Annotated in this window: 42 protein-coding genes and 2 pseudogenes (1 of these 44 only partly in view); 25 read left to right on the top strand and 19 right to left on the bottom strand. The window is 70.3% G+C overall.

The window, feature by feature from the left end:
• From ACZ7OO_RS38340 to ACZ7OO_RS38315, 6 genes are all read left to right on the top strand, one after another.
• Positions 1–1,352, top strand: a 1,352-nt coding sequence (locus ACZ7OO_RS38340) for a non-ribosomal peptide synthetase (protein WP_471512087.1), incomplete at its 5' end; no start/stop codon positions are given.
• 61 nt (positions 1,353–1,413) lie between these two features.
• Complete coding sequence (locus tag ACZ7OO_RS38335; RefSeq protein ID WP_471512086.1) at positions 1,414–2,184, top strand: 4'-phosphopantetheinyl transferase family protein; 771 nt, start codon at positions 1,414–1,416, stop codon at positions 2,182–2,184.
• Positions 2,177–2,776, top strand: a complete 600-nt coding sequence (locus ACZ7OO_RS38330; RefSeq protein WP_471512085.1) for a CGNR zinc finger domain-containing protein — start codon at positions 2,177–2,179, stop codon at positions 2,774–2,776. The genes ACZ7OO_RS38335 and ACZ7OO_RS38330 overlap by 8 nt, the downstream gene beginning before the upstream one ends.
• A gap of 342 nt (positions 2,777–3,118) precedes the next feature.
• The gene (locus tag ACZ7OO_RS38325; protein ID WP_471512084.1) at positions 3,119–3,445 is read left to right on the top strand and encodes a 3'-5' exonuclease; all 327 of its coding nucleotides are present in this window, start codon (positions 3,119–3,121) and stop codon (positions 3,443–3,445) included.
• A gap of 542 nt (positions 3,446–3,987) precedes the next feature.
• Positions 3,988–4,881, top strand: a complete 894-nt coding sequence (locus tag ACZ7OO_RS38320) for a glycosyltransferase family 2 protein (protein ID WP_471512083.1) — start codon at positions 3,988–3,990, stop codon at positions 4,879–4,881.
• A 425-nt stretch (positions 4,882–5,306) separates the two neighbouring features.
• Positions 5,307–8,456 carry an AfsR/SARP family transcriptional regulator gene (locus ACZ7OO_RS38315; RefSeq protein WP_471512082.1) on the top strand — a complete coding sequence of 1,050 codons (3,150 nt, stop codon included), beginning with the start codon at positions 5,307–5,309 and terminating at the stop codon, positions 8,454–8,456.
• On the opposite strand, the gene ACZ7OO_RS38310 is transcribed toward ACZ7OO_RS38315, so the two are convergent.
• The 3 genes from ACZ7OO_RS38310 to ACZ7OO_RS38300 form a co-directional block, all read right to left on the bottom strand.
• The gene (locus ACZ7OO_RS38310; protein ID WP_471512081.1) at positions 8,457–10,145 is read right to left on the bottom strand and encodes a bifunctional 3'-5' exonuclease/DNA polymerase; all 1,689 of its coding nucleotides are present in this window, start codon (positions 10,143–10,145) and stop codon (positions 8,457–8,459) included.
• Positions 10,146–10,220: 75 nt separating this feature from the next.
• The gene (locus ACZ7OO_RS38305) at positions 10,221–11,030 is read right to left on the bottom strand and encodes a Clp protease N-terminal domain-containing protein (RefSeq protein ID WP_471512080.1); all 810 of its coding nucleotides are present in this window, start codon (positions 11,028–11,030) and stop codon (positions 10,221–10,223) included.
• 3 nt (positions 11,031–11,033) lie between these two features.
• The gene (locus ACZ7OO_RS38300; RefSeq protein WP_471512079.1) at positions 11,034–11,636 is read right to left on the bottom strand and encodes a LysE family translocator; all 603 of its coding nucleotides are present in this window, start codon (positions 11,634–11,636) and stop codon (positions 11,034–11,036) included.
• Between the two features lie 204 nt (positions 11,637–11,840).
• On the opposite strand from ACZ7OO_RS38300, the gene ACZ7OO_RS38295 reads away from it, so the two are divergent.
• Positions 11,841–12,971 carry a DUF2786 domain-containing protein gene (locus tag ACZ7OO_RS38295; RefSeq protein ID WP_471512078.1) on the top strand — a complete coding sequence of 377 codons (1,131 nt, stop codon included), beginning with the start codon at positions 11,841–11,843 and terminating at the stop codon, positions 12,969–12,971.
• A 38-nt stretch (positions 12,972–13,009) separates the two neighbouring features.
• Here ACZ7OO_RS38295 and ACZ7OO_RS38290 read toward each other — a convergent pair whose 3' ends face one another.
• The 4 genes from ACZ7OO_RS38290 to rpmB all read right to left on the bottom strand — a co-directional run bounded on the left by ACZ7OO_RS38290 (position 13,010) and on the right by rpmB (position 15,021).
• Positions 13,010–13,534, bottom strand: coding sequence for a DUF4232 domain-containing protein (locus tag ACZ7OO_RS38290; RefSeq protein WP_471512077.1), 525 nt, complete (start codon positions 13,532–13,534; stop codon positions 13,010–13,012).
• A gap of 164 nt (positions 13,535–13,698) precedes the next feature.
• Positions 13,699–14,274 carry a hypothetical protein gene (locus tag ACZ7OO_RS38285; RefSeq protein ID WP_471512091.1) on the bottom strand — a complete coding sequence of 192 codons (576 nt, stop codon included), beginning with the start codon at positions 14,272–14,274 and terminating at the stop codon, positions 13,699–13,701.
• Positions 14,275–14,460: 186 nt separating this feature from the next.
• Positions 14,461–14,766, bottom strand: a complete 306-nt coding sequence (gene rpsN / locus ACZ7OO_RS38280) for a 30S ribosomal protein S14 (protein ID WP_352225746.1) — start codon at positions 14,764–14,766, stop codon at positions 14,461–14,463.
• 18 nt (positions 14,767–14,784) lie between these two features.
• Complete coding sequence (gene rpmB / locus ACZ7OO_RS38275) at positions 14,785–15,021, bottom strand: 50S ribosomal protein L28 (protein ID WP_471512076.1); 237 nt, start codon at positions 15,019–15,021, stop codon at positions 14,785–14,787.
• Between the two features lie 64 nt (positions 15,022–15,085).
• On the opposite strand from rpmB, the gene rpmG reads away from it, so the two are divergent.
• The 7 genes and pseudogenes from rpmG (at position 15,086) to ACZ7OO_RS38240 (ending at position 18,121) form a co-directional block, all read left to right on the top strand.
• Positions 15,086–15,250, top strand: coding sequence for a 50S ribosomal protein L33 (rpmG, locus tag ACZ7OO_RS38270; protein WP_471512075.1), 165 nt, complete (start codon positions 15,086–15,088; stop codon positions 15,248–15,250).
• A 9-nt stretch (positions 15,251–15,259) separates the two neighbouring features.
• Positions 15,260–15,511, top strand: coding sequence for a type B 50S ribosomal protein L31 (locus ACZ7OO_RS38265; RefSeq protein WP_352225747.1), 252 nt, complete (start codon positions 15,260–15,262; stop codon positions 15,509–15,511).
• Complete coding sequence (locus ACZ7OO_RS38260) at positions 15,511–16,716, top strand: CobW family GTP-binding protein (RefSeq protein ID WP_471512074.1); 1,206 nt, start codon at positions 15,511–15,513, stop codon at positions 16,714–16,716. Before ACZ7OO_RS38265 ends, ACZ7OO_RS38260 begins: the two co-directional genes overlap by 1 nt.
• 7 nt (positions 16,717–16,723) lie before the next feature.
• A pseudogene (gene rpsR / locus ACZ7OO_RS38255) lies at positions 16,724–16,961 on the top strand (30S ribosomal protein S18).
• A gap of 19 nt (positions 16,962–16,980) precedes the next feature.
• Positions 16,981–17,208 (top strand): annotated as a pseudogene (locus tag ACZ7OO_RS38250) (ArsR/SmtB family transcription factor); the annotation flags it as partial.
• Positions 17,205–17,654: an SRPBCC family protein gene (locus tag ACZ7OO_RS38245; RefSeq protein ID WP_471512073.1), complete on the top strand. Its 450-nt coding sequence runs from the start codon at positions 17,205–17,207 to the stop codon at positions 17,652–17,654. The pseudogene ACZ7OO_RS38250 and the gene ACZ7OO_RS38245, both read left to right, overlap by 4 nt.
• A 197-nt stretch (positions 17,655–17,851) precedes the next feature.
• Positions 17,852–18,121, top strand: a complete 270-nt coding sequence (locus ACZ7OO_RS38240; RefSeq protein ID WP_352225752.1) for a DUF397 domain-containing protein — start codon at positions 17,852–17,854, stop codon at positions 18,119–18,121.
• 90 nt (positions 18,122–18,211) lie between these two features.
• Here the strand turns inward: ACZ7OO_RS38240 and ACZ7OO_RS38235 are convergent, their stop codons facing one another.
• Positions 18,212–18,691: an ATP-binding protein gene (locus ACZ7OO_RS38235; protein WP_471512072.1), complete on the bottom strand. Its 480-nt coding sequence runs from the start codon at positions 18,689–18,691 to the stop codon at positions 18,212–18,214.
• A gap of 355 nt (positions 18,692–19,046) precedes the next feature.
• Here ACZ7OO_RS38235 and ACZ7OO_RS38230 point away from each other — a divergent pair, with 355 nt between their 5' ends.
• The 3 genes from ACZ7OO_RS38230 to ACZ7OO_RS38220 all read left to right on the top strand — a co-directional run bounded on the left by ACZ7OO_RS38230 (position 19,047) and on the right by ACZ7OO_RS38220 (position 22,139).
• Positions 19,047–19,871: a helix-turn-helix domain-containing protein gene (locus tag ACZ7OO_RS38230; protein ID WP_471512090.1), complete on the top strand. Its 825-nt coding sequence runs from the start codon at positions 19,047–19,049 to the stop codon at positions 19,869–19,871.
• A gap of 158 nt (positions 19,872–20,029) precedes the next feature.
• Positions 20,030–21,490 (top strand): aldehyde dehydrogenase family protein, encoded by a 1,461-nt coding sequence (locus ACZ7OO_RS38225; RefSeq protein WP_471512071.1) that lies wholly within the window; start codon positions 20,030–20,032, stop codon positions 21,488–21,490.
• Positions 21,491–21,599: 109 nt separating this feature from the next.
• Positions 21,600–22,139, top strand: a complete 540-nt coding sequence (locus ACZ7OO_RS38220) for a DinB family protein (RefSeq protein WP_471512070.1) — start codon at positions 21,600–21,602, stop codon at positions 22,137–22,139.
• 79 nt (positions 22,140–22,218) lie between these two features.
• Here the strand turns inward: ACZ7OO_RS38220 and ACZ7OO_RS38215 are convergent, their stop codons facing one another.
• Positions 22,219–23,628 (bottom strand): glutamate decarboxylase, encoded by a 1,410-nt coding sequence (locus ACZ7OO_RS38215; RefSeq protein ID WP_471512069.1) that lies wholly within the window; start codon positions 23,626–23,628, stop codon positions 22,219–22,221.
• Between the two features lie 32 nt (positions 23,629–23,660).
• Entirely contained in the window at positions 23,661–24,779 is a 1,119-nt protein-coding gene (locus ACZ7OO_RS38210) for an ion channel protein (RefSeq protein ID WP_471512068.1), read from the bottom strand.
• 128 nt (positions 24,780–24,907) lie between these two features.
• Here ACZ7OO_RS38210 and ACZ7OO_RS38205 point away from each other — a divergent pair, with 128 nt between their 5' ends.
• Entirely contained in the window at positions 24,908–25,669 is a 762-nt protein-coding gene (locus ACZ7OO_RS38205) for a MerR family transcriptional regulator (RefSeq protein ID WP_471512067.1), read from the top strand.
• A 5-nt stretch (positions 25,670–25,674) separates the two neighbouring features.
• On the opposite strand, the gene ACZ7OO_RS38200 is transcribed toward ACZ7OO_RS38205, so the two are convergent.
• Positions 25,675–26,040 carry a YbjQ family protein gene (locus ACZ7OO_RS38200; RefSeq protein ID WP_471512066.1) on the bottom strand — a complete coding sequence of 122 codons (366 nt, stop codon included), beginning with the start codon at positions 26,038–26,040 and terminating at the stop codon, positions 25,675–25,677.
• 140 nt (positions 26,041–26,180) lie between these two features.
• Between ACZ7OO_RS38200 and ACZ7OO_RS38195 the strand changes: the two genes are divergently transcribed.
• Positions 26,181–27,320, top strand: coding sequence for a DedA family protein (locus tag ACZ7OO_RS38195; RefSeq protein WP_471512065.1), 1,140 nt, complete (start codon positions 26,181–26,183; stop codon positions 27,318–27,320).
• A 94-nt stretch (positions 27,321–27,414) separates the two neighbouring features.
• Here ACZ7OO_RS38195 and ACZ7OO_RS38190 read toward each other — a convergent pair whose 3' ends face one another.
• Together ACZ7OO_RS38190 and ACZ7OO_RS38185 are read right to left on the bottom strand one after the other, a co-directional pair.
• The gene (locus ACZ7OO_RS38190) at positions 27,415–29,070 is read right to left on the bottom strand and encodes a threonine/serine exporter family protein (RefSeq protein ID WP_471512064.1); all 1,656 of its coding nucleotides are present in this window, start codon (positions 29,068–29,070) and stop codon (positions 27,415–27,417) included.
• Between the two features lie 120 nt (positions 29,071–29,190).
• Positions 29,191–29,682, bottom strand: coding sequence for an inorganic diphosphatase (locus ACZ7OO_RS38185; protein ID WP_352225761.1), 492 nt, complete (start codon positions 29,680–29,682; stop codon positions 29,191–29,193).
• A gap of 79 nt (positions 29,683–29,761) precedes the next feature.
• On the opposite strand from ACZ7OO_RS38185, the gene dacB reads away from it, so the two are divergent.
• The 6 genes from dacB to folE all read left to right on the top strand — a co-directional run bounded on the left by dacB (position 29,762) and on the right by folE (position 37,541).
• A complete protein-coding gene (gene dacB, locus ACZ7OO_RS38180) occupies positions 29,762–31,405 on the top strand; it encodes a D-alanyl-D-alanine carboxypeptidase/D-alanyl-D-alanine endopeptidase (RefSeq protein WP_471512063.1) in 1,644 nt (547 codons plus the stop codon).
• Positions 31,406–31,521: 116 nt separating this feature from the next.
• A complete protein-coding gene (locus ACZ7OO_RS38175) occupies positions 31,522–32,655 on the top strand; it encodes a zinc-dependent metalloprotease (RefSeq protein ID WP_471512062.1) in 1,134 nt (377 codons plus the stop codon).
• Positions 32,656–32,847: 192 nt separating this feature from the next.
• On the top strand, positions 32,848–33,942 hold the full coding sequence (gene tilS / locus ACZ7OO_RS38170) for a tRNA lysidine(34) synthetase TilS (RefSeq protein ID WP_471512061.1): 1,095 nt from the start codon (positions 32,848–32,850) through the stop codon (positions 33,940–33,942).
• A gap of 50 nt (positions 33,943–33,992) precedes the next feature.
• Positions 33,993–34,553 (top strand): hypoxanthine phosphoribosyltransferase, encoded by a 561-nt coding sequence (hpt, locus tag ACZ7OO_RS38165; protein WP_328884372.1) that lies wholly within the window; start codon positions 33,993–33,995, stop codon positions 34,551–34,553.
• Between the two features lie 207 nt (positions 34,554–34,760).
• Positions 34,761–36,800, top strand: a complete 2,040-nt coding sequence (gene ftsH / locus ACZ7OO_RS38160; RefSeq protein ID WP_352225765.1) for an ATP-dependent zinc metalloprotease FtsH — start codon at positions 34,761–34,763, stop codon at positions 36,798–36,800.
• Positions 36,801–36,935: 135 nt separating this feature from the next.
• Complete coding sequence (folE, locus tag ACZ7OO_RS38155; protein WP_471512060.1) at positions 36,936–37,541, top strand: GTP cyclohydrolase I FolE; 606 nt, start codon at positions 36,936–36,938, stop codon at positions 37,539–37,541.
• Between the two features lie 16 nt (positions 37,542–37,557).
• On the opposite strand, the gene ACZ7OO_RS38150 is transcribed toward folE, so the two are convergent.
• The 6 genes from ACZ7OO_RS38150 to ACZ7OO_RS38125 all read right to left on the bottom strand — a co-directional run.
• A complete protein-coding gene (locus ACZ7OO_RS38150; RefSeq protein ID WP_471512059.1) occupies positions 37,558–38,046 on the bottom strand; it encodes a DUF3180 domain-containing protein in 489 nt (162 codons plus the stop codon).
• A 50-nt stretch (positions 38,047–38,096) separates the two neighbouring features.
• Positions 38,097–38,708: a 2-amino-4-hydroxy-6-hydroxymethyldihydropteridine diphosphokinase gene (folK, locus tag ACZ7OO_RS38145; RefSeq protein ID WP_471512058.1), complete on the bottom strand. Its 612-nt coding sequence runs from the start codon at positions 38,706–38,708 to the stop codon at positions 38,097–38,099.
• Entirely contained in the window at positions 38,705–39,064 is a 360-nt protein-coding gene (gene folB / locus ACZ7OO_RS38140) for a dihydroneopterin aldolase (protein ID WP_352225769.1), read from the bottom strand. The genes folK and folB overlap by 4 nt, the downstream gene beginning before the upstream one ends.
• A 265-nt stretch (positions 39,065–39,329) precedes the next feature.
• Positions 39,330–39,833: a nuclear transport factor 2 family protein gene (locus ACZ7OO_RS38135; RefSeq protein WP_471512057.1), complete on the bottom strand. Its 504-nt coding sequence runs from the start codon at positions 39,831–39,833 to the stop codon at positions 39,330–39,332.
• Complete coding sequence (gene folP / locus ACZ7OO_RS38130; protein ID WP_471512056.1) at positions 39,830–40,771, bottom strand: dihydropteroate synthase; 942 nt, start codon at positions 40,769–40,771, stop codon at positions 39,830–39,832. Before folP ends, ACZ7OO_RS38135 begins: the two co-directional genes overlap by 4 nt.
• 111 nt (positions 40,772–40,882) lie before the next feature.
• On the bottom strand, positions 40,883–40,939 hold the final stretch of the coding sequence (locus ACZ7OO_RS38125; RefSeq protein WP_471512055.1) for a phosphatidylglycerol lysyltransferase domain-containing protein. Its footprint extends 1,755 nt past the window's final position; the window shows 57 of its 1,812 coding nt (coding positions 1,756–1,812); the start codon falls outside the window, past its right edge; it ends in the stop codon at positions 40,883–40,885.

Below are 40,939 nucleotides of genomic sequence, written 5' to 3'. Positions count from 1 at the left end.
AGGGTGTGGCCAGCGTGCACCAGGGCTGGGTGAACCGGATGACGTGGATGCAGCGCCAGCACCACCTGCGGCCCGGCGAGACCGTCCTGCACAAGACCACGCTCACGTTCGACGACTCGTGCCTGGAGATCTTTTGGCCGCTGGTGTACGGGGGTCGGGTCGCGCTCATCGAGCCGGGCCGGCACCGCGACCCTCGTGCCATCCTCGACGCCGCCATCGCCTCGCGCGCGGTTCTGCTCCAGACGGTGCCGAGCATGCTGAACCTGCTGCTGGATACCGTCACACCCGAGGACAAGGCAGCTCTCGTTCTGCGTGCCGTTGTCTCCAGTGGTGAGGCGTTGCTGCCGGGTACGGTGCGGCGATTCGCCGAGTCGTTCCCCGGTACCTTGCACAACACCTGGGGTGCGACCGAGGTCTCCATCGACTCGACGAGCCACACGTGCACCGCTGACGACCACGACGACACCGGTGCGGTTTCCATCGGCCTGCCCTTTGACAACAACCGTGTGACCGTGCGTGATGCCCACCTCAACGAGGTGCCCGTCGGGGTCGTCGGCGACCTCTACATCTCTGGGATCGGTCTTGCGCGCGGTTACCTGAGCGACCCGGCCAAGACCGCCACCGTGTTCGTCGCCGACCCCGACGGCCCGGGCCGGCGCATGTACCGCACGGGTGACCAGGGGTATCGCCGGCCCGATGGCACGCTCAAATTCGCAGGACGCAACGACCACCAGGTCAAGATCCGCGGCATGCGCGTCGAACTCGGCGAAATCGAGGCGACCTTGTCTCGACACCCCCGGGTGGCGGAGGCCGTGGTGGTGGTGCAGGGAGCCTCTTCCGATCTGAAGCGGCTGGTGGCCCACGTCGTCCTCGCTGGCGACAGCGCGCTGTCGCCCGGAGCGGTGCGCACCTATCTGTCCGGTGAACTGCCGGAACACATGGTGCCGTCGTTCGTTCTCGTCCACGAGGCGTTGCCGCTCAACGCCAATGGCAAGGTGGACCGTAAGCGTTTGCCCGAGCCGGATCGTCTGCGGGACTACACCGAGGTGGAGTTCGTGGCACCCGAGGGGGACACGGAGATCGCCCTGGCCAGCATTTGGCAGGAGCTGCTCGGTGTCGACAGAGTGGGAACTCGAGACAGCTTCTTCGCTTTGGGCGGGCACTCACTCGCCGTCACCCGTCTCAATTCCAGAATGCAGCGCCGGTTCGGGGTCGGTCTGCCGCTCCAGGCCATCTTCGACCGGCCGACCATCGAGGCCATTGCTGACGAGCTCGAACGGCGTCTGCTGGAGCGTGTGAACGAGATGTCCGAGGACGAAGTACAGAAACTCCTGGAACAGATAGGGACATAACCCGACGATGGGCCGTGTGCAGGAGGCGGCACGCGTGTTTTCGCGTGAATGAGAGATGCAGGTGAGAGAGATCAAGGGGCGGCACCTGAAACCGCGCGGCATGGACGAACAGCGAGCCGTGCCGCTTGCTCCCAGGGAGTTTCGCGGCATGGCCTGCGGCTTGCCACCGGTTCCGGGTACGGCGGCGGAGCCTGGGGTCTGGATGGTTCGGCCCGATGAACTCCTGGCAGAACTGGAGGGCGGGGTCGCCGACGTGCTGAGCTCTGCGGAATGGGGCAGAGCTCAGGAATACCGGGATCCGGCAGACGGTGCCTCCTATGCGGCGGCCCACACGGCGCTGCGCCTGATCACGGGCACCTACCTCGGCATCAGCCCCGCCAGCATTCCCTTCGTGCGGCTGCCTTGTCCGTTGTGCGGTGCGCCGCACGGTCGTCCGGCCGTGCCCGGGGAGCCCTTTCATTTCTCTTTGTCGCGTAGCCGGACTCTCGCACTGATTGCCGTCTCCCCGACGCCTGTAGGCGTGGACGTGGAGGTACTCCAGAGACCGGACTCGGTGAACGAAGCTGTTCCGTTCCTGCATCCTCGGGAAATTGCAGAGCTGGGCGAGGCACCATCGTCCGACAGGCCGCTGGCCTTCACCCGAGCATGGGTGCGCAAGGAGGCCTACCTCAAAGCGATCGGCACAGGTCTGGGGCGCGACCCGTCACTGGACTACGTCGGCACGTACGAGAACCGACCGGGGACTTTTCCCGGCTGGTACGTCCGGGACGTCCACGCTGGCGAAGGGCACTTGGCTGCGATAGTGACACGACAAGGAGTGGAAGATGCCTGAAGGCAGCGGCCCCGATGCGGCGAGGACCACGAGCGCGGTGCTCGACGACGACATGACGGAGATGTTCCGTTGGACCGTCGACCTGGTGAATACCGATCCGGAAGTGCTCGGCCGAGATGGACTCGTAGACGCGCTTGTACCTCTTCCTGCAACGACGCCTGGGTTCATCGAGGTTGCCGAGGCGCGGAATGTGCGGGCCACGATGAGGGACGTCGTCCTGGCGGTGGACGAGGACACAGCAGTGCGAGCCCTCAACGCCGCCTTGCATGCCGTTGGCGCCGTGCCGGAGCTGCGGTACATCGATGGTGTCGGCTGGCGCCTGCGCCACACCACCCAGGCGTCCTCACCGGGTTCTGTCCTGGTGGCGCAAGCCAGTGCCGCGCTCAGCGCTCTGCTCGTGAGTGGCGGGTTCACGCGGCTGCGGCGTTGCCAGGCGCCGGGCTGCCGAAAGGCTTTCCATGACCTGACGCGCAATCGATCGCGTCGCTACTGCGACAGCCAGACATGCGGCAACCGGATGCATGTGAGGGCCTACCGTGAGCGCCGACGCACCAAGCACCGACCGACCGAGATGGCGTCAACGGTCAGCTGACGCTGAGTAAGCCCCGATGAACGGCTCCGGGGATCGGTAGAGGCTCTGTCGAGGAACCGGACGCGATCCTGCGCCGGTCCAACGTCGGCGCGATGCTCGAAGTCATGCGCCTGCTGGAGAAAGGCCGCCGCGCTGCCCTCGTCGGCGGGGGCAACGCGGCGGGCCATTACCCGAGCCGCCCGCGACCTCAGGGCCGGCAAGCGCAGTACCCACCCCGAGCTGATCCTCTTCGATTCCTGGGGCGATCTTCAGGAGTACGCCGAATACGACCCGTCGGGCCCTGACCTGCTGCCGCTGGTCGATCTCGTTGACGAACAGGGTGTCGACGTCATCCTTGCTGCGGTGGACAAACTCTCCGTCGAACAGGGCGCTGAGATCATGGTCTCCACTGCCCACAAGGCCAAGGGCCGAGAATGGGCCTCAGCCCGCATCGGCGAGGACTTCACCGAGCCGATGGATCAGGAAGAGACGAACGCGAACGGTGCCCTCTTGCCCGGAAACATCGACGACGCCGAAGCCCGCGTCGCCTACGTCGCCGTCACACGAGCCCGCTACCGACTCGACATCGGCGGCCTGGGCTGGATCAACCAGAACCCCGGCGGAACACGTCCGCGTCAGGACCGCGAATCTCCCTCCCTCTGGGACACATTGGGGCCCTCTCCGAACTGAGCTGACCCACCGAGGTGTGCCCGCCGGTCGCGGGCACACCTCCCATGCTCTTGTCGAGGTCGGACAAGCACCCTCAATGCCCGTCTGGCCTCGTCGGGAGCTACGCTTGCAGCCACCCAGGGCCCTCGCTGACCTCTTCTGGCTGCCCCACCGGTGGACAGTCGGTGGACAGACGCCTTGGGACAGTGCATCACGGGGTGGCACGGGTCAACCTGTCGCACGTGCTCTGATCAGGCAGAACGTCACCGGACAGCACGACGAAGCACCCCGCAACACGATCGCTCATGGTCTCGTAATGCGTAGGTCTCGGGTTCGAATCCCGAAGGCGGCTCCACCAGAACCCCAGGTCGGAACCATTCGGCCTGGGTTTTCTCGTTCGGGACGGACTGGTCCACGAAAATTGTCGGCCAAGTCATTGCAAAGGCCGACACAAAGCGGGCCCTTGCCCGGAGCTTTGTCGTATCTGAGGCAACATCCTGGTGAACGGTGAGTGGCGCGCGGCCGGGCGTGGGCACTGCCGTCGGCTGGATGGGGTGAGGGGCATGGCGGAGCCGAGGATCGCCGTCGCCGTGGTGACCATGGGGAACCGGCCCGACGAAGTCGACGCCCTGCTCAGGTCCATCGCCAAGCAGGACCTCGCCCCCACCCGCATCGTGGTCGTCGGCAACGGCTGCCGGCTCCCCGAGTTCGCCCGCCGCCTCGACCTGCCCGGGGAGGTCACCACCGTCGACGTGGAGGACAACCTCGGCTGCCCCGGCGGCCGCAACATCGCCCTCGACCGGCTGCGCGCGTACGGTGACGTGGACGTCGTCGTCGAACTGGACGACGACGGGGTGCTCGTCGACGTCGAGGTGCTCCGGCGGGTCCGGGATCTGTTCGCCGCCGATCCCCGCCTCGGTATCGTCGGCTTCCGCATCGCGGACGAGCAGGGCGAGACCCAGCAGCGGCACGTGCCGCGTGTCGGCAACGCCGATCCGTTGCGCGGGGGTTACGTCACCGGGTTCCTCGGCGGCGGACACGCCCTGCGCATGGCCATGCTCACCGAGACCGGGGACTGGCCCGCCGAGTTCTTCTTCGCGCACGAGGAGACCGACCTGGCCTGGCGGGCCGCCGACGCCGGCTGGAAGATCCTCTATGCGCCCGAACTGCTCCTCCAGCACCCCCGGACCTCGCCGGCCCGGCATGCCGTCTACTTCCGGGTGACCGCCCGCAACCGGGTCTGGCTGACGCGGCGTCGGCTGCCCCTGCCGCTGATCCCGGTCCACCTGGCCGTGTGGACGCTGATCACCCTTCTGCGCACCCGTTCGACGGGCGGCCTGCGCGCCTGGTTCGGGGGCTTTGTGGAGGGGGTGCGCGAACCTGCCGGTGAGCGCCGGCCCATGCGCTGGCGCACGGTCTGGCGGCTCACCCGGCTCGGGCGCCCGCCCGTCATCTGAGTCCGGCGACCTTCGTCCGGCAGCCTTCCTGAAACGGGACGAGGGTTCCGGTCGTTCACCTCCGCCGACCGGAACCCTCTCGCGTCCCCGGATCCAGGCCTGCGGCGACACTCCCCCGAGTTACGCGACATACGCGCGCGCCGTAGGGCCCGGTCCGATGCGAAGATCACATCAGGGCTCGCCAACGGATCGCTAACATATGGCCAGCGGTTCTCCTGGAGGTCACCAACCGGTTGGCGTGAAGGCGCCGTACGACTCCAGGGACAGGCCGGAAGCCCTGCGGATTCCGGCCCCGACGGCACGGAGAAGGTGGCGGGAACTCGTCCCCGACGGGATCGGATCCCGCCAGAAGCCAGGTACCGGCGGGCATCCCCGCCATGCAGCACGGTCGGCCATGACCGTGCGGGAAGGCGATGGGCGGAGTGATGCGGCGGTACGAGCTGCGGTTCGGACTGCTTGGCCCCCCGGTGCTGTATCTCCCCGGCGGCGACGTCCGCCCCATCGGCAGCCCCAAGATGCGCGCACTCCTCGCCACACTGCTCCTGGAGGCCGGGCGGGTCGTCTCCGTCGAGTCGGTCAAGGACGCGCTGTGGGGCGGGGCGCCACCGGTGTCCGCACATGCCTCGCTGCACAACCACGTCACCCGGCTGCGCCGACTCCTCGACGACCCGGAGCGGCTGCGCGCCGTACCGCCCGGGTATCTGCTGCGCGTCGACGACGGTGAGCTGGACGTCGACGTGTTCGACACACGGGTGGCGCAGGCGCGCGCGGCACACGAGCGCCGGGAGTGGGCGCCGGTGCTGAGCGCCTGCGCCGCCGCGCTCGCGCTCTGGCGCGGCAACCCGCTCTGCGGTCTCCCCGCCGACTTCGGCGGCTACGCCTTCGTGCAGCGCCTGGAGGAGGCCAGGCTGCTTCTGCTGCAGTGGCGCTACGACGCGGAGCTCGCCCTCGGAGGGCCGCGACTGGGCGGTGTCGTACCGGAGTTGGCGGCGCTCGTCGCGGAGTACCCGCTCCGTGAGGCCTACCACCGTCAGCTGATGCTCGCCCTCCATCGCACGGGCCGCCAGGCCGAGGCCCTCGCCGTCCACCGCGATCTGCGCAACCGCCTGATCGAGGAACTCGGCGTCGAGCCGGGAGCGGCGGTACGCCAGGCCCATGTGGAGGTACTGCGGGGGAGCGGCGCGGTGGGGGAGAGCGGATCGTACGAGGGTGTGGCTGACGGGGGTGTGTCGGACGAGGGCCTCCCGTACGAGGGTGCGTCGGATGAAGCTGCTGCGGGTGCGTCGTGGCCGGTCGCGCCGTTCCCCGCGCCCCTGGGGGGTGCGTCAGCGGGTCGTCAGTCGACAGGCGAGGGTGCCGATACCGGTGCGGAGCCCGACCCGGTTGGGGAGCAGCCCGTCGGACCCGGTTCTACGCGCGGCGACTCACCGGCGCTTCGGCCCGCCCAACTTCCCCCGGCCCCGGCCCACTTCACCGGACGTACCGCCATCCGCGACGAGCTGGGCGGTGCCCTCACCTCGGCGCCCGCCCCGGCAGTCGCCGTCCTCAGCGGTATGGCCGGTGTCGGCAAGAGCGCGCTCGCGCTGTATGTCGCCCACCAGCTGCGGGAACGTTTCCCCGACGGTCAGCTCTACGTCAACCTGCACGGCGCCACCCCTGGCGTACCCCCGCTCGCCCCCGCCCAGGCGCTGGCCGCGCTGTTGCGGGACCTCGGTGCCGACCCCCGGCACATCCCCGAACACCCCGACGCGGCCTCCGCGTTGTTGCGCTCCCTGCTCGCGCCGACCCGCACCCTGCTGCTGTTCGACGACGCCGCGAACGCCGCGCAGGTGCGGCCACTGCTCCCAGGCGGCCCCGGCTGCGCGGTGATCGTCACCAGCCGTTCGCCGCTCACCGCGCTCGACGGCGCCCGCAGGTTTCCGCTCGGGCCGCTGACCGGCGAGGACAGCGCGGCCCTGCTGCGCGCGGTCAGCGGGCGGGAGGAGATCGACGCCGGTCACCCGCTCGTCGGCCTCACCGGCCGGTTGCCGCTCGCCCTACGGGTGGTCGCCGCCCGGCTGGCCGCGCGCCGCGCCCTCACTCCCGAGGTGCTTGCCGGTCAGCTCGCCGCCACGGAGGGCAGGTTGCAGCACCTGGAGTACGACGACCTGAGCGTCCGGCGCTCCCTCGCCGTCGCGCATGACGCCCTCGCCGCCTCCGACCGGCTACCCGACCGCGACGCCGCCCTCGCCCTGTGCCACATCGGCGCCCTCGACCTGTCCACCTACGGCGCCCCGCTGATCGCCCGCCTCACCGGCACCGACGCGCGCCGCGCCGAGGCCGCCCTGGACCGGCTGGTCGACGTGGCCCTCCTGGAGGAGACGGCGTTCGGCCGTTACACCCCGCACGACCTGGTACGGGACTTCGCACGGGAACTGGCCGCGGGGACCGACCGCACCGAGGCCGCACTCACCGCCCTGCGCTGGTTCGCCGCCGTCGCCGAACTCGCCCTCGTCGCCATCCTCGAACCCGGCCTCGACCAGGGCGACCGCCGGCGGCCCACCGCCGCCCAGCCCCCCGAACACCAGCCGTACACAGCCGCCTTGCCCCCTTTCGAGTGCGCCGAGCACGCCTTCGCCTGGGGCGATCTGGAGCTGGAGAACATCGTCGCCCTGGTGGAGCGGTACGCCGACACGGCCGACCCGCGCATCAGCGCCTACCTCTCCACGCTCGTCCGGCTGCTCTTCCCCTACGTTTTGCGCAGCGGGCGGGTTGCCGAGATGGAGGTGCTCGGCACGGCCGCCCTGGCCGCCGCCCGGCGTCTGGGCGACGAGCCCGCCGAGGCCTACGCCATGGGCGATCTCGCCGGGCTGCACTTCCTGACCGGCCGCCAGCGGGAGGCCCTCGCCCTGACCGACCAGGCCCTCGCCCTCTGGCGGCGGCTGGACGTGGTGTCCTGGATCCGGCGCAGCCTGAACAACCGGGGGCTGCTCCTTGAGGGGCTCGGACGGTACGACGAGTCGGGCGAGGCGCTGCGGCAGAGCCTGGAGTACTCCCGGCAGCTGAACGACCCCTATGGCGAGGCCGTCACCCACAGCCACCTCGGCAACCTCTACGAGCACACCGACCCCCGCGCCGCCATCGAGCACCACCGGCGCTCACTGGCGATCGGGGACTCCATCGGCGCCGTCATCGTGCAGCACTCCGCGCACTGCAACATCGGCTACGCCCATCTCGCCCTCGGCGAACCGGCGGCCGCCGCCACGCACTTCGAGGAGAGCCTGCGCATCCTCGGCCGCCACGGCGACTGGCACGGCGAGTCCCAGACCCGGCTCGGTCTGGTCCGCGCCCTGCGCGGTCTCGGCCGCACCGACCGCGCCCACCACGAGTGCGCCGAACTCCTGGACCGCGCCGACGCCCGCGCCGACCGCTACAGCGGCGGTCTCGCCCGCCACCAGCTCGGTCTGCTCCTGCGCGAGCAGGGGCGTACGAGCGAGGCGTACGACGTCTGGCGCGCGGCCCTGGCCGCCCTGGACGGCACGGACGAGCCCAACGTCCTCGTGGAGCTGCGCGAGCTGCTGTCGGCCGGTGACTGATCACTTCGCGTCGGCATAGCACTCCACCACCGCCGTCGTGAACGGAAAGCGGACCGGCGTCTCCCCGAACGTCAGCCGTCCCGCCAGGTCGGCCGCCTCCCGGATCGCCGCCACGACCGCCCCGGTCTCCTCCTTGGGGCAGTGCACGATCACCTCGTCGTGCTGGAAGAAGACCAGCTCGGCCGCAAGGTCCGCGCAGGTCCGACGCAGCGCCGCGAGCATCAGCAGAGCCCAGTCGGCGGCGCTGCCCTGAACGACGAAGTTGCGTGCGAAGCGGCCTCTGGCACGGGAGTTGGTGGACGCGTAACCCGGCACCCAGCCGTCGGCCGCATGCTCCTCCGGCTCCCCCTGGGGCAGGCCCCCCTCTTCCGCGCCGTCGCCCGCACCGGCCGCCGGAGGGCAGGTCCGGCCCAGCCAGGTCCGCACCAGCCGGCCCTCCTCGCCGGCCCGCGCCGCGTCGTCGACGTAGGCCACCGCCCTGGGGAACCGGCGCCTGAGCGCGGCCAGGTTCTTCAGGCCGTCGCCCGAAGTCTGGCCGTAGACAGCGCCGAGGACCGCGAGCTTGGCCTGCTGGCGGTCGCCGGAGAAGGCGCGGTCCGAGACGGACTGGTAGAGGTCGGTCTCCCGCCCCGCGACCTCCATCAGCCCGGGGTCGCGGGAGATCGCCGCGAGCACCCGTGGCTCCATCTGGTCGGCGTCCGCGACGACCAGCCGCCAGCCGGGGTCGGAGACCGCGGCCCGCCGGATCACCTTGGGGATCTGCAGTGCGCCCCCGCCGTTGGTCACCCAGCGCCCGGTGACCGTGCCGCCCGCATGGAACTCGGGCCGGAACCGGCCGTCGCGCACCCAGTCCTGGAGCCAGGTCCAGCCGTGCGCCACCCAGATCCGGTAGAGCTTCTTGTATTCGAGGAGCGGCTTCACCGCCGGGTGGTCGATGCCGGAGATCTCCCAGCGGCGGGTGGACTTCACCTTGATCCCGGCCTGGGCGAAGGCCTTGATCACATCGGCCGGCAGATCCGGGCGGACCCGCCTGCCGAACGCGGCCGACACCTCGTCCGCCAGCTCGGCCAGCCGGCGGGGCTCGCCGCCGCCCGCGTACCGCTCGCCGAGCAGTTCGCGTAGCACCTCGCGGTGCATCTCGGCGCTCCAGGGCAGGCCCGCGCGGTTCATCTCGGCGGCGATCAGCATCCCCGCCGACTCCGCGGCCGTCAGCAGCCGCATCCGGTCCGGGTGTTCGGCCCGGTCGTGCCGGTGCTGCTGCTCGGCGTAGACCACGAGGAGTTCGTCGAGCGTCAGGCGGGCGGTGCCCTGCGGCTCGAACAGCGTGGACTGCGCGCCCGGTTCGGCCGAGCGCGGTGGCGGATCGGACGGTACGGGGCCGCCGCGGAGGCGGGCCAGGGCGGCGGCGGCCGAGCGCGGCTCACCGGACCGTCCCTCGTGGCCCAGCAGGAGCGTCTCGGCGTCCTCGATGTCGTAGCACCGCTCTACTCGCACCCCCGTGGCGAGCAGACGCGGGTAGACCTCGGCGGTCGACCGCCACACCCAGCGTGTGACCTCCGGGCGGCCCCTGACCGCCCCGGCGAGATCGGACTCCCGCCGCACCGGCCCGGCGGGCAGCCCGTCCGGACCGAGGGGGGCGACATCCACGCCACCGTCCTCGGCCGGAGCGAGAGCCCACCGGTCGGTCATGCTGCGAGTGTGGCACCCGGCACTGACAATGGCTCTGACCTGCGGATTGAATGGTGAGTGGCCGTCGCCCCCCGCTCAGCCCGTCCCCTCCTCCTTCACCCCCCGCGTCCCCTCCGCCTTCGTCTCGTCCGTCTCCGCCGCGCCCGCTGCCTCCGTCACCGCGTTCCGCTGTTCCATCCACACGCCCAGCGCCTTGGCGATGTACTCCTCGGCCGCCGGCTTGGTGATGCCGAGTCCGTTGAGGACGCCCTCGCCGTTCTCGTGTTCCAGGAGGGCCAGCAGCAGGTGTTCGGTGCCGATGTAGTTGTGGCCGAGGCGCAGGGCCTCGCGGAAGGTGAGTTCGAGGGCCTTCTTGGCCTCCGGGCCGTAAGGGATGAGGTCGGGGACGTTCTCCGCGGCCGGCGGGAGGGCGGCCGTTGCCGCCTGGCGCACGGTGTCCAGCAGGACGCCCTGCGCGAGGATCGCCTTCGCCGCGATGCCGTCCGGCTCGGACAGGAGGCCGAGGACCAGGTGCTCGGGGCGGCCCTCGGGGTTGCGTGCCGCGAGTGCCTCGTTGTGGGCCGCCATGACCGCGTTCTTCGCGCGCGGGGTGTAGCGGCTGAAGCCCTGGCTGGGGTCGAGGTCGGTCGACTCCTTGGTCACGAAGCGCTTCTGGGCCGCCTGTCGGGTCACGCCCATGCTCTTGCCGATCTCGGTCCAGGACGCGCCCGAACGCCGGGCCTGGTCGACGAAGTGACCGATCAGGTGGTCGGCCACGTCGCCCAGGTGATCGGCGGCGATCACCGCGTCCTGGAGCTGGTCGAGGGGTTCGGGGTGGACCGTCTTGATCGCCGCGATGAGGTCGTCGAGGCGTACGGATGCCGTGATGTTCGGGTTGGTCGCCATGTGTCAACCGTAAGTTGACAGCTTGAGGATGTCAACCATCGGTTGACACCACTGTTCCGGGGCTGCCGCCAACCGGACCGTCAGCCCCCCGAACACCGTCCCGCTGAAGTAGTCCAGCCCCCGGGACACCCTCCGGCTGCGGGCGAGCAGCGCGCCGAGCTTGCCGGAGAGCAGTCCGACCGAGCCGTCGACGAAGACGCCCATCACCGTGATCGTGCTGCCCAGGAGGAGGAACTGCTCGCCCGCACGCCCCAGTTCGGGGTTCACGAACTGTGGGAGGAAGGAGACGTTGAAGAGGATCACCTTGGGGTGGAGCAGGTTGGTGACGGCGTCCCGCCAGAAGGCCCGCCGCCGCCCCGAGTCCGCCGTACCGCCCGCCCCGACCGGACCGCCGCCGCTCCGGAACGCCTTGACGGCCAGGTACAGCAGACAGGCCGCGCCCGCCCAGCGCGGCACGTGGTACAGCGTCGGCAGGGTCAGGAAGAGGGCCGACAGGCCGAGCGCGGCGGCCATCGAGTGAACGAACATCGCGCACGCGACGCCCACGGCGGCGGTCACCCCGGTCAGGGGGCCGCCCCGGGCGCCGACCGCCACTATGAACATCATGTCCGGGTCAGGAGTGACACAGAGCGCGAAGGCGGCGACGAGGAAGGCCGCGTAGAGATATGTCCACCGTGCCGGCCATGCTCCGGGCGGCTACGCGCGCGTGCGAGCGAATTCCGGTGCCTGAGATGACGGCCGCCGGACGGTTGTCCACAGGGTGTGGACGGCCGCTGAAACGCTGTCGGTGCCGCGTGGCACGATCGACATGTGACCAGCAGCCAGCCCAGCACCGTCGACCGCGCCTTCCAGAGCGCCCTGTACGACGGCACCGACTCCGGCCTCGACACGGGAGCGTCCCTCCTCGCGGCCGATGCCGGCGCGGACACGGAACTCGGGCGCCGGGGCCGGGAGTTCCTCGCGGCGGCCTGGCGGCGCGGCTGGCAGCCCGCCGACGTCGTACGACTGGTGCGGCGCGAGCTGGACGACCCGCACGTCCGGCTGGCCGCCGGGCTGATCCGGGCGCAGGCGCCGGACGACCGGCCGCGCGGCCCCCGCTGGAAGGCGCAGCTGGACGCACTGCCGGAGGGCCACGCTCGCGTGGGCGACCGTTTCTCGCACGCCACCGCCGTCCTGGAGCTGTACCGGCTGCTGTTGCGGCTGCCCACCCTGGAGCCCCTGGACGACCCCGGGCCCCGCGCGGACGCGCACCGGCCGGAGTCCCGCATGCTCACCCGGATCCGCGCGCTGCTCGCCAAGGCCGAGGCGACCGGCTACCCGGAGGAGGCGGAGGCGCTCAGCGCCAAGGCGCAGGAGCTGATGACCCGGCACAGCGTCGACGAGGCGCTGCTGGCCGTGGGGGCGCCCGCGCCGGACGCGCCCGGGGCCTGCAGGATCGGGGTCGAGCCGCCGTACGAGCAGGCCAAGGCGGTGCTGCTGGACGCGGTCGCCACGGCCAACCACTGCCGGGCGGTGTGGAACGAGCCGCTGGCCTTCTCCACGGTCGTCGGCTTCGAGGCGGACCTGGAGGCGGTCGAGCTGCTCTACACCTCGCTGCTGGTGCAGGCCACGCACGCGATGACGAAGGCGGAGGCGGCGCAGCGGGCGGGCGGCCGGAAGCGTACGAAGGCGTTCCGCCAGTCCTTCCTGGCGGCGTACGCCCACCGGGTCGGTGACCGGCTGACGGCCGCCGCGCGGGCGGCCGTCACCGAGACCGAGGCGCCCCAGGACCTGCTGCCGGTCCTGGCCACGAGGGAGATGGCCGTGACCGACCGCATGGAGCGGATGTTCCCGCAGACCACCACGACCCGGCTGCGCGGAGTTACCGATGAGGCAGGCTGGACAGAGGGCACGAGAGCAGCGGACCGGGCCCAGGTCCGCTCACGCGCCCAACTGCCCTAGGCCCATCGCGCGGCCCAGCCCGGCCCGGCCGCCCAGAATCAGTCCCCCGCCTGCTGGAACGCCCCCACCGTCGCGTTCGGCTTGTCGGCGGAACCCTTGCCCGCCACGGGGCCGTACTTCCACGGGAAGCTCTGCGTCGCGTCGTTCCCCGGCAGGGACACCGTCATCGACGTGGCCGCGAGGCTCGCCTTGTCGCCGTCCTTGGCGCGCACGTAGGTGATCGAGAACGTCGCGGAGTCGCCCTTGGCGAGCTTGAGCTTGTCGGACTTGGCGCCCGACTGGGTGGGCACCGTCGCCGAGGTGCCGCCCGCCTTGAGCGTCACGCCGGCGAAGCCGTCCAGCGTGCACGGCGCGCTCTGGTTCGTGAGGCTCACCGGCACCTCCCCGGTGTCCCCCGCGGCCGGCGCGACGCTCGCGGAGCCGACCTGGACGGAGACCTTGCCGATCTCGCAGGCCGAGCTGTTCTTGCCGCTGGAGCCGGCGTTGCCGGCGTTGCCGGCGTTGCAGGCGGTCAGGGCGAGGGCGGCGGCGAGGGCCGTGACGGTGAGCGGAATGGCGCGCATGAGCAGATCCCCATCGAGGTCGTGGCGGTGTCCCACGCATCATCACGCCCCCGCCCGGGTGCCGCGCGCCCGCCCCCGCCCTTGACCCCTTCACAGCGCCTTCGCAGCGGCCCGCGACGACCGGCCGGAGCGCGCCTCAGCCGCCGGACACGGCCCTGCTGCCGCTATTGCCCAAGGTTGGCCGTCGGCAGCCCCGACGGCAACTTGCCGCCCTCCGCCTTGGTGTAGGTCTCCTCGCCGGATTTTCCGGACCAGGTGACCTGCATGCCGCTCTTGCTGACCGAGTCGACCATTCCGGTGACCCGGTCCTTGCTGCCGCCCGCGCAGGTGAGGCGGATCATCCGCATCCCGGCCTCCTCACCGGCGGTCCCGCTGCACACGGACCCGCCGGTCTCGAAGAGCCCGGCCTGCTTGCCGGTGATCACCAGGGCGACGATCTTGCCACCGCTCGTGGTGATCCAACTGCCCTGCAGCGCGTCGGACGAGGCCGTGGCGCCGTCCGATCCGGACGTGGCGGTCGCCGCCGCGGACGACGTGCCCGACGGGGTGGTGGAGGAGCCGCCGCCGGAGCCGCCGCTGCTGCTGCACGCGGTCAGAGCGAGCGCGCCCACCAGCCCCGCGGCGGCGGCCCGGATCCGTACGGCCGGCCGCACGGCCGATGCGCCACGCGCCGCAGCAGTCTCCGCGTGCACCTCAGCCGCATCCGTCTCCGTGTGCACCTCAGCCGCAGCAGTCTCCATGTGCACCCAGGCCGACGCAGTCTCCGCGTGCACCTCAGCCGCATCCGTCTCCGCGTGCCGCGCAGCCGAAGCCGTAGCCATGCGCGTCGTAGCCGTACTCGCCGTAGCCGTGCTCACCGCAACGCTCCCAAGCTCTAGGGGGTCGGCCGCTCGTTCGCCCGAACGACAGCGGCAAGCTACCAGGACTCACCAGGAGGACTTGCGTACGCCAGGCAGGTATCCGCTGTGGGCCTGCTCCCGCAGATTCACGCGGGACAGACCGAACGTGCGGAAGTAGCCGCGCGGTCGGCCGTCCACCTGGTCGCGGTTGCGCACGCGCGTGGCGCTCGCGTCGCGCGGTTGCCTGCGCAGCTCACGCTGGGCGGCGAGGCGCTCGGCCTCGGTGCTGGACGGCCGTCGGACGATCTCCTTCAGTTCGGCCCGGCGGGCGGCGTACCGGGCGACGGTCTCCTGCCGCCGCTCGTTCTTCGCGATCTTGCTCTTCTTCGCCATATCGGTGCCTCGCCCCCGTCAGACCTTCACGCCCCGCGCGCGGATGCGCGCCACGGCCGCCTCCACGCCGATCGCGTCGACCGTCTTCACCGCGCGGGCGCTCAGCCGGAGCCGTACGTAACGGCTCTCGCTCGGCAGCCAGTAGCGCTTGGTCTGGATGTTCGGGTCGAAGCGGCGGGAGGTCCGCCGGTGGGAGTGCGAGATGCGGTTGCCGAAGCCGGGCTGGGAGCCGGTCAGCATGCAATGGGCGGACATGGTGACGTACCTCTCGTGTCCAAGACTGGTGCTAATGGGATTCATTTTCAGTAATGTAGCAGTCATGGCACGCAACGAACTCCGTCCGGTCATCAAGCTCCGGTCCACCGCAGGGACCGGCTACACCTACGTGACCCGCAAGAACCGCCGGAACGACCCGGACCGTATGACCCTGCGCAAGTTCGATCCGGTCACCGGCCGGCACGTCGACTTCCGAGAGGAGCGCTGAACCGCCGCCATGCGCAAGGGAATCCACCCCGCCTACGGCCCGGTCGTGTTCCGTGACCGTGCCGCGAACCATGCCTTCCTCACCCGCTCGACGATGACGAGCGAGAAGACGATCGAGTGGGAGGACGGCCAGACCTACCCGGTGGTGGACGTCGAGATCTCGAACGTCAGCCACCCCTTCTACACCGGCACCGCCCGCGTCCTGGACACCGCCGGGCGCGTGGAGCGCTTCGAGCGGCGGTACGGAAGGCGGCAGGGCTGATGCTCTCCGACGCCCCGCTCCCCGACGCCCCGCTCCCCACCGCCCCGCTCCCCGTCGTGATCGTCGGCGGGCTGCACGCCGACGCCCGCAGGCAGACCGTCGCCAGGCTGCTCGCCGACGTCCCCGGCGCCGTCGTCCTCCACCACGACCTCTCGACGGCCGCCGACGGCATGGTCGTACGGACCGTCCGGGACGCCACCCGCGCGCTGTCCGAGGGCGAGACGCCCCTGGTCAACGACTGCGCCTGCTGTGCCCTGCGCGAGGACCTGGTGCCCGAGCTGCGCAGGCTCGCCGCCGACGGCGTCAACCGGCTCGCGATCGTCGAGCTGTGGGACTCCGTCGAGCCCAAGGCGATGGCCGAGGTGGTCGTCGCGGGCGGGCTCACGGTCACCGGTGTGATCACCGCCGTGGACCCGGCGCTCCTGCTGCCGTACCTCGGCAACGGCGACGACCTCGCCGACACCGGCCTCGCCGCGGCCGCCACCGACCAGCGCACGGTCGCCGACACCTTCGCCCGGCAGCTGGAGTACGCCCCCGTCCTCGCCGTCGTCGACTCTCCGGAGGCCGACGACGAGGACCGCGAGCTGCTGGCGCAGCTCCACCCGACAGCCCGCCGAGTTCTCCTGCCGGGCGGCGTTCCGGGGGACTCGGCGGGCCCTGCGCCCGACTCCCCGCTGGCCCGGGCCGCCGTCGCCGGCTTCGACGTGGAGGCGGCCGCCGCCGCCCAGCACCCGGCCTGCGCCCTGCTGCCCGCCGAGGCCGACGCCCACGGCGTCACCACGCTGGTCTGGCACCGCAGGCGGCCCTTCCATCCCGAGCGGCTGTACGCGGCCCTGGAGGACGTGACCTGCGCGGCCGCCCGCAGCCGGGGCCGGTTCTGGCTCGCCGACAAGCCCGACGTGCTGCTGCACTGGGACGCGGCGGGCGGCGCCCTCTGTGTGGAGAGCGCCGGGCCGTGGCTCGCCTCGCTCCCGGACGCGGCCTGGGAGCTGGTCCCGCCGGTGCGCCGGGCCGCCGCTGCGCTGGACTGGCACCCGGAGCACGGCGACTGCTGCCAGCACCTCGTCTTCACGTCCCCCGGCCTCGACCGCGACGGGCTCGAACGGCTGCTGGAGTCCTGCCTGTTGACCGATGCCGAGTACGCCGCCGGGCGCGCCGCCTGGAAACGGCTGCCGCCCGCCTTCGACACCCTCCTGGAGGTCTGACCCCGCCATGCCCCGCTCGACCGACCGCAAGCCGGCGAAGAACCGGCCGAACCCGCTGGACCAGGCGGGCGTGACCTGTATCGACTACAAGGACACCGACCTCCTGCGGAAGTTCGTCTCCGACCGGGGGGAAGATCCGCAGCCGCCGCGTCACCCGGGTCACCGCCCAGCAGCAGCGACTGCTGGCCCGGGCGATCAAGAACGCGCGCGAGATGGCACTGCTGCCGTATGGAGTCGCCCGCTAGGGCGCGGCGATATAGCGCCATGCGCCGCCCCAGCCTCTCGGAACACCTCAGGGTGCTCCGGGAGGCCGGCCTCGTCTCCGAGCAGCGCTCGGGCCGGCAGCGCATCTACCGGCTGGAGGCGGCCCCGCTGGCCGACCTGCAGCACTGGCTCCATCCGTACGAGCGGTTCTGGCGCGACCGGTTGCAGGACCTCGGCGCGCTGCTCGACCGCATGCCCGACCACATGCCCGACGATGAGCGGCCATGACGACCGGCCTGCCCTCCGACGGAGACGACGACCTGACCACCATCCGCGTGGACCAGTTCCTTCCGCATCCGCCCAAGAAGGTCTGGCGCGCCCTCACGGAGCCCGGTCTGCTCGTGCAGTGGCAGATGCAGGGAGCCGAGAACTTCCGTCTCGAGGTCGGTCACCGGTACCGGATGACATCGGTCCCGCGTCCCAACACCCGCTTCTCCGGCGCCGTCGACGTGCAGGTTCTCGCCTACGACCCGGAGCGGATGCTGTCCGTCCGGTGGTTCGATCCCGATCCGGCCAATCTCGCTCACTGGACCCTCACATGGACGCTGGAACACGAGGGCCGCGGTACGCGTCTCTTCCTAGTGCACGAAGGGTTCGATCCGGACGACCCGGCGCAGATGATGGCGCGCAAGATTATGGGCGGGGCTGGCGGTCGCATGTCTGGGCGACTCTGAGGCATGTCTGGGCAACTCTGGGGCAGACGCTGGAGCAGCTTGGGTAAAGCGTGCGTCAAAGCTGTAACCGGAGGAACACCGCGCGTGCACGTGCATCTGCTCATGCACCTGCACGTGAACAGGGCTATGATCCGGATCAGTTGACCAGAGCATCAATGGCCACATCAGCCAGTTAGTGCACCAGCGGGGAGCGACCTGTGGACCTCGACGTTGACGGCGTGTACGGGGGGTTTGACGTGTACAACGGCATGGCTGCGACGCAGCTGGACGGAGTGGCCTGGCAGAAGAGCAGGCACAGCAACTCGCAGGGTTCCTGCGTCGAGTTCGCGCGGCTGCCGGGCGGTGATGTGGCGGTCCGCAACTCGCGCTTCCCTGACGGCCCGGCGCTCGTCTACACGCGCGCGGAGATCGAGGCGATGCTCCTCGGCGTCAAGGACGGTGAGTTCGACCACCTGATCGCGAGCTGACGCCGGGCCCACCAGGAGGAACTCGGCATATTCACCGCATTGTGCAGAGTAACGCGCGTAGAAACCCGGCGTCCGAAGACGCCGGGTTTCCTATTCGGCGGGCTGGAGCCGGAAGAGCGCCCATACGACCTTGCCGCTGAGGGCGCCCGCCAGCGGATGCCAGCCCCAGCTGTCGCTGAAGGAGTCGACCAGGAACAGCCCGCGGCCCGACTCCGCCGAGAAGTCGTCGGAGTCTCTGGGGGCGGGGGTGTCGTGGCTCGGGTCGCGCACCGCGCACACCAGCCGCTCGCTCCACCGCATCAGATGCAGCCGCACGGTCGGCGTGTGCGGGGCTGCGGGGCGCTCGGACTCGCCGGGCACCGCGTGCCGCAGGGCGTTGGTGACGAGCTCCGAGACGACCAGGCAGATGTCGTCGAAGCGGTCGCCGACATCCCACTGGTCGAGCGTTCTCCGGGTGAACAGCCGGGCCTCGCGCACCGCTTCGTAGCGGGCCGGCAGGGCACAGGAGGCGGCGTTGGACACGGCCGCGGGATCAAGCGGCGGAAGGCCCTGCCGTAATGGCTTGAGCATGGTCGATCCATTCGTCCCCATGCGAGGCACTCCCGGGTATTCGCGGTCGTTGCGATGCAGCGGTGGCGCGGGACCATGGTTTCGGATGCGCCCAGCAGATGCAAGGGCAGATGCACGTGCACGCGACCGAATTGGACCCTCCCGTACCGCTTGTTGGCCATTTTTTCCGCCAACTTGCCGCGCTTGGCTCACTACCTGCTTGCAACTTCCTGTGCTTAGACTTTGTCCGCTTTCCGTTTCCGTAACCGGACGAGTACTGCTCGGAGTGTTTTAGTGGCAGACTGCGGGCCCTGGAGACGGGTTGGGGAGGCTGGCGAACGTGAGCGCGGGAGAGCCCGGATCGGTGGTGCGGCGAATGCTGCTCGGCTCGCAACTCAGGCGGCTGCGTGAGGCACGGGGCATCACCCGCGAGGCCGCCGGGTACTCGATCCGTGCCTCCGAATCGAAGATCAGCCGTATGGAGCTGGGCCGGGTGAGCTTCAAGACAAGGGACGTGGAAGACCTGCTGACGCTGTACGGCATCACCGACGAGGCCGAGCGCGAACAGCTCATCTCCCTCGCCCGGGAGGCCAACGTGGCGGGCTGGTGGCACAGCTACTCCGACGTCCTGCCGAGCTGGTTCCCCACCTATGTCGGCCTGGAGGGCGCGGCACATCTGATCCGGGCGTACGAGGTGCAGTTCGTCCACGGCCTCCTCCAGACCGAGGAGTACGCGCGCGCCGTGGTGCGGCGCGGCATGAAGGGTGCCGGCGAGGCCGACATAGAACGCCGGGTCACCCTGCGCATGGAGCGGCAGAAGTACCTGGTGGCCGAAAACGCCCCCGACTTCCACATCGTCCTCGACGAGGCGGCCCTGCGCCGGCCCTACGGCAGCCGTGAGGTGATGCGCGGTCAGCTCCAGCATCTCGTCGAGATCTCGGAGCGGTCCAACGTACGGCTCCAGATCATGCCGTTCAGCTTCGGCGGCCACTCCGGCGAGGGCGGCTCCTTCACGATCCTGAGCTTCCCGGAGTCGGACCTGTCCGACGTGGTCTACCTGGAGCAGCTCACCAGCGCCCTCTACCTCGACAAGCGTGAGGACGTCGCCCAGTACGAGCAGGCGCTCAAGGAACTCCAGCAGGACAGCCCCGGACCGGACGAGAGCCGGGACCTGCTGCGCGGCCTGCTCCAGCTCTCCTGAGCCCGGCAGAGGGTTTTCCCTCGGTCCTGCGCGGAGATCGCCGGTGGACGTCCCAACTCCCAAATCACGCAAGTACGATGACGTGTGATCAGCCGTGATGTGGATGCGGATCGGGTGTCTGCATCGACTGCCGACGCAGCAGGGGATCGAGGGATCACATGTCGTCCTATTTCACCGACCTGGCCCAGCAGTACATCGACGGTGAGTGGCGCCCGGGGACCGGTTCCTGGGACATCATCGACTTCAACCCGTACGACGGGGAGAAGCTGGCGTCGATCACCATAGCCTCGGTCGAGGAGATAGATCAGGCCTACCAGGCCGCCGCGCGCGCCCAGAAGCAGTGGGCCGCCACCAATCCCTATGCCCGCCGTGCCGTCTTCGAGAAGGCCCTGCGCCTCATCGAGGAGCGCGAGGCGGAGATCACCGAGGCGATCATCGCCGAGCTCGGCGGCACGCATCTGAAGGCCGCCTTCGAGCTGCACCTCGCCAAGGAGTTCCTGCGCGAGTCGATCCAGTGGGCGCTGCGCCCCGAGGGCAAGATCATGCCCTCCCCGGTGGACGGCAAGGAGAACCGCCTCTACCGCGTGCCGGTCGGTGTCGTGGGCGTGATCAGCCCCTTCAACTTCCCCTTCCTGCTGTCGATCAAGTCGGTCGCCCCGGCGCTCGCCCTCGGCAACGCCGTGGTCCTCAAGCCGCACCAGAACACCCCGATCGTCGGCGGCGCCCTGGTCGCGAAGCTCTTCGAGGACGCGGGCCTGCCGGGCGGCCTGCTCAACGTCGTCGTCACCGACATCGCGGAGATCGGCGACGCCTTCATCGAGCACCCCATCCCGAAGGTCATCTCCTTCACCGGCTCCGACAAGGTCGGCCGCCACGTGGCCACCGTCTGCGCCTCGCTCTTCAAGCGCTCGGTGCTCGAACTGGGCGGCAACAGCGCGCTGGTGGTCCTGGACGACGCCGACATCGACTACGCGGTCGACGCGGCGGTCTTCAGCCGGTACGTCCACCAGGGCCAGGTCTGCATGGCCGCCAACCGTGTGCTGGTCGACCGCTCGATCGCCGACGAGTTCACCGAGAAGTTCGTCGCCAAGGTGAAGACCCTCAAGTCCGGCGACCCGCGCGATCCCCAGACCATCATCGGCCCCCTGATCAACTCCCAGCAGGCGGAGTCGATCTCGGCCATGGTCGAGCAGGCCATCGCCGAGGGCGCCACGGCCCTGGTGCACGGCACGACCACCGACAACCTGGTCGAGCCCTCGGTCCTCACCGACGTCCCGGCCGGCTCCGAGCTGCTCCGCCAGGAGGTCTTCGGCCCGGTCGCCTTCCTCATCCCGTTCGACGGCGAGGAGGAGGCAGTACGCCTCGTCAACGACACCCCGTACGGCCTCAGCGGCGCCGTCCACACCGGTGACATCGAGCGGGGCGTGTCCTTCGCCAAGCGGATCGACACCGGCATGTTCCACGTCAACGACGGCACGGTCCACGACGAGCCCGTCGTCCCCTTCGGCGGCGAGAAGCACTCCGGCCTCGGCCGACTGAACGGCGAGACCACCGTGGAGTCCTTGACCACCCTGAAGTGGATCTCGGTCCAGCACGGCCGGAGCGGCTTCCCGTTCTAGCCGGTCGAAGAGGCGGTCACTTCCGGGCCCATTAGGACGTCATCTGTCCTACTGGGCCCGTAGCTTCGTCGGTGTCAGGGCAACACGACCCGAGGAAAGGCGGCCGGTCATGGTCACTCACGTTCCCGCGGAAGCACAGGGCGACGAGCGCGGAGCACTGCTCTCCTTCATCGAGGAACAGCGCGGCGGCATCCGCCGGGCGCTGCTCGGCCTGACGGACGAGCAGGCGTCGAGCAAGCCGAGCGCGAGCGAGCTGTCCCTGGCGGGCCTGCTCAAGCATGTCACCGAGGTCGAGCAGAGCTGGATCGCCCGCGCCAAGCAGGAGCCGCCCGCCGTGGAGCGGGACCAGTCGAACTGGCACGAGACCTTCCAGCTGGTCGGCGCCGAGACGGTGGCCTCGCAACTCGCCTACTGGGAGCAGGTCGCCGCCGAGACGGAGAAGTTCATCAGCTCCGTCCCCAGCCTCGACGACACCTTCCCGCTCCCGCCGCAGCCGTGGTTCCCCCCGGAGGGCCGGGTCTCCATGCGCTGGGTCTGCCTCCACCTGATCCGCGAACTCGCCCGGCACGCGGGCCACGCCGACATCGTCCGCGAGTCCCTGGACGGGAAGACGGCCTTCGAACTCGTGGCCCTGGAGCAGGCCTCCTAGCCACCCCCCAGGGGAGGCGTCCGGCGGATCACGCCGGCGTCGCGGGCCCTGGCACGCGACTTGATCCTCCGGACAGGCCCTAGTGGTGGAAGCTGGTGGCCGCGTCCTTGTCCCTGGTCAACAGGTGCGGCTGCCGGCGTAGTTCGGGCAGCAGCCGCATCAGGTCCTCGAGGAACAGCTCGGCCAGGTCCTTGGAGAAGCCGTTGCGGCACACCACCCGAAGCACGGACAGGTCCTCCCGGTTCGCCGGGAAGGTGTACGCCGGCACCAGCCAGCCGCTCTCGCGCAGCCGCCGGGAGACGTCGAAAACGTCGTACGACGTCACGTGGTCGGCGGTGGTGAAGGCGAACACGGGCAGCTCGTCGCCCCGGGTGAGGAGCCGGAAGTCGCCGAGCGCCTCGATGCGTTCGGCGAGCCCGGTGGCCACCTCCCGCGACGCCTGCTGAACCGCGCGGTAGCCGTCCCGGCCGAGCCGCAGGAACGTGTAGTACTGCGCGACCACCTGGGCGCCGGGGCGGGAGAAGTTGAGGGCGAAGGTGGGCATGTCGCCGCCCAGGTAGTTGACCCGGAAGACGAGCTCCTCGGGCAGTGCCTCCTTGTCGCGCCACAGCGCCCAGCCGACGCCCGGGTAGACCAGCCCGTACTTGTGCCCTGAGGTGTTGATCGACGCCACCCGCGGCAGGCGGAAGTCCCACACCAGGTTCTCGTCGAGGAAGGGCGCGATCATGGCGCCGGACGCGCCGTCCACGTGGACCGGGATGTCGAGGCCGGTGCGCTCCTGGAGGGCGTCCAGGGCGGCGCAGAGGTCGGCGATCGGCTCGTACGACCCGTCGAAGGTGGAGCCGAGGATGCCGACGACCCCGATGGTGTTCTCGTCGCACAGCTCGGCGGCTGCCTGCGGGTCCAGGTGGTAACGGTCGCCCTCCATCGGTACGAACCGGGCCTCCACCTCCCAGAAGTTGCAGAACTTCTCCCAGCAGACCTGGACGTTGATCCCCATGATCAGGTTCGGTCGGGCGGTGCCCGGATAGCGGTCGCTGTTGCGCTGCGCCCAGCGGCGCTTCATCGCCATCCCGGCCAGCATGCAGGCCTCGCTGGAGCCGGTCGTCGAACATCCGATCGTGCCGGCCGGATCCGGCGCGTTCCACAGGTCGGCGAGCATCGCCACACAGCGCCGCTCCAGCTCGGCGGTGCGCGGGTACTCGTCCTTGTCGATCATGTTCTTGTCGTTGCACTCCGCCATCAGGACCCCGGCCTGCGGCTCCATCCAGGTGGTGACGAAAGTGGCCAGATTCAGCCGGGCGTTGCCGTCCAGCATCAGCTCGTCGTGAACCAGCTGGTAGGCCGTCGAGGGCGGCAGCGGGCCGTCCGGCAGCCGGTGCGTGGGAGGGGCCTCCACCATGCCGGCGACCGGATTCGTCTCACCGAAGAACGGGTTGACGGACATGGGTCGCTCTCGGTGCTTCCCGGATCCTTTGTGGAGCGGCATGACAGGTGCCTCCTAGAGCAGTTTCACAAGGTTCAGCGCAGGGGCGTGCCGTCCGCCCGCAGCTGCATCTTCGGTCGTCCGGTCACCAGCAGCCACGCGGGCAGCGACGCGATGCACAGCAGGGCGAGGATCACCGGCGAGGCCACCAGCACGGCGGCCGTGAACAGGCTCACCCAACCCTGTCGGGTGATCGCCAACAGCATGCCCAGCACGCCTGCCGCCACGCCCACCGAGGGCTGGACGGCCGGCACCAGGGCATGGGCGCACAGCCCGAGGCCCGCGCCGATGAAAACGGAGGGAAAGATCCGGCCACCGCGGAAGCCGCAGGCCGCGGCCACGAGCAGCGCGGCCAGCTTCACGACCGTCATCACCGCGAACTGCCCGGCCGACCAGCGCTCCGGGTCCTTCGCCAGGACCGCGACCTCGTCAAGCCCCTTGAAGAGCGTCAGATGGCCGCCCAGTGCGCCCAGAAGGCCGAGGACCACACCACCGGCGGGCAGGGCCAGCATGGGGTGCCGGAGGCGCTGGAAGGCCCCGTGGAGGTATGGGAAGGCGCAGACGGCGAGCATACCGAGCAGCGCGGCCACGGGGGCGATCACCAGAGCCGACAGCAGATCGGGCCAGCGCAGCCGGCCGACCGCGGGCAGCCCGAGGTCCAGGGTCGGACGGGCCACCAGGGCGGTCGTCATCGCGCCCGCCCCCGCGGCCGTCAGCGGCCCGAAGAGGTTGTCCCACAGCGCACCCTTCAGCGGCTTCCCGGCCAACGCCTCCGAGATCACCAGGGCCGCCGCCACCGGCGTACCGAACATCGCGCCGAGCGTCGCCGCGTCGGCCAGCGCGGGCCACAACGAGCCCGGCAGCCGGGGCATCGCGAGGCTCCCCAGCCACAGCGCCAGCCCCACGTTCACCGCGATGATCGGCGCGGTCAGCATCACCAGCATCCACAGCACCGAGTACCGCCCGATGCCGAACGCGTCCGGCAGGTTGTTCCAGAGAACGTGCTGGAACCGCTCCGCCAGGGAGCTCACCAGCAGGTACAGCAGGCTGCTGCCGACGCCGACGACGAGGGAGGGCAGGATCAGCGGCAGCAGGGCACGCGCGGGGGCCGAGGGCGGGGTGGGGAGCGCCTGCCGCGCTGTGTCCTGGGCCACCGCCCCACCATAAGTGGGCAAAACCGACACAACATCCTGAATGAACCGGGCGTCAGACGGCTCCAACGCACCGGGCTTGCACCTCACGTGACGTGAGGACCCAGGGTGGAGCGCGGAAAGGAGCGGAAGTGAGCTACTCCGTCGGACAGGTCGCCGCGTTCGCCGGCGTCACCGTGCGCACGCTGCACCACTACGACGAGATCGGCCTGCTGGTCCCCGGCGAGCGCAGCCCCGCCGGGCACCGGCGTTACGGCGACGCCGACCTCGACCGGCTGCAACGGATCCTGTTCTACCGGGAGCTCGGCTTCCCGCTCGAAGAGGTCGCGGCCCTGCTCGACGACCCGGACGCGGACCCGCGCGCGCATCTGCGCCGCCAGCACGACCTGCTGACCGCCCGGATCGAGAAGCTGCAGAAGATGGCCGCGGCCGTGGAGCACGCCATGGAGGCACGCAGGATGGGCATCAACCTCACCCCCGAGGAACGCTTCGAGGTCTTCGGCGACAAGGACCCCGAGCAGTACGCCGAGGAGGCCGAGCAGCGCTGGGGCGGCACCGAGGCCTACGCCGAGTCGCAGCGCCGGGCCGCCCGCTACACCAAGGCCGACTGGCAGCGCATGAAGGCCGAGGTCGACGACTGGGGCGAGCGTTACGCCGCCCTGGTGAACGAGGCCGAGCCGCCGACCGGCGCACGGGCCATGGACATGGCCGAGGAGCACCGGCAGCACATTTCGACCTGGTTCTACGACTGCCCGTACGAGATGCACCGCGGTCTCGCCGGGATGTACATGTCCGACGAGCGCTTCAAGGCGTTCTACGACTCGATGGCCCCGGGCATGGCCGGGCACCTGAAGGAGGCGATCGAGGCGAACGCGGCACGGCACACGGCGTAGCTAGGCTAGACCTTGTCGACGATGACGGCGGTGCCGTACGCGCACACCTCGGTCCCCGCGTCCGCCGCCTCGGTCACATCGAACCGGAAGGCCAGCACGGCGTTGGCGCCACGCGCGCGTGCCTGTTCCACCAGCCGCTCCATGGCCTGGGTGCGGGTCTGTACGAGCGTTTTCGTCAGCCCCTTCAGCTCACCGCCGATCATCGACTTCAGACCCGCGCCGATCTGACTGCCCAGGTGCCGGGAGCGCACGGTCAGCCCGAAGACCTCGCCGATGACCTCCCGCACCCGGTACCCGGGAACGTCGTTCGTGGTGACCACCAGCACATCGGGCCGGGGTCCCTGACCGCCGCCGTATTCTTCGATACCCATGTGCACAGGTCTTCCCCAGCCCGGCCACAGTGCATCCTGGATCCACCGGTGGAACCTGGGGCAGACACAATGCGTTGATAGCTTTGTGCGGCCGCACCAGGACGCCGTAGTGCCCCCACCCTCAGGAGCCCGGAACCGTTATGACGCTTGCCCTCGGCCCGAGCTGGCTGGATCCGAACCAACTTCTCGACTCGTTCGGCATCTGGGGCCTGCTCCTGGTCGTCTTCGCGGAGTCGGGCCTCTTGATCGGCTTCTTCCTCCCCGGTGACTCCCTCCTGTTCACCTGCGGCCTGCTGATCACCTCGAACCAGCTGGACTTCCCCCTGTGGGGAGCCATCGCCCTGATCTGCGTCGCCGCGATACTCGGCGACCAGGCGGGCTTCATGTTCGGCAAGAAGGTCGGTCCGTCGCTCTTCAACCGCCCGAACTCCCGCCTCTTCAAGCAGGAGAACGTCGCCAAGGCGCACGAGTTCTTCGAGAAGCACGGCCCGAAGTCCCTGATCCTGGCCCGCTTCGTGCCGGTGATCCGCACCTTCACGCCGATCATCGCCGGTGTGAGCGGCATGGCCTACCGCTCGTTCCTGGTGTTCAACGTCATCGGCGGTGTCCTCTGGGGCGCCGGTGTCACCCTGCTCGGCTCCTGGCTCGGCAAGATCGGCTTCGTCAAGAACAACATCGAGGCGATCCTGATCCTCATCGTCCTCGTCTCGGTGATCCCGATCATCATCGAATTCTTGCGGGCCCGCTCGAAGAACAAGAAGGCGGCGCCGGCCCAGCAGCCGTTCCAGCAGCACCCCGCCCCGCCGGTGATGGACGACGCGACGACCCAGCTCCGCAGGGTCGACCCGACGTACGGCGGGCAGCAGCCTCCGCAGCAGCAGTACGGCGGGCAGCCCCAGCAGCAGCCGTACGGCGGGCAGCAGCCTCCGCAGGAGCAGTACGGCGGGCAGCCCCAGCAGCAGCAGTACGGCGGGCAGCCCCAGCAGCAGCCGTACGGCGGGCAGCAGCCTCCGCAGGAGCAGTACGGCGGGCAGCCCCAGCAGCAGCAGTACGGCGGGCAGCCCCAGCAGCAGCCGTACGGCGGGCAGCAGCCTCCGCAGGAGCAGTACGGCGGGCAGCCCCAGCAGCAGCCGTACGGCGGGCAGCAGCCTCCGCAGGAGCAGTACGGCGGGCAGCAGCCTCCGCAGCAGCAGCCGTACTACGGCCAGGGCGGCTACAGCCAGAACGGCTACGGCCAGCAGCAGTACCCGCCCAGCGAGGACCACTACCGAGCGCCGTAAGCGAAATCGCCCCGGAAGGGCGCGGGGAACTGCGCGAGCAACCACAACGCACCCGCAGTCGCCGTCCCACCCGGGACCCCTGCCCACCAGGCGCTCAGAACCCCCGCGTCCGCTTCGCGGCCCGCCGCTTCCCGGCCGAACCGACCCGCAGCCCCAACCGCGAGATCTCCGACCCCAGGTTGACCCCGATGGCGATGGCCATGGCGAGCGACGCCGCCTTGGCCAACGACACCAACCCCTTGTCGACCTCGTTCTGGGCCATCGACAACAGCCCGAAATAGGTCGCCGACCCCGGCAGCAACGGCCCGATCGCCGCGGTCGTGTACGGCAGCGCGGACGCGAACCGGTACCGCGACAGCAGCTGCCCGAACAAGCCCACCAGGCCGGCCGCCGCGGCCGTGGAGGCGACCGGCGAGATTCCTCCGGTGTAGTGCATCGCACCGTAGACGCACCAGGCCACACCGCCGTTGAGGGTCACGGCCAGCACGGTGGACCGCTCCTGCTGGAGCAGCACGGCGAAGGTCAGCGACAGCACCATCGACGCGGCGATCTGCAGCAGCGGCCGCTCGGAGCCGATCAGCGTCGCGTCGGGGTTGAGCCGGCCACCCAGCTTCACGCCGAAGTACAGGACCGTCAGCACCCCGATGACGATGCCGACGAAGAAGTACATGACCTCCAGCAGGCGCGCGGAGGCGGTGATGTAGAAGCCGGTGAGGCCGTCCTGGACGCCCGCGACGAGGGCCCGTCCGGGCAGCAGCGCGAACAGCCCACCGGTGACGACCGCGGACGCCGCGACATCGACGTGGGCGAGCGCGAAGGCGACCCCGATCGCGGCCGGCGGCATCGCGGCGATCATGAACTGGTAGAACTCCGGCAGCCCCCGCCCCGCGCACAGCCACGCCAGCCGGTCGCCGAGCATTGCGCCGATCGCGGCCGCCACGAACACCAGGAAGTCACCGCCGACGAGCACCGAGGCGGCCCCGGCGAGGAGTCCGCTCGCCCCGGTCAGCGCCCAGCCGGGGTACGGGTGCCGGTTGCGGCGGATCTCCGCGAGCCGCCGGTAGGCCTCCTCAAGGGAGACATGGGTCTCGGGGTCGGTGAGGTCGTCCACGAGCCGGAAGACGGCGGCCAGACGCGTGTAGTCGGTGCCGCGCCGCCGTACCGTCCGGGACGCCGTCACCGGGTCGTCGACGAGCGAGGGCTGGTAGGAGATCGCCAGCAGCGTGAAGGTGACGTTCGGCTCGCAGCGGTCCAGGCCGTACGACCGGCAGACCGCGAACATCGCGGCCTCCACGTCCTCCGCGCCCTCGCCGCCCGCCAGCAGCAGCTCCCCGATACGAAGGGTCAGGTCGAGCACGCGCGGGACGGCCGGCCCGCCCTCCTCGGCCTTCTGCACCGGCTCCGGCGCCGGCCGCTCGGCCACCGGCATACGCAGCATCGTGCGCATCCGGTCCTGCCAGGACGCGTCCTTGATGAGACTGACCGCGGGGAAGCCGGAGGCGGGGGTGAAGGCGGCCGGGGCGTCGTAGGCGCTGAAGGTGCTCGGCATGCTGAACGCCGAGCCCTCCGACTCGCCGGTCGCCGGCTGCGGCGCCGCCAGCCCCTTCGGTACCACGAACTCGGACGTGCTCTCAGGCTCGACGCCGGCCTCGGGGACGGCGATGCCCGCCGGAACGGCGAACTCGGATGTGATCTCCGGGTCGTACCGCGCCTCGTCCGACCGGGGCTTGCGGTCCTCCTCCTCCGTCACCGTCGTAACGCTCCCTGAACGACAATTTCACTTGAGCCCCAGTATGAGCATGACCTCACAGCGGACACGAAAAACGGGCCTCACGCGTGCGTGCGGCCCGTTTCCCGTGCGCGGACGCGGTCAGTGACCGCCCTGCTCCTTGAAGCGCTTGTACGACCGCTCGATCTCCGCCTCGGCGTCGGTGCGGCCCACCCAGTTGGCGCCCTCGACGGACTTGCCGGGCTCCAGGTCCTTGTAGACCTCGAAGAAGTGCTGGATCTCCAGGCGGTCGAACTCCGACACGTGGTGGATGTCCCGCAGGTGCTCCACACGAGGGTCGGACGCCGGGACGCACAGCAGCTTGTCGTCGCCGCCGGCCTCGTCGGTCATCCGGAACATGCCGATGACGCGGCACTTGATGAGGCAGCCGGGAAAGGTCGGCTCCTCCAGGATGACCAGCGCGTCCAGCGGGTCGCCGTCCTCGCCGAGGGTGTTCTCGACGAAGCCGTAGTCGGCCGGGTAGCTGGTCGAGGTGAAGAGACGACGGTCCAGGCGGATCCGACCGGTCTCGTGGTCCACCTCGTACTTGTTCCGCGAACCCTTCGGGATCTCGATCGTGACGTCGAACTCCACCGGTGGCTCCTCCATGATCAACACATAGTTCTGATGGTTAAGTGTCCCTCACGCAGGTGTGTGATCGCGAAAGGGGCTGGTGGTCGTGCCAGAGCTGAGGCCTTGGCAGTCCGCGAAACCGCGTGTGCGGAAGATCGCGGGTGCCGTGCGACCGCGTCTGGCACGCGTGGTGACCGCCACGAAACCACAGGTCACAAGGGCGGCTCGGGCAGTCGGGCCGCGGCTGGCCCGCATCACGCGCGCGACGGGATCCCGGCTGGCCACCCTGGTCCGCCCCCCTCGTCCTCGGACCTTCAGGACCTGGCAGTACACCGCGGGCGCCGCCACGGTGGGGCTCGCGCTGGCCGCCGGTGCGGTGACCGCGGCGGGCCCCTGGGACGCCAACGGTCAGCGTACGGCCGAGCGGGACCGGGCTGTCGCCCTGGAGCGGACGGGTGGTGCAGATCACGGTTCCGGCACCGCCGCGGGAGAACCCAGCCCCGCGCCCAGCGCCGGATCCGTCCTGACGGGCCTGCGCGGTGCCACGAACACCGTGAAGTCGGCGCCGACCGGAGCACCCGAGGGAATCTCCGGAACGGCCCTCACGGACCTCCTGGGGCCCCTCCTGCGCGACTCGGCGCTCGGCAGCACCCGCACCGCCGTGGTCGTCGACGTGGCCACGGGCAGGCGCCTCTACGGCTCCGGCGCCGACACGGCCCTCACTCCCGCCTCCACCACCAAGATCGCCACCGCCGTGGCCGCACTCTCCGCCCTCGGCCCCGACCACCGCATCACCACACGCGTGGCCCTCGAACCCGGCACCAGGGAGGTCGTCCTGGTCGGCGGCGGCGACCCGACCCTGACCGCCCGCAAGGACGCGGGTGAATGGGCCAGTCTGCGCATCCTCGCCACCGAGACGGCCGGATCGCTGACCGCGCGGGGCATCAAACAGATCACCCTCTCGTACGACACCACGCTCTACACCGGCCCCGACCTGCACCCCATCGGCGCGAACGACAACCTCGCGCGCGTGAGCCCGCTCATGGCCGACGAGGCCCGCACCGACGGCTCCAGCAACGGCCCGGCGGTCCGGGTGAGCGACCCGGCGGCCGACGCGGCACAGAAGTTCGCCGGCTTCCTGGCGGAGGCCGGCATCAAAACCTCGTCGCCCGGCACCTCCAAGGCGAGCAGCCGGGCCGACACCCTCGCCACCGTCTCCTCGCCCCCGCTGTCCTCGATCGTCGAGCGCATGCTGACCAACAGCGACAACGACATCGCCGAGGCCCTGGCCCGCCAGACGGCGCTGGCGAGCGGCGAGCCGGCGAGTTTCGCCGGGGGAGCGGCCGCGATCCGCGCCCAACTGACCAAGCTGGGCCTGCCGATGACCGGCGCCGCCTTCCACGACGGCAGCGGCCTGAACCGTGACGACCGGCTGACGGCGAACCTCCTCACCGCCCTGCTCGTCAAGGCCGCCGACGCGGACCGGCCGGGCCTGCGCCCGGTCCTCACCGGCCTGCCCGTCGCCGGCTTCACGGGCACCCTGACCAGCCGTTACACGGACGGCGCGGCAGGCGTCGTACGCGCGAAGACGGGCACCCTGACCGGCGTCAACACCCTGGCGGGCACGGTCGTCGACAAGGACGGGCGCCTGCTGGTGTTCGCCTTCCTCGCGGCGAACACCACGAGCCCGCCGGCGGCCCAGGCGGCACTGGACCGGACGGCGACGGCGCTTGCGGGCCTGTGAACGCCCCGTCCATGCCGACGCAAGCACCACCGACCCCACCCACCGCACAAACCAGCCGCACCCTCACCAACCTCCACGGCCTGCCTCAAGTGGGAGCGCTAACGTACGGTTGACGCATGACGAGCATCGGTGGCGCTGCTTCTTCTGGGATGGTCGACTGGAATCTCGCGGTGGCGACCGCGACCCGGCTGGTGCGGCCGGGCCCCGAGGTGAGCCGCGACGAGGCCCGGGCCATCGTCGCGGAGCTGCGGCGGCACGCGAAGGCCTCGGAGGAACACGTCCGGGGCTTCACTCGTATGGGGAACGACGACGTCTTCGACACCCCCGTCCTGGTGGTGGACCGCCCGGGCTGGGTGAAGGCGAACGTCGCCGGGTTCCGGGAACTCCTCAAGCCGCTGCTGGACAAGATGCAGGAGCGGCGGGCCGGCAGTCCGGGCGGCGCGGTCCTCGGTGCGGTGGGCGGCAAGGTCACCGGCGTGGAACTCGGCATGCTGCTGTCGTTCCTGTCCTCCCGGGTCCTCGGCCAGTACGAGACCTTCGCTCCCGCCTCCCGCGACCTTCCCGCGGACGAGCACGGCGGCGGACGGCTGCTGCTGGTCGCCCCGAACATCGTCCATGTGGAGCGCGAACTCGACGTGCAGCCCCACGACTTCCGCCTGTGGGTGTGCCTGCACGAGGAGACGCACCGCACCCAGTTCACGGCGGTGCCCTGGCTGCGCGCCCATCTGGAGGGCGAGATCCAGGCGTTCCTGTCGGAGACCGACGTCGACCCGATGACCGTCCTCGAACGCGTCCGGGACGCCGCCCAGTCCCTCGCCGGGGGCCGCCCGGAGGCCGAGGAGGACGACGGCGGTCGGTCGTTCGTCGAACTGGTGCAGACCCCGGCCCAGCGCGAGATCCTCGGCCGGCTCACCGCCGTGATGTCCCTCCTGGAGGGCCACGCCGACTTCGTCATGGACGGGGTGGGGCCGGCGGTCGTACCGACCGTCGCCGAGATCCGCGAGAAGTTCCAGCAGCGGCGTGCCAAGGGCGCCTCCCGGCTGGACATGACCCTGCGCAAGCTGCTCGGCCTGGACGCCAAACTCCGGCAGTACCGGGACGGCGAGCGCTTTGTGCGGGCCGTCGTCGAGCAGGTCGGCATGGACGGCTTCAACCGGGTGTGGACCTCCCCGAACACCCTGCCGACCAAGGCCGAGATCGCCAAACCGGCGGACTGGGTCGCTCGGGTGCACCGCAAGGCCGAGTCGTGAACCGACGGGGGTTGTGGTGAATCGGATCCTGCATACGGCAGGCGAACGCCCCTCCAATCACCCGTCCGAGGGACCGTGAGCGATGGGTAGGCGTGCGATGCTCGGGGAACGGCCCATTTCTGTCACCATCTACACACTCTGAGTGACCGATCTCGGGTTCACCCCCCGAAAACTTCATGAAGGGAACCGGACATGGGTCCCCATCCTGCGGTCGCGGCGATACGCCTGGCGGTCCGCCGCGTCCTCCACGACATCCTCACCGACAACAGCCGCCACAGCCGTACCACCGGTGAACGCACCGGCGGACGCATCGTCGCGCGCCTCACGCGCCCCACCGGAGACATCCCGGAGCAGTCACCGAACGAGCGGCCCCCCTCCCCGCTCGTCCTCGTGGCGTGCTCCGGCGGCGCCGACTCGATGGCGCTCGCCTCCGCCCTCGCCTTCGAGGCACCCAAGCTCGGCGTCCGCGCGGGCGGCATCACCGTCGACCACGGCCTGCAGCCCGGTTCCGACCTGCGGGCCGAAGAAGTCGTCCTACGGCTGCGCGAACTCGGCCTGGACCCGGCCGAGTCGATCACCGTGACCGTCGGCCGCGACGGCGGACCCGAGGCCGCGGCCCGGGACGCCCGCTACGCCGCCCTGGACGCCGCCGCCGAGCGGCACGGCGCCACCGCGGTCCTGCTCGGCCACACCAGGGACGACCAGGCCGAAACCGTCCTGCTCGGCCTCGCGCGCGGCTCGGGCATCCGCTCCCTGTCCGGAATGGCCGCGGTCTCGGGGGCCGGCGGCCGTTACCGTCGTCCGTTCCTCCAGCTGGACCGGCAGACCGCCCGCAAGGCCTGCCTGGTCCAGTCCCTGCCGGTCTGGGACGATCCGCACAACGCGGATCCGGCCTACACCCGCTCCCGGCTCCGCCACGAGGGCCTGCCGGCCCTGGAGAAGGCCCTGGGCAAGGGCGTCGTCGAGGCCCTCGCCCGCACCGCCCAGCTCTCCCGCGACGACGCCGACGCCCTCGACACCTGGGCCAGCCAGGCCGAGGCCTCCGTACGGGACGCCGCGGGTCTGCTGGAATGCGCCAAGCTCTACGCCCTGCCACCCGCCGTCCGCCGCCGGATCCTGCGCCGTGCGGCCATCGAGGCGGGCGCACCGGCCGGTTCGCTCTTCGCCCGGCACATCGAGGAAGTCGACCGGCTGATCACCGGGTGGCGCGGTCAGGGGGCCATCAATCTCCCCGGCAAGGTCGAGGCCCGGCGCCAGGGTGGCAGACTGGTGATCCGGCAAGGCTGAATCCGCACCCCCTCGGGGGCCGGGCTCCGCCGGTGGGACGACCGAAAGTGATGCGGGTGGACGCGAAAGACATGGGTGCCGATCTCCAGCGGGTACTCATCACCAAGGAAGAGATCGACGCGAAGCTGGCTGAGCTGGCCGCGAAGATCGACGCGGAGTACGCGGGCAAGGACCTGCTCATCGTCGGCGTCCTCAAGGGCGCCGTGATGGTCATGGCGGACCTCGCCCGGGCGCTGTCCACCCCCGTCACCATGGACTGGATGGCCGTGTCCTCCTACGGCGCGGGCACCCAGTCCTCCGGTGTGGTGCGGATCCTCAAGGACCTCGACACCGACATCAAGGGCCGGCACGTCCTGATCGTCGAGGACATCATCGACTCCGGACTGACCCTGTCGTGGCTGCTGTCCAACCTCGGCTCCCGCGAGCCCGAGTCGCTCAAGGTCTGCACCCTGCTGCGCAAGCCCGACGCGGCCAAGGTCGCCATCGACGTCGAGTGGGTCGGTTTCGACATCCCCAACGAGTTCGTCGTCGGCTACGGCCTCGACTATGCCGAGAAGTACCGCAATCTTCCGTTCGTCGGTACGCTCGCGCCTCACGTCTACGGCGGTTGAACCCCGGCTGATACGTCGGAGGGTCCACTTGCGTAAGACGATCGGGAACCCCAGCGGGTTTCGCGCCGTTGGAGCATGCAGAGACGGGTTTACCAGCCGTCCGAGACGCTCAGTGCGGCTTCGGGCACTCAGGCTGGGGTACCGTCAGAAGAACTGTCTTATCAAACTCACTATGGCAGGAGGGACGGGGCGACACGCTCCGTATGGATGGACGTGAAGCGATACTTCCGTGGGCCGGTCATGTGGATCGTGCTGGCCGTCCTTGCCGTGGTCGTGTTGATGCAGGTCGTCGGCTCGTCCGGCGGCTACAAGACGGTGGACACCGGCCAGGTCGTGGCGGCGATCAACGACAACAAGGTGGAATCGGCGAAGCTGACCACCGGTGACGAGCAGACCATCAAGGTCACGCTCAAGAACGGCGACAAGGTCGACGGCAGCTCGAAGATCCAGGCGAGCTACATCGGCGACCAGGGCGTGACCATCGCCAACACCCTGCAGACCAAGTACCAGGACAAGCAGATCCCCGACGGTTACACCGTCTCGCCGACCAAGCAGAACGCTTTCGTCGGTGTCCTGCTCTCCCTGCTCCCCTTCGTCCTCATCGTGGTCGTCTTCCTGTTCCTGATGAATCAGATGCAGGGCGGTGGCTCCCGGGTCATGAACTTCGGCAAGTCCAAGGCGAAGCTCATCACCAAGGACACCCCGAAGACGACGTTCTCGGACGTCGCGGGCTGTGACGAGGCCGTCGAGGAGCTCCACGAGATCAAGGAGTTCCTCCAGGAGCCGGCCAAGTTCCAGGCCGTCGGCGCCAAGATCCCCAAGGGCGTGCTCCTCTACGGCCGTCCCGGTACCGGCAAGACGCTGCTCGCGCGTGCCGTCGCCGGCGAGGCCGGGGTGCCCTTCTACTCGATCTCCGGTTCCGACTTCGTCGAGATGTTCGTCGGTGTCGGTGCCTCCCGGGTCCGTGACCTCTTCGAGCAGGCCAAGGCGAACGCCCCGGCGATCGTCTTCGTCGACGAGATCGACGCGGTCGGCCGCCATCGCGGCGCCGGCCTCGGCGGCGGTCACGACGAGCGCGAGCAGACCCTGAACCAGCTGCTCGTCGAGATGGACGGCTTCGACGTCAAGGGCGGTGTGATTCTCATCGCCGCGACGAACCGGCCCGACATCCTCGACCCGGCGCTGCTGCGCCCGGGCCGTTTCGACCGCCAGATCGCGGTCGACCCGCCGGACCTGCAGGGCCGTCTGGAGATCCTCAAGGTCCACCAGAAGGGCAAGCCGGTCGCACCCGACGTCGACCTCGCGGCGGTCGCCCGCCGCACGCCGGGCTTCACCGGCGCGGACCTGTCGAACGTGCTGAACGAGGCGGCGCTGCTCACGGCCCGCAGCGACCGGAAGCTCATCGACAACCAGATGCTCGACGAGGCGATCGACCGAGTGGTCGCGGGTCCGCAGAAGCGGACCCGGATCATGTCGGACAAGGAGAAGAAGATCACCGCGTACCACGAGGGCGGCCACGCCCTGGTCGCGGCGGCCTCCCCGAACTCCGACCCGGTCCACAAGATCACGATCTTGTCCCGTGGCCGCGCCCTCGGTTACACGATGGTCCTGCCGGACGAGGACAAGTACTCGACCACGCGCAACGAGATGCTCGACCAGCTCGCCTACATGCTGGGCGGCCGCGCGGCCGAGGAACTGGTCTTCCACGACCCGACCACCGGCGCCGCCAACGACATCGAGAAGGCCACGACCACCGCCCGTGCGATGGTCACGCAGTACGGCATGACCGAGCGTCTCGGCGCGATCAAGTTCGGCGGCGACAACACCGAGCCCTTCCTCGGCCGTGAGATGTCCCACCAGCGCGACTACTCGGAAGAGGTCGCCGCCCTGGTGGACGAGGAAGTCAAGAAGCTGATCGAGAACGCGCACAACGAGGCCTGGGAGATCCTGGTCGAGAACCGCGACGTCCTCGACAACCTGGTGCTCCAGCTGCTGGAGAAGGAGACCCTCGGCAAGGAGCAGATCGCCGAGATCTTCGCCACGATCCACAAGCGGCCCCCGCGGCCTGCGTGGACCGGCTCCTCCCGCCGTACGCCGTCCACCCGCCCGCCGGTGCTCTCCCCGAAGGAGCTCGCACTGACCAACGGGGCGAACGGCGCGACGCCGACGATCAGCACCGCGAAGTCCACGGCGGCCGAGTCGGCCCCGGCGGTCGAGAAGGCCCCGGAGGACCGTCCCGAGAGCTGAGTCACACCGGCCTCATCTGGCTGGGAATGGATGCCGCGCCCCTCAGGATCTAGCCTGGGGGGCGCGGCTTTTCGGTATGCCCGCATATGAGGCGCGTGACCCACAGGCGCCCCCCTAAGGAACGAGGCACCCCAGATGACCGATCCCGTGACCCTGGACGGCGAGGGCACCATCGGCGAATTCGATGAGAAACGCGCCGAGAACGCCGTACGCGAACTCCTGATCGCAGTCGGCGAGGACCCCGACCGTGAAGGGCTCCGGGAGACTCCGGCGCGGGTGGCGCGGGCGTACCGCGAGTTGCTGGCCGGGAACAACCAGCAACCCGAAGAGGTCCTGACGACGACCTTCGACCTCGGGCATGACGAGATGGTTCTGGTCAAGGACATTGAAATCGTGTCCTTGTGTGAGCATCACATGTTGCCGTTCCATGGTGTGGCTCATGTCGGCTACATCCCGGCGGCGACCGGCAAGATCACGGGTCTGTCGAAGCTCGCCCGCCTGGTCGAGGTGTTCGCGCGCCGGCTGCAGGTGCAGGAACGACTCACCACACAGATCGCCGACTCGCTCATGCGGATTCTCGAGGCCCGCGGCGTGATCGTCGTTGTGGAGGCTGAGCACATGTGCATGTCGGTCCGGGGGATCCGCAAGCCGGGTGCCAAGACGACGACGTCGGCGGTCCGCGGCCAGCTCCGGGACGCCACGACCCGCGCCGAGGCGATGAGCCTGATACTGGCGCGCTGACCTCCCCGAACGGGGCTCAGGCGACCGGCTCGGCCCCGCTGTGGTGGTTGTCGTCGTCCTCCGGGAGCTTGCACACCCGCTCCAGGAACACCGCCGCCGCTATGACGCCGATGCCGGCCAGCACCGAGAAGGCCGCATAGAGGGCCTGGTCGCGGCGGACGGGGAGGTCCAGGAGTTCCAGCAGGAAGACGCCCGTGCCGCCGTACATGCCGGCGACGAGGGCCGCGACCAGGGCGCTGGCCTGGCCGAAGACGACCGCGCGGGCGGCCATCAGGGGGTCGACGCCCTTGGCGCCCGGGCGGCGCTCGCGCTGGGCCTTGAGGCGAGCGCGCAACGAGAGCGCCGTGGAGAGCAGGACCACGGCGATGAGGGCGAGGACGATCGGGGCGGCCACCGGCACGCTGGGCAGGGTCCCCACCGAGTTCCACAGGCGGGCCCCCGCCCAGGACAGCACTCCGGCCACGACGAACACACTGGCCAGCACCCTGATCCGCAGCTCTTTCACTGTCTTCCTTCAGCTCCCCCGCAGCGATGTGGTCGTGTCGACCTTAACGACTACTCGGGCAGTCGGAGTTCCAGGTCCACACGCGCTTCCACACCGTGCCGGGTGACGGCCGCCAGCAACTCGGCGACCGTGCCGCGGCCGGGCAGGAGGGCCTCGGGGTCGACGTCGTACCAGGGCGCGAGGACGAAGGCGCGCTCGTGGGCCCGCGGGTGCGGAAGGGTGAGCTGCGGATCGTCGGAGACGACGTCGGCGTACGCGACGATGTCCACGTCGAGGGTGCGCGGGCCCCAGTGCTCGTCCCGCACCCGGTTGAACGCCTCCTCCACCGCGTGCGCCCGCTCCAGCAGCGAGGACGGCGGGAGGGTGGTCTTCAGCACCACGACCGCGTTGTAGTACGACGGCTGGCTGCCGGGCTCGACGCCCCAGGGCTCCGTCTCGTACACCGGCGACACGGCCTTGATGCGGACGCCCGGGGTGTCCTCCAGGGCGTCGATGGCGCCCTGCAGGGTCTCCAGGCGGTTGCCGAGGTTGGAGCCGAGGGCGACCACGGCGCGTTTGGGGTTGGAGAGGGTGGTGTCGGCGGCGTCGACCTGCTCGACGACGGAGGCGGGCACCGGCTGAACGGTCGGGTCGCTCGGACCCCGCAAAGAGGATGCGGTCATACTCGGCTCCGGGTGATGGTGACGGTGACGTCGTCGAAAGGGACGGTGATCGGGGCGTCCGGTTTGTGGACGCAGACCTCGACCTCTCTTACCCCTTCGTGCTTCAGGCAGGCCTGGGCGATCCGCTCGGCGAGCGTCTCGATCAGGTTCACCGGCTCCCCCTCGACCACGGCGACGACCTCTTCGGCCACCACGCCGTAGTGCACGGTCTTCGCCAGGTCGTCGTCGGCCGCCGCCGGCCGGGTGTCCAGGCCAAGGACGAGGTCCACGAGGAAGGTCTGGCCCTCCTCGCGCTCCTTGGGAAAGACACCGTGGTGCCCGCGGGCCTTCAGGCCGCGCAGCGCGACACGATCCACGCGAATCACTCCTGCAATCGTCGGTAACGGCGAAGTCGCATCGCGTGCGGGCGATGGACCGGCCTCAGACGAATCTACCTGCGGGCACTGACAGAACCGGGTCACGGGGCGGGTGCCCGCGCCGGGCGCGGCAGGGTTCATCGCACGTTTTCCCTGGAGAACGCGGCGGCTCACGGGCCGGTAGCCGTACCTACTGGCGAGTTCGTGATTCCAGCCACTTTCGCGCCACGCGGACCATAGGGACCGCGCGGATCGGCGCGGCCGCTCAGGAGGGCGTGTCTTCCTCCTCGTCCTCGTCGCTCGCGGACAGCACCGGGGAGGCGTGGTGGGACCAGAGCTTCCAGCCCTCCGGGGTGCGCCGGAACACGTTCGTGGCGACGACCAGCTGCCCCACCAGCGGGCCGAGCTCCTGTCCGCCCGTAGGGGCCGGGCCGCCGCTGAGGATGTTCTCCGTACAGGTCACCAGGGCGGTGTCGCCGGTGACGGAGACATGTACATCGGTGAGGAAGAACTGGATGTAGTCGGTGTTCGCCATGATCAGCGCGTACGACCGCAGGACCTCGCCGCGGCCGGTCAGCACCGGCCAGCCAGGGTGCACGCAGGAGATCACGCCGCTGTCCGCCGGGTCGTGGTATTCCTCGTCGACGCCCAGATCGGCGGGGGTGAGCCAGAAGCCGGACACCGCCTCGAAATCGGCACGCTCCACCGCCTCGTAGAAGGCCGTGTTGGCGGCCTCGACCTGCTCGACGTCGGTGTGGGGGGCGCTCACCGGGCTCCTTCTGCGCGGTGGGGAGAGGTGCGGTGGGGAGGGTTCTGCGAAGCCTGTGCGCCCGGCGCATCCGTTCGTGTGCGCGCCCCCTCTATGGCCCGCGCGACCCGTACGGCGTCCGCCGTGGCGCGCACCTCGTGCACGCGCACCGCCCACGCGCCGGCGTGCGCCGCGAGCGCGGAGACGGCGGCCGTCGCCGCGTCGCGCTCCCGGGCCGGCGGAGGCGCCCCCTCGGGCCCGGCCAGGACCCGGCCGAGGAACCGCTTGCGGGAGGCGGCCACGAGCAGCGGGTGCCCGAGGGCGTGCAGCCGGTCGAGGTGGGCGAGAAGGATCAGGTCGTGCTCGGAGTCCTTGGAGAAGCCGAGGCCGGGGTCGACGACGATGCGGTCGGGAGAGATGCCCCCGGCGAGGACGGCGTCCACGCGCGCGTGCAGTTCGTCGAGGACTTCGGCGACGACGTCCTCGTACACGCCCCTGACGTTGCCGCCCTCAAGGAAGCCGCGCCAGTGCATGACGACGAAGGGGGCGTTCGACTCGGCCACGACGGGGATCATGTCGGGGTCGGCGAGGCCGCCGCTGACGTCGTTGACGAGGGCCGCGCCGGCCGCGAGGGCCTGCTGGGCGACGGAGGCGCGCATGGTGTCGACGGAGACGACGACGCCTTCGGAGGTGAGGCCGCGGACGACGGGGATGACACGGCGCAGTTCCTCGTCCTCGTCGACGCGGCTGGCGCCGGGGCGGGTGGACTCGCCGCCGACGTCGACGAGGTCGGCGCCCTCGGCGACGAGGTCGAGGCCGTGCTTGACGGCGATCGTCGTGTCGAACCAGCGGCCGCCGTCGGAGAAGGAGTCGGGGGTGACGTTCACGACCCCCATGACCGCGCACCGATCCCATGCCGGAAGCCCTGTCACCTGGCCACGTCCGCTGTGGTTGCTCATACGTTCAGCGTAGGCCCAGGAAACGGCGGGCTCGCCGGGTGGCTTTCGGTGGGCCCGAGCGGAACCCCCGGGCTGGAGGGGGAGGGGCGTCCGCTCGGGCCGGTCACGGGGTCACGCCGCTCGTATGCCCTGTTCGGCGACGCCGTGGGCGCAGGGGCGGGCGGCCGG

It is taken from the genome of Streptomyces sp. NPDC111744 (genome assembly GCF_055634995.1).
The sequence above is the reverse complement of the archived record's forward strand: the minus strand, read 5'-3'. Positions and strand labels throughout refer to the sequence as shown.

What these genes read in the sequence shown, in the direction of transcription:
- ACZ7OO_RS38330 (WP_471512085.1), top strand. Translation starts at nt 2,177, where the DNA reads ATGCCTGAAGGCAGCGGCCCCGATGCGGCGAGGACCACGAGCGCGGTG.
- ACZ7OO_RS38320 (WP_471512083.1), top strand. Translation starts at nt 3,988, where the DNA reads ATGGCGGAGCCGAGGATCGCCGTCGCCGTGGTGACCATGGGGAACCGG.
- ACZ7OO_RS38315 (WP_471512082.1), top strand. Translation starts at nt 5,307, where the DNA reads ATGCGGCGGTACGAGCTGCGGTTCGGACTGCTTGGCCCCCCGGTGCTG.
- ACZ7OO_RS38310 (WP_471512081.1), bottom strand. Translation starts at nt 10,145, where the DNA reads ATGACCGACCGGTGGGCTCTCGCTCCGGCCGAGGACGGTGGCGTGGAT.
- ACZ7OO_RS38305 (WP_471512080.1), bottom strand. Translation starts at nt 11,030, where the DNA reads ATGGCGACCAACCCGAACATCACGGCATCCGTACGCCTCGACGACCTC.
- ACZ7OO_RS38300 (WP_471512079.1), bottom strand. Translation starts at nt 11,636, where the DNA reads ATGATGTTCATAGTGGCGGTCGGCGCCCGGGGCGGCCCCCTGACCGGG.
- ACZ7OO_RS38290 (WP_471512077.1), bottom strand. Translation starts at nt 13,534, where the DNA reads ATGCGCGCCATTCCGCTCACCGTCACGGCCCTCGCCGCCGCCCTCGCC.
- ACZ7OO_RS38285 (WP_471512091.1), bottom strand. Translation starts at nt 14,274, where the DNA reads ATGGAGACTGCTGCGGCTGAGGTGCACACGGAGACGGATGCGGCTGAG.
- rpsN (WP_352225746.1), bottom strand. Translation starts at nt 14,766, where the DNA reads ATGGCGAAGAAGAGCAAGATCGCGAAGAACGAGCGGCGGCAGGAGACC.
- rpmB (WP_471512076.1), bottom strand. Translation starts at nt 15,021, where the DNA reads ATGTCCGCCCATTGCATGCTGACCGGCTCCCAGCCCGGCTTCGGCAAC.
- rpmG (WP_471512075.1), top strand. Translation starts at nt 15,086, where the DNA reads ATGGCACGCAACGAACTCCGTCCGGTCATCAAGCTCCGGTCCACCGCA.
- ACZ7OO_RS38265 (WP_352225747.1), top strand. Translation starts at nt 15,260, where the DNA reads ATGCGCAAGGGAATCCACCCCGCCTACGGCCCGGTCGTGTTCCGTGAC.
- ACZ7OO_RS38260 (WP_471512074.1), top strand. Translation starts at nt 15,511, where the DNA reads ATGCTCTCCGACGCCCCGCTCCCCGACGCCCCGCTCCCCACCGCCCCG.
- ACZ7OO_RS38245 (WP_471512073.1), top strand. Translation starts at nt 17,205, where the DNA reads ATGACGACCGGCCTGCCCTCCGACGGAGACGACGACCTGACCACCATC.
- ACZ7OO_RS38235 (WP_471512072.1), bottom strand. Translation starts at nt 18,691, where the DNA reads ATGCTCAAGCCATTACGGCAGGGCCTTCCGCCGCTTGATCCCGCGGCC.
- ACZ7OO_RS38230 (WP_471512090.1), top strand. Translation starts at nt 19,047, where the DNA reads ATGCTGCTCGGCTCGCAACTCAGGCGGCTGCGTGAGGCACGGGGCATC.
- ACZ7OO_RS38225 (WP_471512071.1), top strand. Translation starts at nt 20,030, where the DNA reads ATGTCGTCCTATTTCACCGACCTGGCCCAGCAGTACATCGACGGTGAG.
- ACZ7OO_RS38220 (WP_471512070.1), top strand. Translation starts at nt 21,600, where the DNA reads ATGGTCACTCACGTTCCCGCGGAAGCACAGGGCGACGAGCGCGGAGCA.
- ACZ7OO_RS38215 (WP_471512069.1), bottom strand. Translation starts at nt 23,628, where the DNA reads ATGCCGCTCCACAAAGGATCCGGGAAGCACCGAGAGCGACCCATGTCC.
- ACZ7OO_RS38200 (WP_471512066.1), bottom strand. Translation starts at nt 26,040, where the DNA reads ATGGGTATCGAAGAATACGGCGGCGGTCAGGGACCCCGGCCCGATGTG.
- ACZ7OO_RS38195 (WP_471512065.1), top strand. Translation starts at nt 26,181, where the DNA reads ATGACGCTTGCCCTCGGCCCGAGCTGGCTGGATCCGAACCAACTTCTC.
- ACZ7OO_RS38175 (WP_471512062.1), top strand. Translation starts at nt 31,522, where the DNA reads ATGACGAGCATCGGTGGCGCTGCTTCTTCTGGGATGGTCGACTGGAAT.
- tilS (WP_471512061.1), top strand. Translation starts at nt 32,848, where the DNA reads ATGGGTCCCCATCCTGCGGTCGCGGCGATACGCCTGGCGGTCCGCCGC.
- hpt (WP_328884372.1), top strand. Translation starts at nt 33,993, where the DNA reads ATGCGGGTGGACGCGAAAGACATGGGTGCCGATCTCCAGCGGGTACTC.
- ftsH (WP_352225765.1), top strand. Translation starts at nt 34,761, where the DNA reads ATGGACGTGAAGCGATACTTCCGTGGGCCGGTCATGTGGATCGTGCTG.
- folE (WP_471512060.1), top strand. Translation starts at nt 36,936, where the DNA reads ATGACCGATCCCGTGACCCTGGACGGCGAGGGCACCATCGGCGAATTC.
- folK (WP_471512058.1), bottom strand. Translation starts at nt 38,708, where the DNA reads ATGACCGCATCCTCTTTGCGGGGTCCGAGCGACCCGACCGTTCAGCCG.
- folP (WP_471512056.1), bottom strand. Translation starts at nt 40,771, where the DNA reads ATGAGCAACCACAGCGGACGTGGCCAGGTGACAGGGCTTCCGGCATGG.